At 69.9% G+C, this 55,517-nt stretch carries 53 protein-coding genes and 2 tRNA genes (2 of these 55 cut by a window edge); 33 read left to right on the forward strand and 22 right to left on the reverse strand.

Annotated elements, in window-relative coordinates:
• The 3 genes in view from ACMW4R_RS17685 to ACMW4R_RS17695 are tightly spaced (each overlapping or abutting the next) and all read left to right on the forward strand, a layout consistent with a single transcriptional unit that may run on beyond the window.
• Positions 1–392 carry the 3' end of an ATP-binding cassette domain-containing protein gene (locus ACMW4R_RS17685; RefSeq protein ID WP_418300551.1) on the forward strand. Its footprint begins 640 nt before the window's first position, so only the last 392 of its 1,032 coding nucleotides appear in the window; the start codon falls outside the window, past its left edge; its stop codon occupies positions 390–392.
• Positions 389–1,882 carry a glycoside hydrolase family 32 protein gene (locus tag ACMW4R_RS17690; protein WP_418300552.1) on the forward strand — a complete coding sequence of 498 codons (1,494 nt, stop codon included), beginning with the start codon at positions 389–391 and terminating at the stop codon, positions 1,880–1,882. The genes ACMW4R_RS17685 and ACMW4R_RS17690 overlap by 4 nt, the downstream gene beginning before the upstream one ends.
• Positions 1,879–3,366, forward strand: coding sequence for a glycoside hydrolase family 32 protein (locus ACMW4R_RS17695; RefSeq protein ID WP_418300553.1), 1,488 nt, complete (start codon positions 1,879–1,881; stop codon positions 3,364–3,366). The genes ACMW4R_RS17690 and ACMW4R_RS17695 overlap by 4 nt, the downstream gene beginning before the upstream one ends.
• Before the next feature lie 44 nt (positions 3,367–3,410).
• Here the strand turns inward: ACMW4R_RS17695 and ACMW4R_RS17700 are convergent.
• The 3 genes from ACMW4R_RS17700 to ACMW4R_RS17710 form a co-directional block, all read right to left on the reverse strand.
• Positions 3,411–3,486: transfer RNA gene (locus ACMW4R_RS17700), tRNA-Lys, on the reverse strand.
• 38 nt (positions 3,487–3,524) lie between these two features.
• Positions 3,525–4,529 carry a FecCD family ABC transporter permease gene (locus ACMW4R_RS17705; protein ID WP_418300554.1) on the reverse strand — a complete coding sequence of 335 codons (1,005 nt, stop codon included), beginning with the start codon at positions 4,527–4,529 and terminating at the stop codon, positions 3,525–3,527.
• On the reverse strand, positions 4,526–5,575 hold the full coding sequence (locus ACMW4R_RS17710) for a FecCD family ABC transporter permease (RefSeq protein ID WP_418300555.1): 1,050 nt from the start codon (positions 5,573–5,575) through the stop codon (positions 4,526–4,528). The genes ACMW4R_RS17705 and ACMW4R_RS17710 overlap by 4 nt, the downstream gene beginning before the upstream one ends.
• A 23-nt stretch (positions 5,576–5,598) precedes the next feature.
• Here ACMW4R_RS17710 and ACMW4R_RS17715 point away from each other — a divergent pair, with 23 nt between their 5' ends.
• Positions 5,599–6,651 (forward strand): iron-siderophore ABC transporter substrate-binding protein, encoded by a 1,053-nt coding sequence (locus ACMW4R_RS17715; protein WP_418300556.1) that lies wholly within the window; start codon positions 5,599–5,601, stop codon positions 6,649–6,651.
• An 89-nt stretch (positions 6,652–6,740) separates the two neighbouring features.
• Here ACMW4R_RS17715 and ACMW4R_RS17720 read toward each other — a convergent pair whose 3' ends face one another.
• Entirely contained in the window at positions 6,741–7,412 is a 672-nt protein-coding gene (locus tag ACMW4R_RS17720) for a fasciclin domain-containing protein (RefSeq protein WP_058626116.1), read from the reverse strand.
• Positions 7,413–7,729: 317 nt separating this feature from the next.
• Between ACMW4R_RS17720 and sigK the strand changes: the two genes are divergently transcribed.
• The 4 genes from sigK (at position 7,730) to ACMW4R_RS17740 (ending at position 11,089) form a co-directional block, all read left to right on the forward strand.
• Positions 7,730–8,320 carry an ECF RNA polymerase sigma factor SigK gene (sigK, locus tag ACMW4R_RS17725; protein WP_418300557.1) on the forward strand — a complete coding sequence of 197 codons (591 nt, stop codon included), beginning with the start codon at positions 7,730–7,732 and terminating at the stop codon, positions 8,318–8,320.
• The gene (locus tag ACMW4R_RS17730; protein WP_058626115.1) at positions 8,317–9,114 is read left to right on the forward strand and encodes an anti-sigma factor; all 798 of its coding nucleotides are present in this window, start codon (positions 8,317–8,319) and stop codon (positions 9,112–9,114) included. The genes sigK and ACMW4R_RS17730 overlap by 4 nt, the downstream gene beginning before the upstream one ends.
• Before the next feature lie 98 nt (positions 9,115–9,212).
• On the forward strand, positions 9,213–9,851 hold the full coding sequence (locus ACMW4R_RS17735; protein WP_058626114.1) for a hypothetical protein: 639 nt from the start codon (positions 9,213–9,215) through the stop codon (positions 9,849–9,851).
• 353 nt (positions 9,852–10,204) lie between these two features.
• Positions 10,205–11,089 (forward strand): aminodeoxychorismate lyase, encoded by an 885-nt coding sequence (locus tag ACMW4R_RS17740; protein ID WP_418300558.1) that lies wholly within the window; start codon positions 10,205–10,207, stop codon positions 11,087–11,089.
• Positions 11,090–11,175: 86 nt separating this feature from the next.
• On the opposite strand, the gene pstB is transcribed toward ACMW4R_RS17740, so the two are convergent.
• The 4 genes from pstB to ACMW4R_RS17760 form a co-directional block, all read right to left on the reverse strand.
• Positions 11,176–11,955 (reverse strand): phosphate ABC transporter ATP-binding protein PstB, encoded by a 780-nt coding sequence (gene pstB / locus ACMW4R_RS17745; RefSeq protein WP_058614292.1) that lies wholly within the window; start codon positions 11,953–11,955, stop codon positions 11,176–11,178.
• 20 nt (positions 11,956–11,975) lie between these two features.
• Positions 11,976–13,064 (reverse strand): phosphate ABC transporter permease PstA, encoded by a 1,089-nt coding sequence (gene pstA, locus ACMW4R_RS17750; RefSeq protein WP_058597415.1) that lies wholly within the window; start codon positions 13,062–13,064, stop codon positions 11,976–11,978.
• Complete coding sequence (gene pstC / locus ACMW4R_RS17755) at positions 13,061–14,080, reverse strand: phosphate ABC transporter permease subunit PstC (protein WP_193751253.1); 1,020 nt, start codon at positions 14,078–14,080, stop codon at positions 13,061–13,063. Before pstC ends, pstA begins: the two co-directional genes overlap by 4 nt.
• Positions 14,081–14,238: 158 nt before the next feature.
• Entirely contained in the window at positions 14,239–15,366 is a 1,128-nt protein-coding gene (locus tag ACMW4R_RS17760; RefSeq protein WP_058597416.1) for a phosphate ABC transporter substrate-binding protein PstS, read from the reverse strand.
• A gap of 158 nt (positions 15,367–15,524) precedes the next feature.
• Here ACMW4R_RS17760 and ACMW4R_RS17765 point away from each other — a divergent pair, with 158 nt between their 5' ends.
• Together ACMW4R_RS17765 and ACMW4R_RS17770 are read left to right on the forward strand one after the other, a co-directional pair.
• Positions 15,525–19,463: a Pls/PosA family non-ribosomal peptide synthetase gene (locus ACMW4R_RS17765; RefSeq protein ID WP_418300559.1), complete on the forward strand. Its 3,939-nt coding sequence runs from the start codon at positions 15,525–15,527 to the stop codon at positions 19,461–19,463.
• Positions 19,460–20,758 (forward strand): M1 family metallopeptidase, encoded by a 1,299-nt coding sequence (locus ACMW4R_RS17770; protein ID WP_418300560.1) that lies wholly within the window; start codon positions 19,460–19,462, stop codon positions 20,756–20,758. The genes ACMW4R_RS17765 and ACMW4R_RS17770 overlap by 4 nt, the downstream gene beginning before the upstream one ends.
• Before the next feature lie 126 nt (positions 20,759–20,884).
• Here the strand turns inward: ACMW4R_RS17770 and ACMW4R_RS17775 are convergent, their stop codons facing one another.
• From ACMW4R_RS17775 to ACMW4R_RS17790, 4 genes are all read right to left on the reverse strand, one after another.
• Positions 20,885–21,388 (reverse strand): 4'-phosphopantetheinyl transferase superfamily protein, encoded by a 504-nt coding sequence (locus ACMW4R_RS17775; RefSeq protein WP_058628405.1) that lies wholly within the window; start codon positions 21,386–21,388, stop codon positions 20,885–20,887.
• Positions 21,385–22,323, reverse strand: a complete 939-nt coding sequence (locus tag ACMW4R_RS17780; protein ID WP_058628406.1) for an NUDIX hydrolase — start codon at positions 22,321–22,323, stop codon at positions 21,385–21,387. Before ACMW4R_RS17780 ends, ACMW4R_RS17775 begins: the two co-directional genes overlap by 4 nt.
• Entirely contained in the window at positions 22,320–24,488 is a 2,169-nt protein-coding gene (locus ACMW4R_RS17785) for an RNA degradosome polyphosphate kinase (RefSeq protein WP_418300561.1), read from the reverse strand. Before ACMW4R_RS17785 ends, ACMW4R_RS17780 begins: the two co-directional genes overlap by 4 nt.
• Before the next feature lie 113 nt (positions 24,489–24,601).
• Positions 24,602–25,294, reverse strand: coding sequence for a winged helix-turn-helix transcriptional regulator (locus ACMW4R_RS17790; RefSeq protein ID WP_058597422.1), 693 nt, complete (start codon positions 25,292–25,294; stop codon positions 24,602–24,604).
• A 118-nt stretch (positions 25,295–25,412) separates the two neighbouring features.
• On the opposite strand from ACMW4R_RS17790, the gene ACMW4R_RS17795 reads away from it, so the two are divergent.
• From ACMW4R_RS17795 to ACMW4R_RS17810, 4 genes are all read left to right on the forward strand, one after another.
• Positions 25,413–25,703 carry a hypothetical protein gene (locus ACMW4R_RS17795; protein ID WP_058626108.1) on the forward strand — a complete coding sequence of 97 codons (291 nt, stop codon included), beginning with the start codon at positions 25,413–25,415 and terminating at the stop codon, positions 25,701–25,703.
• Positions 25,704–25,836: 133 nt separating this feature from the next.
• On the forward strand, positions 25,837–26,436 hold the full coding sequence (locus ACMW4R_RS17800) for an FABP family protein (RefSeq protein WP_058597424.1): 600 nt from the start codon (positions 25,837–25,839) through the stop codon (positions 26,434–26,436).
• 2 nt (positions 26,437–26,438) lie between these two features.
• Positions 26,439–27,527: a YgfZ/GcvT domain-containing protein gene (locus ACMW4R_RS17805; RefSeq protein WP_058628407.1), complete on the forward strand. Its 1,089-nt coding sequence runs from the start codon at positions 26,439–26,441 to the stop codon at positions 27,525–27,527.
• Positions 27,524–28,636 carry an FUSC family protein gene (locus ACMW4R_RS17810; protein WP_418300562.1) on the forward strand — a complete coding sequence of 371 codons (1,113 nt, stop codon included), beginning with the start codon at positions 27,524–27,526 and terminating at the stop codon, positions 28,634–28,636. The genes ACMW4R_RS17805 and ACMW4R_RS17810 overlap by 4 nt, the downstream gene beginning before the upstream one ends.
• Before the next feature lie 17 nt (positions 28,637–28,653).
• Here ACMW4R_RS17810 and ACMW4R_RS17815 read toward each other — a convergent pair whose 3' ends face one another.
• Positions 28,654–29,451 (reverse strand): class I SAM-dependent methyltransferase, encoded by a 798-nt coding sequence (locus ACMW4R_RS17815; protein WP_058628408.1) that lies wholly within the window; start codon positions 29,449–29,451, stop codon positions 28,654–28,656.
• Between the two features lie 66 nt (positions 29,452–29,517).
• Between ACMW4R_RS17815 and ACMW4R_RS17820 the strand changes: the two genes are divergently transcribed.
• Positions 29,518–30,264, forward strand: coding sequence for a phosphoglyceromutase (locus ACMW4R_RS17820; protein ID WP_058597427.1), 747 nt, complete (start codon positions 29,518–29,520; stop codon positions 30,262–30,264).
• A 60-nt stretch (positions 30,265–30,324) separates the two neighbouring features.
• Here the strand turns inward: ACMW4R_RS17820 and phoU are convergent, their stop codons facing one another.
• Complete coding sequence (gene phoU, locus ACMW4R_RS17825; RefSeq protein ID WP_058597428.1) at positions 30,325–31,008, reverse strand: phosphate signaling complex protein PhoU; 684 nt, start codon at positions 31,006–31,008, stop codon at positions 30,325–30,327.
• Positions 31,009–31,177: 169 nt separating this feature from the next.
• On the opposite strand from phoU, the gene ACMW4R_RS17830 reads away from it, so the two are divergent.
• Together ACMW4R_RS17830 and ACMW4R_RS17835 are read left to right on the forward strand one after the other, a co-directional pair.
• Complete coding sequence (locus ACMW4R_RS17830) at positions 31,178–32,392, forward strand: sensor histidine kinase (protein ID WP_058597429.1); 1,215 nt, start codon at positions 31,178–31,180, stop codon at positions 32,390–32,392.
• Positions 32,389–33,072: a response regulator transcription factor gene (locus ACMW4R_RS17835; protein WP_058597430.1), complete on the forward strand. Its 684-nt coding sequence runs from the start codon at positions 32,389–32,391 to the stop codon at positions 33,070–33,072. The genes ACMW4R_RS17830 and ACMW4R_RS17835 overlap by 4 nt, the downstream gene beginning before the upstream one ends.
• A gap of 53 nt (positions 33,073–33,125) precedes the next feature.
• Here the strand turns inward: ACMW4R_RS17835 and ACMW4R_RS17840 are convergent, their stop codons facing one another.
• Positions 33,126–33,692 (reverse strand): DNA modification methylase, encoded by a 567-nt coding sequence (locus ACMW4R_RS17840; RefSeq protein ID WP_418300563.1) that lies wholly within the window; start codon positions 33,690–33,692, stop codon positions 33,126–33,128.
• Between the two features lie 203 nt (positions 33,693–33,895).
• Here ACMW4R_RS17840 and ACMW4R_RS17845 point away from each other — a divergent pair, with 203 nt between their 5' ends.
• On the forward strand, positions 33,896–34,378 hold the full coding sequence (locus tag ACMW4R_RS17845; protein ID WP_013585821.1) for a CarD family transcriptional regulator: 483 nt from the start codon (positions 33,896–33,898) through the stop codon (positions 34,376–34,378).
• A gap of 61 nt (positions 34,379–34,439) precedes the next feature.
• Positions 34,440–35,630 (forward strand): 2-C-methyl-D-erythritol 4-phosphate cytidylyltransferase, encoded by a 1,191-nt coding sequence (gene ispD, locus ACMW4R_RS17850; RefSeq protein ID WP_418300564.1) that lies wholly within the window; start codon positions 34,440–34,442, stop codon positions 35,628–35,630.
• Here the strand turns inward: ispD and ACMW4R_RS17855 are convergent.
• The gene (locus ACMW4R_RS17855; protein WP_058597432.1) at positions 35,627–36,088 is read right to left on the reverse strand and encodes a GNAT family N-acetyltransferase; all 462 of its coding nucleotides are present in this window, start codon (positions 36,086–36,088) and stop codon (positions 35,627–35,629) included. The genes ispD and ACMW4R_RS17855 overlap by 4 nt on opposite strands.
• A gap of 9 nt (positions 36,089–36,097) precedes the next feature.
• Positions 36,098–36,919, reverse strand: a complete 822-nt coding sequence (locus ACMW4R_RS17860; protein WP_418300565.1) for an IclR family transcriptional regulator — start codon at positions 36,917–36,919, stop codon at positions 36,098–36,100.
• An 86-nt stretch (positions 36,920–37,005) separates the two neighbouring features.
• Between ACMW4R_RS17860 and ACMW4R_RS17865 the strand changes: the two genes are divergently transcribed.
• From ACMW4R_RS17865 to ACMW4R_RS17900, 8 genes are all read left to right on the forward strand, one after another.
• On the forward strand, positions 37,006–38,559 hold the full coding sequence (locus ACMW4R_RS17865) for a bifunctional 3-(3-hydroxy-phenyl)propionate/3-hydroxycinnamic acid hydroxylase (RefSeq protein ID WP_418300566.1): 1,554 nt from the start codon (positions 37,006–37,008) through the stop codon (positions 38,557–38,559).
• Positions 38,556–39,551, forward strand: a complete 996-nt coding sequence (locus ACMW4R_RS17870) for an amidohydrolase family protein (RefSeq protein WP_418300567.1) — start codon at positions 38,556–38,558, stop codon at positions 39,549–39,551. Before ACMW4R_RS17865 ends, ACMW4R_RS17870 begins: the two co-directional genes overlap by 4 nt.
• Positions 39,552–39,558: 7 nt before the next feature.
• Positions 39,559–40,632, forward strand: a complete 1,074-nt coding sequence (locus tag ACMW4R_RS17875; RefSeq protein WP_418300568.1) for a maleylacetate reductase — start codon at positions 39,559–39,561, stop codon at positions 40,630–40,632.
• Complete coding sequence (locus tag ACMW4R_RS17880; protein WP_418300569.1) at positions 40,629–41,540, forward strand: dioxygenase; 912 nt, start codon at positions 40,629–40,631, stop codon at positions 41,538–41,540. Before ACMW4R_RS17875 ends, ACMW4R_RS17880 begins: the two co-directional genes overlap by 4 nt.
• Before the next feature lie 58 nt (positions 41,541–41,598).
• The gene (locus ACMW4R_RS17885) at positions 41,599–42,903 is read left to right on the forward strand and encodes an MFS transporter (RefSeq protein WP_418300570.1); all 1,305 of its coding nucleotides are present in this window, start codon (positions 41,599–41,601) and stop codon (positions 42,901–42,903) included.
• A 106-nt stretch (positions 42,904–43,009) separates the two neighbouring features.
• Positions 43,010–44,410, forward strand: coding sequence for a cysteine--tRNA ligase (cysS, locus tag ACMW4R_RS17890; protein ID WP_418300571.1), 1,401 nt, complete (start codon positions 43,010–43,012; stop codon positions 44,408–44,410).
• Positions 44,403–45,401, forward strand: a complete 999-nt coding sequence (gene rlmB / locus ACMW4R_RS17895) for a 23S rRNA (guanosine(2251)-2'-O)-methyltransferase RlmB (protein WP_058614805.1) — start codon at positions 44,403–44,405, stop codon at positions 45,399–45,401. The genes cysS and rlmB overlap by 8 nt, the downstream gene beginning before the upstream one ends.
• 22 nt (positions 45,402–45,423) lie before the next feature.
• Positions 45,424–46,065, forward strand: a complete 642-nt coding sequence (locus tag ACMW4R_RS17900) for an NAD(P)-dependent oxidoreductase (protein ID WP_058597441.1) — start codon at positions 45,424–45,426, stop codon at positions 46,063–46,065.
• Positions 46,066–46,146: 81 nt separating this feature from the next.
• On the opposite strand, the gene ACMW4R_RS17905 is transcribed toward ACMW4R_RS17900, so the two are convergent.
• Both ACMW4R_RS17905 and ACMW4R_RS17910 read right to left on the reverse strand, forming a co-directional pair.
• Complete coding sequence (locus tag ACMW4R_RS17905; RefSeq protein ID WP_058597442.1) at positions 46,147–47,469, reverse strand: DUF4032 domain-containing protein; 1,323 nt, start codon at positions 47,467–47,469, stop codon at positions 46,147–46,149.
• A gap of 33 nt (positions 47,470–47,502) precedes the next feature.
• Entirely contained in the window at positions 47,503–48,606 is a 1,104-nt protein-coding gene (locus ACMW4R_RS17910; RefSeq protein WP_058597443.1) for an ABC transporter ATP-binding protein, read from the reverse strand.
• 211 nt (positions 48,607–48,817) lie between these two features.
• Between ACMW4R_RS17910 and ACMW4R_RS17915 the strand changes: the two genes are divergently transcribed.
• The 3 genes from ACMW4R_RS17915 to ACMW4R_RS17925 all read left to right on the forward strand — a co-directional run bounded on the left by ACMW4R_RS17915 (position 48,818) and on the right by ACMW4R_RS17925 (position 50,252).
• Positions 48,818–49,801, forward strand: coding sequence for a DsbA family protein (locus tag ACMW4R_RS17915; RefSeq protein WP_418300572.1), 984 nt, complete (start codon positions 48,818–48,820; stop codon positions 49,799–49,801).
• Between the two features lie 49 nt (positions 49,802–49,850).
• A tRNA-Thr gene (locus ACMW4R_RS17920) sits at positions 49,851–49,926 on the forward strand.
• Between the two features lie 143 nt (positions 49,927–50,069).
• Positions 50,070–50,252, forward strand: coding sequence for a hypothetical protein (locus ACMW4R_RS17925; RefSeq protein ID WP_058597315.1), 183 nt, complete (start codon positions 50,070–50,072; stop codon positions 50,250–50,252).
• 6 nt (positions 50,253–50,258) lie between these two features.
• On the opposite strand, the gene ACMW4R_RS17930 is transcribed toward ACMW4R_RS17925, so the two are convergent.
• Positions 50,259–52,169 (reverse strand): alpha-amylase family protein, encoded by a 1,911-nt coding sequence (locus ACMW4R_RS17930; protein ID WP_418300573.1) that lies wholly within the window; start codon positions 52,167–52,169, stop codon positions 50,259–50,261.
• Between the two features lie 129 nt (positions 52,170–52,298).
• Here ACMW4R_RS17930 and ACMW4R_RS17935 point away from each other — a divergent pair, with 129 nt between their 5' ends.
• From ACMW4R_RS17935 to ACMW4R_RS17945, 3 genes are read left to right on the forward strand one after another with little or no spacing between them, the layout of a single operon-like run.
• On the forward strand, positions 52,299–53,309 hold the full coding sequence (locus ACMW4R_RS17935; protein ID WP_418300574.1) for a hypothetical protein: 1,011 nt from the start codon (positions 52,299–52,301) through the stop codon (positions 53,307–53,309).
• Positions 53,306–53,677 carry a GntR family transcriptional regulator gene (locus ACMW4R_RS17940; RefSeq protein WP_058630293.1) on the forward strand — a complete coding sequence of 124 codons (372 nt, stop codon included), beginning with the start codon at positions 53,306–53,308 and terminating at the stop codon, positions 53,675–53,677. Before ACMW4R_RS17935 ends, ACMW4R_RS17940 begins: the two co-directional genes overlap by 4 nt.
• Before the next feature lie 59 nt (positions 53,678–53,736).
• The gene (locus tag ACMW4R_RS17945) at positions 53,737–54,714 is read left to right on the forward strand and encodes a DMT family transporter (RefSeq protein ID WP_242864366.1); all 978 of its coding nucleotides are present in this window, start codon (positions 53,737–53,739) and stop codon (positions 54,712–54,714) included.
• A 44-nt stretch (positions 54,715–54,758) separates the two neighbouring features.
• Here ACMW4R_RS17945 and ACMW4R_RS17950 read toward each other — a convergent pair whose 3' ends face one another.
• Complete coding sequence (locus ACMW4R_RS17950; RefSeq protein WP_058597329.1) at positions 54,759–55,316, reverse strand: nitroreductase family protein; 558 nt, start codon at positions 55,314–55,316, stop codon at positions 54,759–54,761.
• Between the two features lie 14 nt (positions 55,317–55,330).
• On the reverse strand, positions 55,331–55,517 hold the 3' end of the coding sequence (gene msrB / locus ACMW4R_RS17955; RefSeq protein WP_058597318.1) for a peptide-methionine (R)-S-oxide reductase MsrB. The gene runs 221 nt beyond the window's last position; only the last 187 of its 408 coding nucleotides appear in the window; its start codon lies beyond the right edge, outside the window; its stop codon occupies positions 55,331–55,333.

Below are 55,517 nucleotides of genomic sequence, written 5' to 3' on the forward strand. Positions count from 1 at the left end.
CCCACGACCTCGCGTCGGCGAGGTATCTCGCCGACCGCATCATCGTCATGTTCGCCGGCCAGTTCGTCGAAGGGGGCGAGGCCGCGGCCCTGCTGGCAGAGCCACGGCATCCGTACACCCGTCTACTCATCTCCGCCGTTCCCGACCCGCGTCGACGCGGCGGCTTCGACCCCGTCGAACGTGCGCGGTTGCGTCACGAGGTCGTTCAAGCGACTTCTTGTGCCTTCCACGGCAGGGGAGAGACCGCGTGCTCCGCCGAGACCGCGGTGTTCCATCGCGTGAGCGACGCGCCCGAGCACTGGGTGCGGTGCGGTCTGTACGCGCCGCCCTCGGACGCCCCCGGCACCGCCCTCGAACGACCCGACACGACGCAAGAAAGCCCCGCCGCATGACCATGACCTCTGGCCCCGCCCTCGTCTCCGCCGAACTCCTCGCGCTCGCCGCCGAAGACCCGCACCGCCCGGTGTTCCACTTCACCGCACCGGCGGGGTGGCTCAACGACCCGAATGGCCTCACCCAGCGCGGCGGCGAGTACCACCTCTTCTATCAGTTCAACCCCGATGCTCCCGTGCACCATCGCATCCAGTGGGGCCACGCGGTGAGTACCGATCTCGTCACCTGGCGCGACGTCCCGGTCGCTCTCACTCCGACGGAAGGCCCCGACGTCGACGGCTGCTGGTCGGGCGTGCTGGTGTACGACGGCGACGTGCCGACCATCGTGTACTCGGGCAGACACGGCGACCGCGAGTTGCCGTGCATCGCGACAGGCTCCGACGATCTGCTCGTGTGGACCAAGGATGCCGGGAACCCCGTCATCGCGGCTCCCCCCGAGGGTTTGGAGGTCACCGCCTTCCGGGATCACTCCGTCTGGCGGGAGGGCGACGTCTGGCGCCAGTTGATCGGCTCCGGCATCCGGGGGCAGGGGGGAACGGCGTTCCTGTACGAGTCTCTCGACCTGAGGAGCTGGACGTATCTCGGCCCCCTCCTCGTCGGCGACGGCGCCGGCTCCGATCCGGCCGCACCGGACTGGACCGGCACGATGTGGGAGTGCGTCGACCTGTTCGCCCTCGGCGACGCGGACTCCGCACACCGCGACATCCTGGTCTTCTCCGCCTGGAACGAGGGCATCACCCACCATCCGCTGTACTGGTCCGGTCGGTACGAGGGCGAGCGCTTCACACCGGCGGCGCTGCACCGGCTCGACCTGGGCGGGCGGTACTTCTACGCGCCGCAGTCGTTCCTCGACGAGTCGGGCCGGCGGGTGATGTTCGGCTGGCTGCAGGAGGGGCGATCGGATGCCGCGGCGGTCGCCGCCGGATGGTCGGGGGTGATGTCGCTGCCGCGGCTGGTGACGCCGGCGCCGGACGGATCGCTTCATCAGCGGCCGGCGCCCGAGGTCGATGCTCTGCGCGCGGCGGAGGTCGCCGACCGCGCACTGACCCTCGGGGCAGAAGAGACCGAGGTCGCTCGCGGAGACGAGCTCGACATCGAGGCGCGATTGACCATCCCGGAGGGCGGTGTGTTCGCGATCGTCGTGCGCGCGTCGGACGACGACGCGGAACGCACGGTACTGCGGCTGCGTCGAACGGGCGACCGCGCAGAACTGAGCCTCGATCGTTCTCGATCGAGTCTGAATGGCGACGTCGATGTCACTCCGCGCTCGGGCGAGGTTCCCGTGGATGCCGAGGGTGCCGTGGAGGTCCGTGTGCTCGTCGACCATTCGGCGGTGGAGGTCTTCGCGGGCGGGGTCCCGCTCACGACCCGCGTCTATCCGACGCGTGCGGATGCCCTCGGCATCCGGCTGTCCGGCGAGGGGGTCGCCGTCCACCTCCGTGCGTGGTCGATGCGTTCCGTCGCACGCGGAGCCGAGGGTGCGGAGTGAATCCTGACACGCAACCGCGCCCCGCGACGCGGCGCCCCGCCTTCCATTTCAGTGTTCCCGACAACTGGAAGAACGACCCACAGCGGCCGATCCACCTAGCGGGGGAGTACCTGTACTACTACCTCTACAACGGCGACTACCTCGCCGGTGGTATCGGCACCTCGTGGCGATTGGCCACGACGCGTGACCACGTGGCGTTCGTCGACCGCGGGGTCGCGATTCCGAAGTTCTCGAACGGCAACGGTGACTGCTGGTCGGGCTCGCTGGTCGTCGATACCGGGGGCACGGCCGGATTCGGTGCAGGTGCGATCGTGGCCCTGGTCACCCAGGCCCGGGTGGACGCCGTGCCCGAGGGGCGCCAGGCGCAGTACCTCTGGTATTCCACCGACGGTGGCCGCTCGTTCCGCTCCGGCGGAGACGATCCCGTCCTGGACGTTCCGGGAATCCCGGACTTCCGCGATCCCAAGGTGATCTGGGACGCAGAGCGGGGGCGGTGGTTCCTCGCCCTCGCTGAGGGGGACCGGCTGGGGTTCTACGCCTCGACGGATCTGCGCACGTGGGACCGCGTCGGTGAGTTCGCCCGCAACGACCTGGGACTGCTCGAGTGCCCGGACATCTTCTCGATGACGGCCGACGACGGATCGACGACCTGGGTCCTCGGCGTCAGCGCTAACGCGAAGCACCGGGGTCTGCCCGCCACTTACGCCTACTGGACGGGCACTTTCGACGGTCGTACGTTCGTCCCCGACGCCGAACAGCCGCGCTGGCTCGACTGGGGGTTCGACTTCTACGGTGCCGTGACCTATCCGCACCACGGCACCACGGGAGCGGAAGACCCGGGCCTGCGCCACGTGATCGGGTGGGCCAACTTCTGGGACTACCCGCACAACACCCCGACGATCGATACGGACGGGTACAACGGCGACGACATGATCGTGCGCGATCTGAGACTCGTGCGAGATGAGCGCGGCTACCGGCTGATCTCCGCTCCCACCGCGGCGCTCGCCGACTACGTCACCACCACGCATCTCGTCGGAGACGTCGAGGTGTCCGCGCATGTCGATCTCGATGTCTCCGCCGTGGCCTATGACCTCGAGTGCGATGTGTCGTGGTCGGCATCGACGCAGGACGTCGGTGTGCAGGTCTGCCGCGCGCCGGGAGGAACCCGCTTCGTCGCGGCTGGCCTCGACGTGACCAAGGGGAGCGCGTACCTCGACCGGAGCTTCACCGCAAACCCCAACCGAGGCCGCAGTGAGGCGCCCTTCGACCCCACCGCCGGCTCCGTACGGCTGCGCGTGCTCGTGGACAGGACGAGCGTGGAGGTCTTCGTCGCGGATGGAGAGACCGTACAGTCGCACCGGGTGTTCCCGCTCAGCGGGGACGAGCGGGTACGCCTGTACAGCAGCGGAGGAGCGGCCGTTTTCCGTGACGTCACCGTCCGCGAGCTGGAGGTCGGGCCGCGACGCGACGGGGGTGCGGGCTGAGGAGAGATCGCGATTCCCGAACTTCTCCGTTCAGTTCGGAATCATGGTGGGCCCGGAGGGGCTCGAACCCTCGACCCGCGGATTAAAAGTCCGATGCTCTGCCAACTGAGCTACAGGCCCTCGGTCCCAGCCTAGCGGGCGCGGCGGGGGTGCCGTGCTCACCGCCGGGAGCGGGCGACGATCCAGAACAGGTACGCACCGCCCACCGCCGCGGTCAGCAGACCGACGGGGATCTGCAGGGGAGCGAGCGCGCGCTGGGCGACGACGTCGGCCACGATCAGCACGACGGCCCCCGTGAGGGCGGATCCGACGAGGGGGATGCCGCTCGTCCCCATTGCGCGACGAGCCAGCTGCGGTGCGGCGAGGGCGACGAAGCCGATCGGGCCCGCGACCGCTGTCGCCGTTCCGGTCAGGAGCGCGGCGACCACCACGAGCGCGAGGCGCGCGCGACCGGTGCGGACGCCCAGCGACCGCGCGGTGTCGTCGTCGAGCTCGAGGGCGCGATAGTCGCGACGGAGCGCGACCAGCGCGGCGCTGAGCACGCCCAGTGAGGCGAGGAGCAGCACGACGTCGTTCGCGGAGGTGGCGGCGAGACTTCCGTGGAGCCACTGCGTCGCGTTGCGCGCGACGTCGAGGGGAGCGCGGGTGAGCAGGTAGTCGTTGACGGCGGCCAGGAGGGTCGTCAGGGCGATGCCGGCGAGGATCGTTCGCTCCCGCGAGATCCCGACGCTGCGGGCGATCGCCATGACCACGATGACGGTGAGCAGCCCTCCCGTCCACGCGCCGATCGCCGGGGACGGGGGAGGAGAGATCAGGGTCAGCCCGATGAGCGCCCCGGTCGCCGACCCGGCCGTGAAGCCGACGATGTCGGGACTCGCGATCGGGTTGCGCGCCAGGGTTTGGAACACCGCACCGGCCAGACCCAACGCGGCCCCGATGAGAAGCGCGGCGATGAGGCGTGGCATCCGCATGCCCATGACGACGACAGTGGTTCGTGAATCGGCGTCGCCGGATAGAGCGGATGCCACATCCCCGAGCGATGCGTGGAACGAACCCGTCGTGAGCCCGACGCCGGCCGCGGCCACGGCGACGAGGATCAGGATCGCCGTGACCGCGAGCGTGCGTCGATGTCGTGACAGCCGGGTCCGCGAGGGCGCGCTCATCGGGTTCTCCGCAGGATCAGCCAGAGGAGGAGCGGAGCGCCGAGGAAGGCGGCGACGATACCCGCCTCGACTTCGCCGGGGAGGGCGATGACGCGCCCCACGATGTCGCTCGCGAGCGTCAGTGCGGCACCTGTCACGGCCGCGAGCGGCAGAGAGACGGGGACGGATCCGCCGACGGCTCCGCGGACGGCGTGCGCGACGAGCAGGCCGATGAAGGCGAGCGGCCCCGCCGCCGACGTCGCGGTGGCGCAGAGCACGGTGATCGCCGCGCCCGAGGCGATCGTCACGAGGGCGGGCGAGACCCCGAGGGATCGGGCCAGATCCCGTCCCAGCTGGAGGTGGTCGAGGCCTCGTGCGATGAGGGCGGCGAGCGCCATCCCGACGATGGCGAACGGAAGCAGCTGGGCCGAGACGTCGGCATCCCTCCGTTCGAACGAGCCGACCGCCCAGAATCGGAACGACTCGAACGTGGTGTCGTCGGCGAGGGTGATGATGCCGACGATGGCGCTGAGGCAGGCGCTCAGGGCGACGCCGGCGAGGATCAGACCGACGGTGTCGTTGCGCCGGTCGGGCCGTGCGGCGGCGTTCACGAGCAGGGCGGCTCCGCCCGCCCCGGCGAACGCGAACCAGACATAGCCGCTGGCGGTCCCCACTCCGAAGGCGGCGATCGCGACGACCACGCCGAGCGCGGCACCCGCGTTCACCCCGAGAAGCCCGGGGTCGGCGAGCGGATTCCGGGTGAGCGCCTGCATGAGGACGCCGGCGACACCCAGGCACGCTCCCGCGAGCAGGGCCGTGAGGGTGCGCGGCACACGGAGCTCGTGGACGATGACGCCGACGGTATCCCGGCGTTCCGAGAACAGGGCGGACAGCACGTCCACGGGGGCGAGGGCCCGCGATCCGACGGCGAGGCTCGCGACGACGAGGACCGCAAGAAGAGCGGAGACCGCGACGATCAGCACGATCGCGCGAGAGCGCGCCGAACGACGACGCGAGTCCAGCTGTGCCGCAATCCCCGGTGAGCTGGCAGCGGCCGAATCGAGCACAAAGGTAAGGTTATCCTAACCGTGTGACCCTCTTTCGTTTCTCGTCTCCGCACATCCGTCATCGTCCTCGACGAGCGGTCCTCGCCCTCGGAGCGGCCCTCGCCCTCGTACTCAGCGGCTGCGCCGGGGCCGGCGCACCGTCATCGACGGTCGACGCCGAGGCGGGGGCCACCGGCACCTGGGTGGTCTCGCGCGATCTGGAGCCCGGCATGGGTTCGAGCGAGGCCGACGGCGTCTTCCCGCGCGAGGTGACCCACTTCGGCGGGGTCACTTCGATCACCGCGAAGCCGACGCGCATCGCCGTCGTCTCGACCGGTCAATTGGACGCCCTCTTGGCTCTCGGAACCGTGCCGGTCGCGGCGACGCGCGCCGAGAACAGCGGCCTCGTTCCGCAGTACCTCCAGGACGCCTTCCCCGACGAGGCGGCCCCGCTTGCCGCGATGGCCGACATCGGCAAGCGGACGGAGCCCGACCTCGAGGCCATCGCCCAAGCCGACCCCGACCTGATCCTCATCAACTCCACCCGGGGCACCGAGCTGTACGACGCGCTCTCCGCCATCGCCCCCACCGTGCTCACCAAGGGCAACGGCGTGAACTGGAAGAGCGACTTCCTGCTCATCGCGGACGCCCTCGGTCAAGAGGGGGAGGCGCGCGGCATCCTGGATTCACTGCAGTCGGAGAGTGCGGCATTCGCCGAGACGCACGCGGCGGGGGAGCCGACGGTCTCGTTCCTGCAGTCCACCGGGGACCGCACGCGCATCATGGGAGTGCCCTCGTTCGCCGGGGGAATCGCCGAAGACCTCGGTCTCGGGCGACCGGCCTCTCAGCAGTTCGATGACACGTCGCAGGACATCAGCGCCGAGCAGATCGATCTGGCCGATGCCGACCACGTGTTCTACGCCGGGATCGGCGAGGGGACGGCCTTCATCGAGGATGCGCCGCTGTGGAAGACACTCGGCGCCGTTGCCGACGGCCGTGCCGTCGCGGTCGACTACGACCCCTGGTTCACCAATGCCGGCCCCGTCGCCGCGCGTCTCGTGCAGAACGAGATCGTGCGCGCGGTGGACGGCGACTGACCGGCACGAAAGAGCGAGCGCCGGACCCCCTCGCCTGGGGTCCGGCGCTCGCCGTCAGATCCGATCCGAGGATCGGCCGGGTGCGTGACTTACGCAGCCGGGGGCATCAGCACCGTGTCGATGAGGTACACGGTCGCGTTGGCGGTCTTCACGCCACCGCAGATCACCTTGGCGTCGTTGACCATGAGGTTGTCGCCCGAGCCCGAGACGGTGACGTCCTGTCCCTCGACCGTGGCGTGGGTGCCGTCGATCTCGGACGGGCTGAGCTGACCGGCGACCACGTGGTACGTGAGGATCTTGCTCAGCGTGGCGCTGTCGGTCTTGAGGCCGTCGATGGTCGCGGCGGGGATCTTGGCGAACGCGTCGTCGACCGGAGCGAACACGGTGAATTCGCCGCCGTTGAGCGTGTCGACCAGGTTCACATCGGGGTTCAGCTGGCCGCTGACGGCGGCGGTGAGCGTCTTCAGCAGCGGGTTGTTCGAGGCGGCGGTCGCGACCGGGTCAGCGGCCATGCCTTCGACCGAACCGGCGCCCGAGGGGACGGCGGCGGCGTAGTCGGCGCAACCGGGGCCGACGAGGTCGGACGCAGCGTCCATCGAGCCAGAGGAGGCCGAGGGCGACGCTGCCATCGAGGGGGCGCTGCTGGTCTCTTCGCTCATGGAACCACCCGAGGTGGTGCCACCCGAGCAGGCGGTGAGAGCGAAGGCCGAACCCAGAACGAGGGCGAGACCAGCAACGACAGGCTTCTTGTTGGTGAGCATGACATTCCTCCGAAATCGTTCGGATCGCATTCACGATCCGTCAGGGACACCCCGGTGCGGGTGGTTCGCCGTGGAGCGGCTTACACGGGGTCTTCGGGACCCCAGGGCGATCGGATTGGCGTCGAGGCGGAATTCGTTCTCGAACGAGAGATTCCGAGATGGAAAACCCCAGGTGAGAGGCGAGGAAATATTCTGAGGAATATTTTCTATCAGCTCGGAAGAAGGTCGATCCGCGCGCATAACGGTTCCGTACCCAATGTCTCGACGCGCGGCCACCCGGTCGGGCCGCGCCCTCGGCGTAAGAGAGGATGGATGCCATGGTGATCGACGGCTTCGACCTGCCCGACGAGGGCTCGGATCGCGCCGACCACGTGGGCGATCTCATCCAGCGCGTCGCGACGGGCGACCGGGATGCATTCGCCGAACTGTACGACGCGCTGTCGCCTCGGGCTTTCGGTCTCATCCTCCGGGTGCTCGTCGACCGGGCGCAGAGTGAAGAGGTGCTGCAGGAGGTCTTCCTGGAAGTGTGGCAATCCGCTGCGCGCTTCACTCCGAAGAGAGGGCAGGGAAGATCGTGGGTCCTCACGATCGCACACCGGAGGGCGGTGGACCGCGTGCGGTCCGCGCAGTCCAGTGTCGATCGGGATGTGCGCGCGGGCTTCCGCGATATCGACGTTGCCTATGACAACGTCGCCGAAAAAGTCGAGATGAAGATCGAGGGGAGACGCGTCGTCGATGCACTGGCGGCGCTTCCCGAGGCCCAGAAAGAAGCGCTCACGTTGGCCTACTTCGGTGGATACAGCCAGAGTGAGATCGCTACTCTCGTCGGTGCGCCCCTCGGGACGGTCAAGACGAGAATGCGTGACGGTTTGTCACGCTTGAGGATGGAAATGGGGGTGGACAAGTGAACGAGAGGGAATTCGCCGACCTCGCAGCCGGTCACGCGCTGAATGCGCTATCCGATGCTGACGAACGCGCGTACCAGGAGGCACTTGCGAGCAATCCCCACTGGGAGTCGCACGTCCGCGACGCAGCCGAGGCGATCGCCGCCCTGAGCGCGGTCATCGAGCCCGTCGACCCGCCGCCGTCGGTGCGCGCCTCCCTCATGGCTCGTATCGCCGACGTTCCTCAGCAGGCAGTCGGGCCGGTCACCACCCCCGATGTCGACCGCGACGACGAGGACTACGCGGCGGCAGGTCCCGCGCCGGTCGTTCCGGATGCCACTTCCTCGCGCCCCGCGAGCTGGGGCCGTCGTCGCTGGTTCACGCTCGCGGCATCCATCGTCGCTGTTCTGGTCCTCGGCTTCGGGGCGGCGTCGTTCGGCCAATACCTCACCCGGCCCGCGGCCGTCATCGCCCTGCAGCAGATCGAGAGCGCGCCCGACGCGCAGTCCGCTTCGGTGTCGATGCCGGACGGCGGCTCCGCGACCGCGCACTGGTCTGCCTCGACCGGGCAGAGCGTGCTCGTGACCGACGGCATGCCGGCGCTCAGCGACGACCAGACCTATGAACTGTGGTTCGTGCGGGGCGAGACGCCGATCGCCGCGGGCATCTTCGAGACGGATGCCGAGGGCCGGGCGACAGCGATGCTCGATGGAGAGTTCCACTCGGGCGACGTCATCGCGGTGACGGTCGAACCGGCGGGCGGCTCGCCCGACGGGACGCCGAGCTCCGCACCGGTCGTCGCGGTCGCCACCGCTTGAGGCTGCTCGAGCGAGGTCCCTGAGCCTCGCGACCGAGGTCCCCGAGCTTGTCGAAGGGACCGGACCCCCTTCCCCGGCTGACCGCCTAGCCTGGAACGATGAGCGATTCGCCGCGCGAGTTCCACAAGCCGATCCGACGTCCCGCTGAACTGTTCGACCGTCTCTTCGCCGCCGACGACCCCGCCGAGGTCTCGCGTGTCGCGCACAGCACCGCTCACGCTCTCCTCGCGCGCGTCCGCGCGGATCCGAGCGTCGACATCGTCGAGCGTCTCGTCGCCTTCACCGACGACCACGGCATCGACGACATCGCCGAGCTGTGGTCGCGGTCACCCGCGCGCTCCCTCCCAGGGGCACTGTGGCGCCTCTACCTGCTGCAGCTCATGATCCACGACGATGCGGCGACGGCGGCCCTGCTGTACGAGCGAGGGCGGGTCGAGATGACGACGGTCGACCCCGTCGTGGTCGGCGCCCCTGCGCCCGCCGGTCCCGAGGAGCTCGTGCAGCTGATCGACACGATCCTGAGGGGACTGTTCGAGGGCGATTTCGCCGTGGCGCTGGACCGCGCCGCCGCGTTCTGCCGTGTGCAGGCGTCGGGGTCGACGCATCTCGCCGACGACTACGAGAACACCGAGTCGGAGCGGGCCTCGGCGTTGACGACGCGCGCGCTTCGGCTGTCGACGTACGCCGAGGATCTGTCGGCCGCCGCGGCGCTGTGGCGGCGGGATGCGCTGACCTGAGGGTGCTCCCGGTCCCTTCGACAAGCTCAGGGACCTCGCGGGGCGGGTGCCGTCGCGCGAGCCGTGCCTCGCGCGAGCGGGCGGCGGAGAGCGCGCGGGCGGCGGAGAGCGCGCGGCGGGAACGGTGGCTGAGCCTGTCGAAGCCACCCGCAGGAGAAACCCACCGCGGAGAAGAAAAGTGCCGGACCGCAGAACGCCTCTCGGCGCATGGCCGCTCAAAGCGGCAGAAGATGGAGCCCGGGGTTACTGCGGCCCGGCATGAAAAGTGTAACAAGCGTCAGCGGCGGACATTCCCTCCGGAGGCCCCGTTGACAAGACCCGGGCGTGTCGTGCCCCGAGCGTAGGCTCGCTCCATGGCTTTACGTTTCGCCCTCATGATCGACCCCGTGGCATCCGACGATCGACGCGAGAGCTTCGCCGACGGGTTCACGGTCATCGACCCGCTCGGACCGGCGCTGCCGCTCGGTGAGCTGAGCGCGCAGCGTGGCGACGGTGTCTTCGAGTCGCTCGGTGTGGTCGACGGGCATGCTCAAGAGGTCGGTCCGCACCTGGATCGACTCGCGCATTCCGCGCACCTGCTCGACCTTCCGGCTCCGAACGCGGCTCAGTGGCGGGCGGCGATCGCGCGCGTCGCCGCCGAAGCCGGGCCGGGGGAGCGCGTGATCAAGCTCATCCTCAGCCGGGGCATCGAAGAGGGGTCGTCCCCGACCGCGTGGGTCACCCTCGCGACGGCGCCCGAGAACACGCGCGCCCGCACCGAAGGGGTGCGCGTCGTCACCCTCGATCGCGGGTACCAGCTCGACGTCCCCGGGCGCGCGCCGTGGCTGCTGCTCGGCGCGAAGACCCTCTCTTACGCGGTCAACATGGCCGCGATCCGCGAGGCGAAGCGCCGCGGAGCCGACGACGCGGTGTTCGTCACGACCGACGGATACGTGCTCGAGGCGCCGACGGCATCCGTCATCCTCCGACTCGGAGACAGGTTCGTCACGCCCGAGCCCGCCGCCGGCATCCTGCACGGGACCACTCAGCGAAGCCTGTTCGCCCACCTCGCGCAGCGTGGCTTCTCGACCGTGTACGAGCCGGTGCTCCTGAGCGACCTCAGAACCGCGGATGCCGCGTGGTTGCTGTCGAGCGTCCGTTTGGCCGCGCCGATCTCGGCGGTCGACGGCGTCGAGAAGACCGTCGACCGCGATCTGACCGACGAGCTGAACGCGTACCTGCTCTCGCCCCGCGACTGACTCCCGGAACCGACGGACCAGACACGTCCGCCCCCCCCGGAAACGACGATGGCCCCGCCGAAGCGGGGCCATCGCGCGACGCGGGTTTATCCGAAGCGTCCCGAGACGTAGTCCTCGGTCGCCTGGACGGTCGGGGCGGTGAAGATCGTCGCGGTGTCGTTGTACTCGATGAGCTTGCCGGGCTTGCCGGTGCCGGCGATGTTGAAGAACGCCGTCTTGTCGCTCACGCGCGAGGCCTGCTGCATGTTGTGCGTCACGATCACGATCGTGTACTCGCTCTTCAGCTCGCCGATCAGCTCCTCGATCGCGAAGGTCGAGATGGGGTCGAGGGCCGAGCACGGCTCGTCCATCAGCAGCACGTCGGGCGAGACGGCGATCGCGCGCGCGATGCACAGGCGCTGCTGCTGACCACCCGAGAGGCCGCCGCCCGGCTTGTCGAGGCGGTCCTTGACCTCGTTCCAGAGGTTGGCGCCCTGCAGCGACTTCTCGACGAGGGCGTCGGCGTCGCTCTTCGACATGCGCTTGTCGTTGAGCTTCGCGCCGGCGAGCACGTTCTCGCGGATCGACATGGTGGGGAACGGGTTCGGACGCTGGAAGACCATGCCGACGTGGCGGCGCACCAGCACCGGGTCGACCCCGGGGCCGTACAGGTCGTCGCCGTCGATCAGCACGCGGCCCTTGACGTGTCCGCCGGGGATGACCTCGTGCATGCGGTTCAGCGTGCGCAGGAACGTGGACTTTCCGCAGCCCGAGGGGCCGATGAAGGCGGTGACCGAACGCGGCTCGATGTCGATCGAGACGCCCTCGACCGCGAGGAAGTCGCTGTAGTAGACGTTGAGGTCCTGGACCTCGATGCTCTTGGACATGGGGGTGTGCCTTTCCGCGCTCAGCGGGACTTCGGTGCGAACAGGGCCGCGACGATCCGGGCGATCAGGTTGAAGATGACGACGAGGACGACGAGGAGGAAAGCCGCGCCCCAGGCGTTGGCCTGGGAGGCGTCGATGTCCTGCCCGGGGAAGCTGTACGCGGTGTACGCCATGACCGGCAGGGTCTGCATCGGACCCTCGAAGGGGTTGGAGTTGAAGTTGTCGGTGAAGCTGGCGGCGATGAAGATCGGCGCCGTCTCACCCACGACGCGGGCCACGGCCAGCACGACACCGGTGATGATGCCCGAGGCTGCCGTACGGAGCACGACCTTGATGATCGTCGCCGAGCGCGGCACGCCGAGCGCGAGAGATGCCTCGCGCAGGTCGGCCGGCACCAGGCGCAGCATCTCTTCGGTGGAGCGGATGACGATGGGGATCATCAGCACGCACAGGGCGATGGATGCCGAGAACCCACTGAACGCCTTCGGACCGACGATGAGGCTGAACAGCGAGAACGCGAACAGACCCGCGACGATCGAGGGGATGCCGGTCATCACGTCGACGAGGAACGTGATCGTGCGGCGCAGGGGATTCGTGGGCAGCGCGTACTCGACGAGGTAGACGGCCGCGAGGACGCCGACCGGAACCGAGATGAGCGCGGCGATCCCGGTGATGATCAGTGTGCCGGCGATGGCCTGCCACGCGCCGGCGGTCGCGACGACCGCGAGGGTGTTCGGGTCGAAGGTGGTGCCGCCGACCTGGGTGATGAACTGCAGGTTCACCACGGCGAGTCCCTTGGAGATCACCGTCCACAGGGTCGACACGAGAGGCGCGAGAGCGAGAAGGAACGCGGCGGTGACGAGTCCGCGGACGATGCGGTCGACAGCCTTGCGGCGGTTCTCGACGATCGCGGAGCCGACGCCGATCGCGATCAGGTAGATCACGGCGGTCAGGATCAGCCACACCGCGAGGTTGAAACCGCCGAAGAGGAACTGCACGGCGGCGATCACCACGGCGACCCCGACGAGCAGGGCGGGTTCGATGAACCGCGGAAGCTGCCCGCTGGTCAGGGCCAGGGGAGCCGAAGCCGGGACGGCGGAGGCGGTCACGAGCGCTTTCCTCTCTTGCGGCCCTTCGCGCCCGGTCCCGTCGCCGAGATGATGTAGCGCGCGAGCATGTTCACCGCGAGCGACACCACGAAGAGCATCAGGCCCGTGCCGATGAGCGCGGAGCGCTGCAGGTCGGTCGCGATCGGGAAGTTCAGGGCGATGTTGGCGGCGATGGTCTGGGAGTTGTAACCGTCGGTCAGCAGGAGCACCGAATAGATGAGGCTCGGCGAGATGATCAGGGCGATGGCCATGGTCTCGCCGAGGGCGCGACCGAGACCGAGCAGCGTCGCCGACACCATGCCGCTGCGCGCGTACGGGAAGACCGCCAGGCGGATCATCTCCCAGCGCGTGGCACCGAGGGCGAGAGCGGCTTCCTCGTGCAGGCGCGGGGTCTGCAGGAAGATCTCTCGGGTGATCGAGGTCACGATCGGCAGGATCATCACGGCGAGCACGACGCCACCGGTGAACATCGTGGAGCCGGTGGTCGACACGGGCCCCTGGAAGAGCGGGATCCAGCCGAGGTACTCGTTGAGGAACTGGCTCACGGGCAGAAGGAGCGGGCGCATGACGATGATGCCCCAGAGGCCGAAGACGATCGAGGGCACCGCCGCGAGCAGGTCGACGACGTAGCCGAGCGCGCCGGCCAGTCGACGGGGTGCGTAGTGCGAGATGAACAGCGCGATGCCGATGGCGACGGGGGTTCCGATCACCATCGCGATGAGCGCGGCCCAGATGCTGCCGAAGAGCAGCGGACCGACGTACTCCCAGAAGCTCGACCAGTTGCGGTTCTGATAGCCGGCGAGGTCGCCTTCGCTCCAGTTCGCCGTGATGGCCGGGAGGCCTCGGATGATCAGGAAGATCGCCACGCCGGCGAGGATGACCATGATCGACACAGCCGCCGTGGTCGACAGGCCGAGGAAGACGGTGTCGCCGACGCGACGCTTCCCGACGATGCTGGCTTTCGGGGTGCTCGGTGTCGCGGCGTCGGTCGCGGCGTCACTCACGGTGTCAGTCACGGGGGACCTCATGCTCGGCACGGATCAAGGGGTGCTCCTCGGTCGGGTTCTCTCTGAGGATGTTCGGCTCAGCGGAACGGTCGATGCTGAATCGACCCCTCCGATCAGCCCGGCCCGGTCCGCACGGGAGGTGCGGACCGGGCCGAGTCCGAGAGGTGTTACTTGATGGCCGCGAGCGTCTCCGCAGCAGCCGAGAGGACCGAGTCCGGCAGCGGGGCGGAGCCGGCGTTCTTCGCGGCGACAGCCTGGCCCGTGGTGCTCGTGACGAAGCCGAGGTACGACTTCACCAGCTCGGACTGCTTGGTGTCCTTGAAGGTGGTGCAGGTGACGGCGTACGACACGAGCGGGATCGGGTAGGTCTCGGCGGTCAGCTTCGAGTAGTCGAACTTCTTCGACAGGTCGCCCGGGACGCCGTTGCTGGCGTCGACGGCCGCGGCCTCGAACGTCGCGGTGACGGCCTCGGCGCTGTAGGGGATCGCGGTGCCGTCCTGGATGATCGCGGCTGCGTTCAGGTCGCCGATGGCGGAGTGGTCGGCGTAGCCGATGGTGCCCGAGCCGGCCTTGACCGCCTCGACGACGCCGGAGCCGCCCTTCTGCTTCGACACGTTGCCCTCGATCGGCCAGTCCTTGCCCGCGGGCGAGGTCCAGACCGACGACTGCGTCGCGGCGAGGTAGTTCGTGAAGTTCTGCGTGGTGCCCGAGCCGTCCGAACGCGCGACGGTCGTGATGGGACCGGCGGGGAGCGCCGTGCCGTTGTCCTTGGTGATGGCCGGGTCGGACCAGTCGGTGATCTGCAGCGCGAAGATCTTCGCGACGGTCTCACCCGAGAGCTTGAGGTCGGTCACGCCGGGGACGTTGAAGATGATCGCGACACCGTCGAGGTAGATCGGGATGTTCACGCCACCCTCGGTGCAGAGAGCCTTCGACTGCGCGGTCTGGTCGGCGTTGAGGGGGGCGTCCGAGCCGGCGAAGTCGTACGCGCCGCTCAGGAAGTTGGTGACACCGCCGCCGGAGCCCTGCGACTTGTCGTAGTTGACCGTCACGCCCTTGACCTGCGCGTTGTAGGCGGCGGTCCACGCGGCCTGCGCGTTGGACTGGGCGCTCGAGCCACCCGCGGTGATCGTGCCCGTGAGGTTCGGGTCGAGCGTCGCCGTGACGTCGGACGAGGTCGGCGATGCCGAGGTGCCCGCGGCGTCGCCGGAGCCGGAGGGCGAGGAGCAGCCGGCGAGAGCGAGGGAGGCGACGGCCGCCACGGCGCCCAGCTGAACGAATCGGGAGAGCTTCACTGTGTGAATCCTTCGTATGTCGGGGACACGAACCCGGTGCAGGGTTCTCCCGCACGGTAAACACCGACTCTTACGAGAGTGCGTTGTGCGGGTGAACGGAAGGTGAACCGCTCCCGCCTGACCGGGACGTTTTCTTCGGCGGTATACGCTTCACCCCCGTGACGACCCCCGCCTCCGCCGCCCAGGCGCCGCTCGATCGTGTGAGCGCCGCCCCGCCCGCCCGCACGCTCATCGATCTGCTCGCCGACGTCGCGGCTCGGCATCCGGAGGCCTCGGCGATCGACGACGGCTCGGGCGCCCTCAGCTATCGCGAACTGCTTGCTCGGGTGTGGCGGACAGCGGGTGCCCTTCACGCCGCGGGCGTGCGCCGCGGCGACCGCGTCGGCGTGCGCATGCCGTCGGGGTCCAAAGAGCTGTACGTGTCGATCCTCGCCGTGATGGCCGCCGGAGCGGCTTACGTGCCGGTGGATGCCGACGACCCCGACGAACGCGCTCGGCTGGTGTTCGGCGAGGCGGGTGTGAAGGGCATCATCGCGGGCGACGGAGAGTTCGTCGCCGGCGATGACGATCTCGTACGCCTGTACGAGGGGGACGCTCCGCATCCGAGTACGAACGCCATTCCGGTCGTGGCGCCGCCCACGGTGGACGACGACGCGTGGATCATCTTCACGTCCGGCTCGACCGGCGTGCCCAAGGGTGTCGCCGTGTCGCACCGATCGGCTGCCGCCTTCGTCGAGGCCGAAGCGCGCCTCTTCCTCCAGCAGGAGCCGCTCGGCCCGGGCGACCGCGTGCTCGCGGGGCTCTCGGTCGCCTTCGACGCCTCGTGCGAAGAGATGTGGCTCGCGTGGGGCCATGGAGCCTGTCTCGTCCCCGCCCCGCGCTCGCTCGTGCGCTCGGGCGAGGACCTCGCGCCCTGGCTGCTGCGCCAGGGCATCACCGTGGTCTCGACGGTGCCCACGCTCGCGGCGATGTGGCCGGCCGACTCGATCGAGAACGTACGCCTGCTGATCTTCGGCGGTGAGGCGTGCCCGCCCGAACTGGCGGCACGACTGGTCGCCGAGGGGCGTGAGGTGTGGAACACCTACGGACCCACCGAGGCGACGGTCGTCGCGTGTGCGGCGCCGCTCGACGGCACCCTTCCCGTGCGTATCGGCCTGCCCCTCGACGGCTGGGCGCTGGCGGTCGTGGATGCCGAGGGCCTTCCCGTCGCGGAGGGACAGGTCGGCGAGCTCATCATCGGCGGTGTCGGTCTCGCGCGCTACCTGGACCCGGCGAAGGACACCGAGAAGTACGCCCCCATGCCCACGCTCGGCTGGGAGCGGGCGTACCGTTCGGGCGACCTCGTGCGCTTCGATCCCGAGGGACTCGTCTTCCAGGGCCGCGCCGACGATCAGGTCAAGGTCGGCGGGCGTCGCATCGAGCTCGGCGAGGTCGAGTCGGCACTGCAGGACCTCGCCGGGGTCAGCGCCGCCACTGTCGCGGTGCGGACCACCGAGGCCGGGGTCCCGGTGCTCGTGGGGTATCTGGTGATGGATGCCGGGGTCGACCTCGATCGCGGAGCGGCCCGTGCCGCACTCGCCGAGCGTCTCCCCGCCTCGACGATCCCGCTGCTCGGCGTCGTCGACGAGCTCCCCGTGCGCACCTCGGGGAAAGTCGACCGTGCAGCGCTCCCGTGGCCGTTACCGGGTGTCGATGCGCCCGCCGCCACGGATTTCTCCGCCGACGAAGCTTGGCTCGCCGAGCAGTGGCAAGCTGTCCTCGGCCTTCCCGTGACCGAGCGGAAGGCCGACTTCTTCGACCTGGGCGGGGGATCCCTCGCCGCCGCGCAGCTCGTCTCACGGATCCGTGCGCGCGTGCCCGAGTTCTCGGTGGCCGACATCTACGACGTCCCCCGCCTGGGAGCGATGGCCAAGGCGCTCGGCCCGCAGCTGAGCGACGAGGGTCCGGCCGAGTTCCACCGCGCGGCGCCGACACCCCGGACGACGCAGTGGGCGCAGACCCTCCTCGGCGCACCGCTGTTCATCCTCGCCGGCGTGCGGTGGCTGTTGTACCTGCTGACCGCGTCGGCGATCCTGCACCTCCTGCCGGGTTTCGAGGTGCTCCCGACGGTGCCCTGGCCCGCCCTGCTGATCGGTCTGCTCGTGTTCGCGACGCCGTTCGGGCGCATGGCGATCGCCGTGGCATCCGCTCGTCTCCTGCTCGCGGGAGTGCGTCCGGGCGACTATCCGCGCGGAGGGTGGGTGCACATCCGTCTGTGGCTCGCCGAGCAGATCGCCAACCAGGTGGATGCCGTGGGCCTCGCCGGTGCGCCCTGGGTGTCGTACTACGCCCGGGCGCTGGGTGCGCGCATCGGCCGCAACGTCGACCTGCACGCACTGCCGCCCGTGACCGGGATGCTCGTCGTCGGCGACGGAGCGTCGATCGAGCCCGAGGTCGACCTGACCGGCTATTGGATAGACGGCGACCTCGTCCGCATCGGGGAAGTCCGCATCGGAGCGGATGCCACGGTGGGAGCCCGCTCGACCCTGGCCCCGGGCACGCGGATCGGTCGTCGCGCCGAGATCGCTCCCGGCTCCGCGGTGTTCGGCCGGGTCAAGGCGGATCAGTCCTGGGCCGGCTCGCCCGCCGTCCGCGTCGGCGGAACGGCGAAGGGCTGGCCGGGAGAGCGCCCGCCGGCTCCGACGCGCTGGCTGTGGGCGTACGCCGCGTCGGCCGTGGTTCTCGCGCTGCTCCCGCTCGCGGCGTTCACCGTCGGCGGTCTCGTGATCGCGCAGGGCATCCACGGGGCCGACAGCCTCGGTGAAGCGACCGCGCGGGCCTTCGCCTGGCTCGTGCCGGCGGTCGCGGTCACGGGCGTCGTGTTCGCGGCATCCGTGGTCCTTCTCGTGCGGCTGCTCTCGATCGGTCTCGTCGAGGGGACGTTCCCCGTGCGCAGCCGGGTCGCGTGGCAGGCATGGAGCATCGAGAGACTCCTGGATGCCGCGCGCACGATCCTCTTCCCGCTCTACTCGTCGCTTTTCACCCCCGTGTGGCTGCGCCTGCTCGGCGCGCGCGTCGGGCGCGACGTCGAGGCATCCACGGTCCTTCTCATTCCGTCGATGACCCGTATCGAGGACGGGGCGTTCCTCGCCGACGACACCATGGTCGCGTCCTACGAGTTGCGCGCCGGGTGGCTGCGCCTCGGGCCGGTGCGCATCGGCAAGCGCGCGTTCCTCGGCAACTCGGGAATGGCGGCCCCCGGACACCGCGTGCCTCGAGACGGTCTCGTGGCCGTGCTGTCCGCCGCTCCGCTGAAGGCGAAGCCCGGCTCGTCGTGGCTCGGCTCCCCGGCGGTGCGCCTGCGGCGGCTGTCGGCCGAGGGCGACGAGTCGCGCACGTACCAGCCGACCCCGGGCCTGCGGCTCGCGCGCACGCTGTGGGAGCTGTGCCGCTTCGTGCCGGTGGTCGTCACCTGCGGGATCGGCCTCGGCGTGCTGTTCACCCTCGCCGGCCTGTGGGATGCGGTCGGACCGGTGTGGACGCTCCTGCTCTCGGGTGTTGTCCTGCTGGCGGCGGGCGCGGTCGCGGCGGCCGTGTCGACCGCGGCGAAGTGGGCGATCGTCGGGGTCATCCGGGCAGGAGAGCAGCCCCTGTGGTCGAGTTTCGTCTGGCGGACCGAGGTGTCCGACACCTTCACCGAGATGGTCGCGGCGCCGTGGTTCGCTCGCGCCGCGTCCGGGACGCCGGCCCTCGCGGTGTGGCTGCGCAGCCTCGGCGCGCGGATCGGCACGGGCGTGTGGTGCGAGAGCTACTGGCTGCCCGAGCCCGACCTCGTGACCCTGGGCGACGCATCGACGGTGAACCGCGGGTGCGTCGTGCAGACGCACCTTTTCCATGATCGAATCATGAGTATGGACACCGTCGAGCTGGAACCCGGGGCGACCCTCGGCCCGCACAGCGTGGTGCTGCCGGCATCCACGCTCGGCGCTCACGCCACCGTGGGCCCGGCTTCTCTGGTCATGCGTGGCGAGACCGTCCCGGTCGGCTCGCGCTGGAGCGGAAACCCCATCGGCCCCTGGCGTGCGGTCAAGGTGCGCGCCTACCAGTCGACGTCGTGAGCGGCGGCGACCCCTACGCCCCGCAGAGCGGCGACGCGTCGTACGACGTCGAGGAGTACGACCTCGCCCTCAGCTACCGCGTGCGCACCAATCGCCTCGAGGGGGTGGCCACGATCACCGCCGTCGCCCGGCAGCCGATCGCCTCGTTCGCCCTCGACCTCGTCGGACTCCGCGCCACACGCGTGAAGGTCGACGGAGTGGCAGCGCGTCACACGAGCGGTCCTCGCGCGTTGCGGGTCACCCCGCCGCGCGCTCTCGCCGGCGGTGCGTCGTTCCGCGTCGAGGTGGTCTACGCCGGTTCGCCGGCCCCGCGGCGCTCGCGCTGGGGGACCGTCGGGTGGGAGGAGCTGACCGACGGCGCTCTCGTCGCGGGACAGCCGACGGGTGCACCCACGTGGTTCCCCTGCAACGACCGGCCCGACAACCGCGCGCGCATGCGGCTGGAGGTCACGGTCGACGACGGGTACACGGTCGCGGCCACCGGCGTCGCGGGGGCGACGACACGGCGCGGCGGTCGCACCACGACGACCTTCGCGTCCGGGGTCCCGACCGCGACCTACCTCGCGGCGGTGCACGTCGGGCGCTATCGCACCCAGGTCCTGGTGGGAAGCGGCGTCGACGTGGTCCCCGTCGTCAGCGTGACCGCCCCGCCCGCCCTCACCGCGGCCGCCGACCGGGCCTTCGCCCGCGTCCCCGACATGCTGCGCGTGTTCGACAGGCTGTTCGGTCCATACCCGCAGGAGGCGTGCACGCTCGTCGTCACCGCGGACGAGCTCGAGATCCCTCTCGAAGCGCAGGGGCTGGCGGTGTTCGGCATGAACCACCTCGTCCCGGCGGCGCAGCGTCTCGTCGCCCATGAGCTCGCGCACCAGTGGTTCGGCAACAGCGTCGGCATCGCCCGATGGAGCGACATCTGGCTGAACGAGGGCTTCGCTTGCTACGCGGAGTGGCTGTGGTGGGACGCCTCAGGTGGCCCCTCGATCCGGGCTTCCGTCGCCGAGAATTACACCCGGCTCGCCGCGAAACCGCAGGACCTGCTGCTCGTCGATCCCGGACCCGACGACATGTTCGACGATCGCGTCTACAAGCGCGGCGCTCTCGCGCTGCACGCGGTGCGTCGCGCGCTCGGCGACGACGCCTTCTTCGCGCTGCTGCGCGGCTGGACCGCCGACCACCGCCACGGTCTCGTCACGACCGACGACTTCCGCGCCGCGGTCGAGCGGGCCGGGGGAGCGGATGCCGCTCACCTGCTGTCGCGCTGGATCGACCATCGCGAGCTGCCCGCGCTGCGCTGACGCCGCGCTGATTCGGTGCTGCGGCGGCGCGGAGGCGTGCGCGATGGAGGATCAGGGACGCAGGGAGGATCCGCCGTGGGTTTCGGCCCTCCGCTCGTCCCTGGTCCTCCTCCTGTCACGCGTCGCTCACGGATGACGGGTGAGCACCGCGACGGCGACCACGACCCCCTCGGGCCCCTCGACGTCGTACCCGTCGAACGCCGGGCCGTCGTCGATCGCGCCGCTCCACGTGCCGTCGTCACGCGCGTCGATCCGCACGCGCGCCGGATCGACCTCGAGCCCCCGCCCGTCGGCCTTCACCACCGCCTCGAGCCGCGCCCACGCCCACGCATCCGCGCCCGGCATCACGCGGTCCAGGCCGGACGCGTCGGCGGGCACGGCGTCGAGCCCTACGCGCCCCTCGCCCTCGAGCGTCGCGACCACCGCCCAGCCCCCGGCGTAGGAGACGGATGCCGCTGCCTCCACGCCCGAGACGCGCAGGCGCCCGTGGTCGCCACCGCACCGCGCACAGCGCGACGAGAGCCGCGCTCCGGGCAGGAGTTCGCTCACCAGCGCCCGCGACACCGACCGACGCGCCACCCCGCCGGCGATCTCGCGCCACGCGACGCGGACGCCGTCGGGGAGGCTCACACCGGTGGCTCGTGCGTCTCGATGGCGACGATGCCCGCACCCGGGTGATGGACGGGGATGTGCACCACCGAGAACCCGCCGGTCTCGAGCGCCGACGAACTGCCGAGGTAGGAGCCGCGCATCGTGCCGGTCGCGAGCGCCAGCTCGTGCATGATGGCCGGCAGCACCGGCCCGTGGCTCGAGATCACAACGGGCTTTCGTGCCCGCACCCGTTCGCCGACGACCCTCCGGACGTCGGCGCGACCCTCTTCCCAGGCGTCCTGACTGATGTCGGCCGTCAGCTGGATCTTCAGCGCCAGTGCCTGCGACAGCGGGGTCACGGTGCGCACGCAGCGCTCGGCGGGGCTCGACACGATCCGGCGCACCCCGAACGCGAGCAGGGGGCCGACGATGGCGTTCGCCTGCTTTCGTCCGCGCGGGGCGAGGGGGCGCTCGGCATCCGGGCCGTCCCACTCCTCGCGCGGGCGGGCCTTGCCGTGTCGGAGCGCGATGATCGGGAAGGTCGGCAGGGCCTTCTCATCGACGAGCCGGATGAACTCGTCGAGGATCTCGAGGTCGACCGGGTAGCTCAGGTTCTTCCGGGCCTTCTTGAGGCTCATCCACTCGATGGCGGCGACCTCTTTGTTCGGCACGAAGGTCGACGTGCGTACCGCGGCATCCGACGCCTCGGCGGCCCAGTAGTGCACGATCTTCGTCCGCGAACTCGGCATCCGATACCGAGAGACACCGACGGGCACCCCGAGGGCGACACGGATGCCGGTCTCTTCGCGGATCTCGCGCACGGCGGTCTCGGCGAGCGTTTCGCCGGGGTCGACCTTTCCCTTGGGCAGCGTGACGTCGCGGTACTTCGTACGGTGGATCAGCAGGACCCGCAGCTTGCCCTCGACCTCGCGCCAGACCACGCCTCCAGCCGCGTAGACGGCGGTTTCACTCACCGTGCCGCCCGCGCGCGCCGCTTGCGCTGCACGCGTGCCATCGTGTGCTCCTGCAGATCGATGAGGGGCGCGCCCTCCGCGTCGACGCTGTGCCGGACCCACTCGCCGTCGGCGTTCAGGTGCCACGACATGGTGCCGTCGTCCATCGCGAGGTCGAACAGGGTCGACAGCTCCTGCAGCTGGCTCGGGTCGACGACCCGCACGAGCGCCTCGACACGACGGTCGAGGTTGCGGTGCATCATGTCGGCGCTGCCGATGTAGATCTGCTCGTCGCCGTCGTTCGCGAACGAGAAGATGCGCGAGTGCTCGAGGTAGCGGCCGAGGATCGAGCGCACCGTAATGTTCTCGCTCATCCCCGGAACCCCGGGCTTGATCGAGCAGATGCCGCGCACCCAGACCTCGACGGGAACTCCCGCTTGGCTCGCACGGTAGAGCGCATCGATGATCTCTTCGTCGACCATCGAGTTGACCTTGATCCGCACGCGAGCGGGCTTGCCCTCGAGGGCGTTGCGGCGCTCCTTGTCGATGTGGCGGAGCAGGCCCTTGCGCAGGTGGAGCGGCGCGACGAGGAGGCGCTTGAACTTCTTCTCGATCGCGTACCCGCTCAGCTCGTTGAACAGGCGGGTGAGGTCGCGCCCGACCTGATCGTCGATCGTGAACAGACCGAAGTCCTCGTAGATGCGGCTCGTCTTGGGGTTGTAGTTTCCCGTCCCGACGTGGCTGTAGTGGCGCAGGCGCCCCTCTTCCTCGCGGATCACGAGCGCGAGCTTGCAGTGCGTCTTGAGTCCGACGAGGCCGTAGACGACGTGCACGCCGGCCTTCTCGAGCTTGCGCGCCCAGACGATGTTGTTGGCCTCGTCGAAGCGCGCCTTCACCTCGACGAGGGCGAGCACCTGCTTGCCCGCCTCGGCGGCGTCGATCAGGGCCTGCACGATCGGGCTGTCGCCCGAGGTGCGGTAGAGCGTCTGCTTGATCGCGAGGACGTGCGGGTCGCGCGCCGCCTGCTCGAGGAAGGCCTGCACGCTCGTCGCGAACGACTCGTAGGGGTGGTGCACGAGGACATCCGCCTTGCGGATCGCCCCGAACAGGTCGGCGCGCCCGTTCTGCTCCGGCGGTTGGAACGCCAGTGCGGTCTTGGGAACGTGCGGCGGGTAGTGGAGGTCGGGCCGGTCGATGCGCGAGAGGTCGAACAGCCCGCGCAGGTCGAGCGTGCCGGGGAGGCGGTAGACCTCCTGCTCGGTGATGTCGAGCTCGCTCAGAAGGAGCGAGCGCGTGACGTCGTCCATGTCCTCGGTGATCTCGAGGCGGATGGGCGGGCCGAAGCGACGGCGGAGGAGTTCGGCCTCGAGGGCCTGGATGAGGTTCTCGGTCTCGTCTTCCTCGATCGTCATGTCTTCGTTGCGCGTGAGCCGGAACGCGTGATGATCGAGCACCTCCATGCCCGGGAACAGGTCGCCGAGGTGGTTGGAGATCAGCTCCTCGAGAGGGAGGTACCGCACGCCCGGACCCTCGCCGGGGACCTCGACGAACCGCGGCAGCATCGGTGGCACCTTCAGGCGCGCGAACTCCTGGCGACCGGTCCGCGCGTTGCGGATGCGGATCGCGAGGTTCAGCGACAGTCCCGAGATGTAGGGGAAGGGGTGCGCGGGGTCGACCGCGAGCGGCATGAGGACGGGGAAGACGTTGTGCTGGAAGTACTCCGTCAACCGCTCGGCGGTGGGCGCGTCGAGCGAGTCCCACGTGACGACCTCGATACCCGCCTCGGCGAGGGCGGGCCGGACCTTCTCGGTCCACGCCGCCGCGTGGCGGAGCTGGAGACGGTGCGCTTCGGCCGAGATGTCGGCGAGGACGTCGAGGGGAGCGCGACCGACGTTGGTCGGGACGGCGAGCCCGGTGATGATGCGACGCTTCAGACCGGCGACGCGCACCATGAAGAACTCGTCGAGGTTGCTCGCGAAGATCGCGAGGAAGTTCGCGCGTTCCAGGACGGGGACCGTCGGGTCTTCGGCGAGTTCGAGCACGCGCTGGTTGAAGGCGAGCCAGCTGATCTCACGATCGAGGTACCGGTGGTCGGGCAGCTGGTCGTCCGCGGCCTCGATCGCCTCGTCGAAGTCGTCGTCGTCCGCGTCGCCGAGGCCCGCGTCGAGAGCGTCGTGTTCCATCATCCCCACATCATTGCAGGGGTCGGTGACACGGGAGTGAACACGCGGTACGCGCGCCGCACGCGCGGGTGGTCAGAGGCGGAAACTCAGAAGTGGAAACTCGGGCCGCGGGTGGCTCACGCGGGAGCGGATGCCACGGGCGGCTGGTCGTCTTCGTACACGTTGAAGCGGTAGCCGACGTTGCGCACCGTGCCGATGAGCTGTTCGAGGTCGCCTAGCTTGGCGCGCAGGCGCCGCACGTGGACGTCGACCGTGCGGGTACCGCCGAAGTAGTCGTAGCCCCACACCTCGCTGAGCAGCTGCTCGCGCGTGAAGACGCGCGAGGGATGCGTGGCGAAGAAGTGAAGGAGCTGGAACTCCTTGTAGGTGAGGTCGAGCGGCTTGCCGTGGACCTTGGCCGAGTAGGACGACTCGTCGATCGTGATGCCGGAGGTCTGGATGCGCGTCGACACCTGATCGGCGCTGCGCCGCCCCATGGCCAGGCGGATGCGAGCGTCGATCTCGGCCGGACCCGCGCCCACCAGTACGACGTCGTCGACGCCCCAGTCGGTCGAGACCGCGGTGAGACCGCCCTCGGTGATGACGAGGATCAACGGGGCTTCGATGCCCGTCGTCGTGAGGATCTTGCACAGCGACTTCGCGCCGACGAGGTCGAAACGCGCGTCGACGAAGACGATGTCGGCGCTCGGGGCATTCACCAGCTGAGCCGGCTCGGCGGGGATCTGGCGCACCCGGTGGCTCAGAAGTTCGAGCGCAGGCAGAACGGCACCACCGCCGGGGGCGGAGCTGAGAACGAGAAGTTGAGCCACGCGGTCCTCCCAGTGCGGGCTGCCGCACACCCGCCCATCTTAGGGTGAGGCACGCCACCACGCCGCACGCCGCCGTCCGGGGCGTGCGTCACGCCGCGGTCTGAGCAATGATGGGGGCATGTCGACGCCCGACCTCGTACCGCGCCGCACCTACGGTGGCGTGATCGCCGTGTGGGTCCTGGCCGTCATCGCGGGGGTGGCGATCGGCATCCTGGTGCCGGCTCCGTGGCGGGCGCAGTGGGTCACCGTGGCCCTCGGGGTGTGCGTGGTCGCCGCCTTCGCCATCCAGCTCTGGTACGGCCGGTCGCAGGCGTTCATCCAGCGCATGGCCGCGAGCGTCCTGGGCGCTCTCGTCGTTCTCGGACTCATCACGGCCGGCTTCGGTCTGGCGGCCATCGTTCCCCGCTAGAGTTGAGGCATGAATCTCCTCGCGCTCGAACTGTTCTTCGTGGGACTTCTGGGCCTGGCGTCGCTGGCGATCGCCTTCGTCTCCGGCACGGTCATCTGGAACCTCTTCCGCGGCCAGCGCTGATCGGCATCTCGTGATCGAGATTCCGACGGACCTTCCCGCCGACCTCGTCCCCCTCTCGTGGCTCCTCGGCGTCTGGGAGGGCACCGGGGTCATCGACTACGAGGCGGACGGTCGTTCCTACTCGGGCGAGTTCGCGCACCGCGTGAGCTTCAGCCACGACGGCGGGGACTTCCTGAACTACTCCGCGGACGCGTGGCTCCTCGCCGGGGAGGAGCGGCGCCCCCTCGTCTCCGAGATCGGCTACTGGCGCGTCGCGCGCCCCTCCGGCGGCGCTGACGCCGGTCCGGCGCTGCTCCCGCCGACCGAGTCCGCGGTCGTCCGCACGGCCGACGACGTCGAGAAGCTCCGCAACGACGACGGCGGGTTCGACCTCGAGGTGAGCCTCGTGCATTCGGACGGCGTCCTCGAGCTGTATGTCGGACAGGTCAAGGGCCCGCGCATCGACCTCGCCACCGACGCCGTCGTGCGCACGGCCGGCGCGAAGCCGTACACCGCCGCGACCCGTCTGTACGGGCTCGTCGACAACCACCTGCTCTGGGCGTGGGACATCGCCGCTCTCGGGCGCGAGCTGGGCTCGCACGCCTCGGCGCGTCTCGCGCGGGCGGAGTGACGATGGCGACGCTCGCGGACGTCCCCGGCGCCGTGGTCGACGATCGCGGTCTGCGTCACGTCGGTTCCCCGGTCGCGGAGCAGCGACGCCTGGCATCCGGGTCCGCTCTCGCCCCGCTCGGCGACCGTGGTGTCATCTCGGTCGGTGGTGAGGACCGCCGCAGCTGGCTGGATTCGCTCTCTTCGCAGGCGCTGACGCACCTGGCGCCGGGCGTGTCGACCGAGATGCTCATCCTCGATCCCCAGGGACGCGTCGAGCACGCCGCTTCCGTCGTCGACGACGGAGAGACCTCGTGGCTCATCGTCGACAGGGCCGACGTCGAGGCGCTCGCCGGGTGGCTCACGCGCATGCGGTTCCGCCTGCGGGTCGAGGTGAAGGACCGCTCCGACGACCTGTTCGTCGTAGGCGGTACACGCGACGCGGTCTCGGCGCTGTCGGCGGTCGCGCCGGTGTGGGTCGACCCGTGGCCCGACGTGTCGCCCGGAGGATGGGCGTACGCGCGTGTCGAGCCGCACCCCGGCTCCGAGCGTGACTGGGCGGAAGCGATCCTGGATGCCGCCGAGTTCGACCGCGTGATCGATTCCGCCGTACGCGGAGAGGTCGCGCTCGCAGGCCTCGACGCCGTCGAAGCGCTGCGCGTGGCCGCGTGGCGCCCGCGCGTCGGTGTCGATGCCGACGAGCGCCTGCTGCCGCACGAGATGGACTGGTTGCGCACCGCGGTTCACCTGTCGAAGGGCTGCTACCGCGGTCAGGAGACCGTGGCGAAGGTCCACAACCTCGGTCACCCGCCCCGGCGCGTGGTCGCCCTGCAGCTCGACGGCAGCGACAACGTGCTTCCGCAACGGGGCGACGAGGTCCGCGCGGGTGACGCGGTGATCGGGGCCATCACCTCGGTCGCCGTCCACCACGAAGAGGGACCGATCGCGCTCGCGCTGATCAAGCGCACCGCGCCGGAGGGTGTGCCGCTCGTCGTCGAGACCGCCGACGGTCCGCTCGCGGCCGCGCAGGAGACCGTCGTGCCCGCTGATGCGGGTGCCACGGCCTCGATCCCGCGGCTCCCGCGCCTCGGTCGTCGTCGCGCCGCGGAATGACCGGGGACGACGCGTCGACCACCACCGTCGGGGTGGCGGTCGCGCGGCCCGGATGGCGCACGGCCCTCACGCGCCGGAGTGTCCGGGTGCGCGAGTCGCTTCCGGCGATCGCGCAGATCGTCGTCGCGGCCACGGCCGCCTACTGCTTCGCGCATTTCGTGCTCGGACACTCCGTCCCCCTCCTCGCCGCCACCGTGACGGTGTCGAGCCTGGGGCTCGTGCGCGACGCCCGCCCGTGGCGCGTGGCCGAGACCGTCGCCGGGATGCTCGTCGGCATCCTGATCGCCGAACTCGTGCTCCTGATCGCGGGCGCAGGGTGGTGGCAGATCGCGGTCGCGATGACCGTCACGCTCATCGCCGCGCGCTTCCTCTCCCCGCAACCCGGCTTCGCCCTCGCGGCGGTCGTGCAGTCGCTCATCGCGCTCGTCCTCGTCTCGGGGGTGCCGTTCCTCCGACTCGTCGACGGGGCCGTCGGGGGAGTGGCGGCCCTCATCGTCACGGCCCTCATCCCGCGCACCCTGCGCCGCACCGAGCTGCGTGACGCCGACGAGCTTTTCGACGCGCTCGATGTGGCGATGAACACCATCGTGCGCGCGCTTCGCCGGGGTGACAGAGCCCGTGCCGAACGCGGGCTCGAGCGCGCGCGCTCGCTGCAGACCTATGTCGACGCGTGGAGCGGCTCGCTCGAGTCCGGTCAAGAGGTCGCCCGGATCTCCCCGTTCCTCCGACGGCAGCGCACCGAGCTGCAGCGTCACGCCCGCGTGCGTGAAGCCCTCGACCTCGCGACCCGCAACCTCCGCGTGGTCGCTCGCCGCGCCGCCTACCTGTGCGCCGACGGACAAGCACGTCCGGTTCCCGCCGACCTCCTCGCGGAACTGGCGCGCGGTGCGGCTCTGGTGCGGGACAGCCTCGACGACATCTCGCTCGAGCCGGCTGCCCGATCGGCCGTGGTCGCGGTGATCCGCCGCCTCGATCCGGCGGCGCTGCTCCCCGGTGGCGGGGTCGGCGAGCTCAACCTGGTGGCCGCGATGCGTCCGTTGGCCGTCGATCTCCTGGTCGCGGCGGGGATGCCGTCGGCCGAGGCGCGGGCCCTGCTCCCGCGCATCTGAGAGCGTCGCGGCGCGCGTCAGCGCGGAGCCACCGCGTCCCAGGCCACACCGACTTCGCCGAGCCGCCAGCGCTCGCGGCGCACGAGCGGCCATCCGGCGTCGGCGAGGGCGTGCATCGCCGTCCGCCACCGATGCACCGGCCCGAAGGGCGCGACCGCGGCCGCCCGCGTCCACTCCCGATCGACGGATGCCACGAACTCGTGCACGCGCTCCCCGGGGACGTTGCGGTGGATCAGAGCCTTGGGTAGACGCTCGGCGGCGATCGAGGGCACGTCCAGCCCGGCGAGGCGGAGCGAGATCGTGAGGCTCCGGGGCTCGGCATCCGCCCCGACCTCGATCCACGTCGCGACGCGACCGATCTCGTCGCACGTGCCCTCGACGAGGATGCCGTCGGGCTGGAGTCGCGCGCACATGAGGGCCCACGCATCGGCGACGTCGCCCTCGTCGTACTGCCGCAGCACGTTCATCGCGCGGACGACGGCGGGACGCTCGCCGCGGGGCAGGGGGATCTCGAAGCCGCCGCGCGCGAAGCGCACGCCGTCGATGCCCCGCGCCTCGGCACGGGCGCGTTCCACGCGCTCCGGGTCGATCTCGAGACCGACGACGCGCGCGTCCGGGCGCTCGCGCCGGAGACGCGACAGCATCTCGACGGGCGTGACCGAACTCGCGCCGAACCCCAGATCGACCACGAGCGGATCCTCGGTGCGACGGAGCACGGGATGCCGAGCGATCCACCGATCGATCCGGCGGAGGCGGTTGGTCCCGGTCGTGCCGCGGGTCGGGCGGCCGACGGGGGAGGAAGTCACTCCCGACATGATGCCAGGCTCGGCTCGGGAGCAGGCTCCGCTCGGGAGCAGTCCGCGCGTCGATAGCATGGAGTCATGCCTCACACGCTGATCCTCCTCCGCCACGGGCAGAGCGAGTGGAACAAGACCAACCAGTTCACCGGCTGGGTCGACGTGCGACTCACCGACCAGGGCAAGGCCGAGGCGAAGCGCGGCGGCGAGCTGCTCGCCGAGTCCGGCACCCTGCCCGACGTGCTGCACACCTCGGTGCTCAGCCGCGCGATCCAGACGGCGAACATCGCCCTCGACGCGGCCGATCGCCTGTGGATCCCCGTGAAGCGCTCCTGGCGCCTCAACGAGCGTCACTACGGCGCGCTGCAGGGCAAGGACAAGGCGCAGACTTTGGAGGAGTTCGGCAACGAGCAGTTCATGCTCTGGCGTCGCTCGTTCGACGTTCCGCCGCCGCCCCTGCCCGCCGACGACCAGTACAGCCAGGTCGGCGACCCGCGCTACGCGGGCATCGACGGCGAGGTGCCCGACACCGAGTCGCTGAAGATCGTGATCGACCGCATGCTGCCTTACTGGCACAGCGACATCGTCCCCGACCTGCAGGCAGGCAAGACGGTCCTCGTCACCGCGCACGGCAACTCGCTGCGCGGTCTCGTCAAGCACCTCGAGGGCATCAGCGACGCCGACATCGCCGAGCTCAACATCCCCACCGGCATCCCGCTCGTCTACCAGCTCGACGACGACATGAAGCCGCTCGGCCCGGGCCAGTACCTCGACCCCGAGGCGGCCGCCGCGGGCGCCGCGGCCGTGGCTGCGCAGGGCAACAAGCACTGACACCGCGACGAAGAAGGGGGTGGATGCCGATCGGCATCCACCCCCTTCTCGTTTTGCCGCTCAGATCACGGGGTGAGGCTCGTGCTCGATCTCGTCGTCGGCGCCGGCCCAGTCGCCGGTCGCGAGGTAGACCACCTTCTTGGCGACCGACACCGCGTGGTCGGCGAAGCGCTCGTGGTAACGGCTCGCGAGGGTGGCGTCGACCGTCGCGGTGGCCTCGCCCTTCCACGAGTCGCCCAGGACCTTCTCGAAGACGCTGACGTGCAGCTCGTCGATGTCGTCGTCGGCGTCGCGGATCGCCTCGGCGATGCGCAGGTCCTGAGTACGCAGCAGCTCGGCGAGCTTGCGCGCGACCTCGACGTCGAGTTCACCCATGCGGGTGAACGTCGTCTTGAGGCCCTTCGGGATCGCGCGCTCGGGGAAGCGCGATCGCGCCAGCTGAGCGATGTGCTCGGCCATGTCGCCCATGCGCTCGAGCGAGGCGCTCACCCGGAGCGCCGTGACGACGATCCGCAGGTCGCGCGCGACGGGCTGTTGACGCGCGAGGATCTCGATCGCGAGCTCATCGAGCTCGACGGCCTTCTCGTCGATGATCGCGTCGGCCTCGATGACCTCTTCGGCGAGCGAGACGTCGCTGGTGCCGAACGCGCGTGTGGCGCGGTCGATCGCGACCGTCACCAGGTCGGCGATCTCGACCAGGCGGGCCTGAACGTCCTCGAGGGACTGGTGGAATACTTCGCGCATCGCGGTACCTTCCGTCGGCGGCACGGCACATGTGCGTTCCGCTACCTCCGGGGATTGTTTCCAGCGAAGATGAACGAATGGTGCCGTGACAGTGAATAGTAACGTTCGGCTTCGGCATCCCGTGCCTGAACGGCCGGTGACGCCGTGACCACGCCTTTACGCTGGGGGCATGGAACCACCGCAGCTCTCGCTGCTCGCGCTCCTCGTGGGACTCCTGCTCGGGGGCGGCATCGTCGGCCTCGTGGTCGGAGCCCTGCGAGCACGCGATCGTTCGTTGGCGCAGACCGCCGTCGATCTGCCCGAGGGCGTCGAGGCGATGCTCGGGGCGATGGACGACCCCGCCTTCGTCTGCGACATGTCGTCGACGGTTCTCGCGCTCTCATCGACCGCGGGCGTCTTCGGTCTGGTCGCCGGAGAGGTGATCGCCAGCGACGAACTGCGTCGCGTCGCGCGGGCGGCGCGTGACACGGGAGCGTCGGTCAGCGAGAACCTGCGGTTGCGCCGAGGCGCCGCGCCGGCAGAACCGCGCCTGGTCGCGGTGCGCGCGACTCCCATCTCGCCGCGACTGGTCCTCCTGGTGCTGCGTGACATCACCGAACGCGAGCGCGTCGAAGAGATGCGTCGCGACTTCGTGGCGAACACCAGCCACGAGCTTAAGACTCCCGTGGGGGCGGTGAGCCTGCTGGCCGAGGCGATCGAATCCGCGGCCGAGGATCCGGAACAGGTGCGGTACTTCTCATCGCGGCTGCAGGCGGAGGTGACGCGGTTGGCCGGCCTGGTGAACCGCATCCTGAGCCTGTCTCGTCTGCAGGCATCCGACGAACTGCGCGACGTGCGGGACGTCTCGATCGACGAGGTCGTCACCTCGGCGGTCGAGGCCTACGCGATCGCCGCGGACTCGGCCCAGGTGACGGTCGTGCGCGGGGGGACCAAAGGGCTGTGGGTGCGCGGCGAGCCGCAGATCCTCACCGAGGCGCTGGGCAACCTCGTCGCGAACGCGATCGCGTATTCGCCCGGCGGCTCCAAGGTGGGCGTCGGGGTGAAGCTCGACGGCACGGTCGTCGAGATCGCCGTCACCGACCGCGGGATCGGCATCCCCGAAGCCGATCAGCACCGCGTATTCGAGCGCTTCTACCGGGCCGACCAGGCGCGATCCCGCCGCACAGGTGGAACCGGGCTCGGTCTGTCGATCGTCAAGCACGCCGTCCAGCGCCACGGAGGCGAGGTGCGACTGTGGTCGCGCCCCGACCGCGGCTCGACGTTCACCATCCGACTGCCGATGTCCGAGGCGCCCGACCTCGAGCAACCCCGCCCCAAGTCGGGACGCAAGGGCCGCAAGGCCGCTGCTGCACGTCCCGCCCCCATGAACGGAGACACCGTATGACCCGCGTTCTGATCGTCGAGGACGAGCCGGACCTCGCCGACCCGCTGGCCTATCTGCTGCGGCGGGAGGGGTACGAGGTCGAGATCGCCGAGGACGGCGCTCTCGCCCTGACGGCGTTCCACGACCGCGGTGCCGACATCGTGCTGCTCGACCTGATGCTGCCCGGCATGCCGGGCACCGAGGTCTGCCGACAGATCCGGCTGTCGTCGCACGTGCCGATCATCATGCTGACGGCCAAGGACTCCGAGGTCGATATCGTCGTGGGGCTCGAGCTCGGTGCCGACGACTACGTGACGAAGCCCTACTCGACGCGGGAGTTGCTGGCCCGCATGCGCGCCGTCCTGCGACGTCGGACCCCGGATGACGCCGACCTCGACGACCGGATCCTCAGCGGAGGACGCGTCACCCTGGACATCGATCGACACACCGTGGCGGTGGATGGAGCGGAGATCAACATGCCCCTGAAGGAGTTCGAGCTGCTCGAGGTCCTCATGCGCAACGCCGGCCGCGTGCTGACTCGCGGTCAGCTCATCGACCGGGTCTGGGGCACCGACTACTTCGGCGACACCAAGACGCTCGACGTTCACATCAAGCGCATCCGCTCGCGCATCGAGCAGAGCCCGAGCGAGCCGACGATGCTCGTCACCGTCCGAGGGCTCGGCTACCGATTCGAGGCCTGAGGCGGGAATGACGAAGGCGCCGACGGGAATCCGTCGGCGCCTTCATCATTCCGTCAGGAGGACGGCGTGGGGCTCGGTGTCGCGCTGGGCATCGGCGTCGCGCTGGGCGTCGGGGTCTTCCAGGCGGTGGCCTGCGGGGTGGGCGCGAGAGTGCTCAGGTACTGCAGCGCGCCGTCGAGGACGGGGACCTGCATGAGCGCCCCTTCGCCGTCGCCGGACTGGAAGTAGACCGGGACGGTCGATCCGGGGACGGCCTCGATACCGTCGAGACGGAGCGGCTCCACACCATTCGTGAGGTCGCCCAGGCTGAGGGTGCTGCTGGCGGGGACCTTGACCGAGGCGCGAACGGCCGAGGAGCCCTCGCCGACCTCGAGGCGCAGCGTCTGCGGCTCGGTCGTGGAGTTGACGACGGCGGCGACGAAGTTGCCGACCTCGCCGCTCTCGTCGGCGACGATCAGAGCGTTGCGGACGTCGAGGGGGCCCGAAGCGGCGGGGACGTTGACTCCGTCAGAGGCGGAGTAGTCGATCGTCGTCGCCTGGGGCGCAAGGATGTTGCAACCCGTCGTGCCCAGCACGACGGCGGCACCTACGGCGATGGACGCGATCAGGCGCGATTTCACGGATCCTCCCAGGACGACAGACGGCACACCTTCATCCTACGGGGTCGGCGCACCGCGGTCGGTTCGGGTGCGAACGCGGTACCCCTTCGCGCGTCGCGTCGCACGCGCGAGGGGGCGCGCGGAGCGGAAGCGGGTCAGGAGGGCGGAACCTTAGCGTATGAGTGCCTGTGGTATCCTGGATGTTGCCGAAAGGACATAACTCCATGCTTTTTGAGGTTGGCGAGACCGTCGTTTACCCGCACCATGGCGCGGCCACGATCATCGAGGTCAAAGAACGCGTCATCAAGGGCGAGACGAAGAAGTATCTGAAGCTGAACGTCACGCAAGGCGACCTCGTGATCGAGGTCCCGGCTGACAACGTCGACCTGGTCGGCGTTCGCGACGTCATCGGTAAAGAGGGTCTCGATCGCGTCTTCGACGTGCTGCGCGCACCGTTCACCGAAGAGCCCACCAACTGGTCTCGGCGCTACAAGGCGAACCTCGAGAAGTTGGCCTCGGGCGACGTCATCAAGGTGAGCGAGGTCGTCCGCGACCTGTGGCGCCGCGACCAGGACCGCGGGCTCTCCGCGGGCGAGAAGCGCATGCTGGCGAAGGCTCGTCAGATCCTCGTGTCCGAGCTGGCTCTGGCCGAGAAGACCGACGAAGACCGCGCGAGCGTCGTGCTCGACGAGGTCCTCGCGTCCTGAGACGTTCCATCGCCCGTCGTTCCTTCCGAGCGGCGGGCGATGCCCGCGCTAGCGTAGGGGAGTGATCCCCTCGCCTTCCCCGCGTCTCGCGGTCATCGTCGTCGCCGCCGGCTCCGGCACCCGTCTCCAGGGGGGAGCGCCGAAGGCCTTCGTGCCTCTCGATCGCGACTCGATCCTGCGTCACTCCCTCCGGGGGGTTCTGGCGGCACCGCGTGCTCAGGTCGTGGTCGTCGTGCCCGACGGGTTTCAGGATGCCGCCCGCGCCGACGTGCAGGCCGTGTCCGGCGATCACGGAGACGGTGATGGTGGAGACGCCGTCCGCGTCGTCGTGGGCGGTCGTACCCGGCAGGAATCCGTGGCCGCGGGCCTCTCGGCGCTCGATGCGGACGTGGACCTCGTGCTCGTGCACGACGCCGCGCGCGCGCTGACCCCGGTCTCGGTGTTCGAACGCGTGATCGACGCGCTCGAGGGTGGCGCACCGGCCGTCATCCCGGCCGTCCCCGTCGTCGACACGATCAAGCGCGTCGATGAGAACGGGGTCATTCTCGCCGCGGTGGATCGTTCCGAGCTCGCCGCCGCCCAGACGCCCCAGGGCTTCCGACGCGACGTGCTCGAGGCAGCGGTCGCGTCAGCCGACGCCGACCACACCGACGACGCCGCCCTCGTCGCGGCTGCCGGCCATGACGTCGTGACGGTCGCGGGCCACGCGGACTCCTTCAAGATCACCACCGCCCCCGATCTCGACCGCGCGCGAGCTCTCGTCGCGTCGCGACGCCCGGCCGCGCCGCGCATCGGTATCGGGACCGACGTCCACGGCTTCGGCGGCGAGGGAACGCTCTGGCTTGCTGGTCTCGAGTGGCCCGGCGAGCAGGCGCTGTCCGGGCACTCCGACGGTGACGCCGTCGCTCACGCGATCGTCGACGCTCTGCTGTCGGCCGCGGGCCTCGGCGATATCGGCACCCACTTCGGCACCGATCGGCCCGAGTTCTCGGGTGCGCACGCCGAGGCCTTCCTCTCGCACACGGTGCGGCTGATCGAAGACGCCGGCTGGCGCGTCGGGAATGTCTCCGTCCAGGTGCAGGCCAACCGCCCGCGTTTCGCCGCGCGCCGGGTCGAGGCGGAGGATGTGCTCTCACGCGCTCTCGGCGGGGCGCCGGTCTCGGTCAGCGCCACCACGACCGACGGGCTCGGCTTCACCGGACGCACCGAGGGAGTCGCCGCCTTCGCGACCGCGCTGGTGCTTCCGCTCTAGACCTCGCGCGTCATGAAGGTCGACAGCGGGTCGGGTCGGTAGTCGCCGAAGGGCGGGCACTCGACGAAGCCCTCGCTCGCGTAGAGGCCGCGCGCGGCCGCGAAGTCGTCGCCGCTGCCGGTCTCGAGCCACAGGCTCCGGATGCCACGCGCCCGCGCCTCAGCCACGATGTGGCGCAAGATCGCGCGGCCGATGCCCTTCCCGAGGAACGCGTCGGTCACGCGCATGGACTTCAGTTCTCCCTCCTCGGCGCCGAACGGCGACAGGGCGCCGATGCCGGCGAGTTCTCCGTCGACCCATGCTGACCACAGCAGTGCTTCCTTGCCCATGAGCGCGTCAGCATCCAGGGCGTGGCAGCTCTCAGGCGGAGTGTTCGCGAGCATCCCGGCGACATGTGCCGTCACCAGCTCTCGCGTCGGTGTGCCGGAGAGGTCGTCGAGGCGGATGTCGAGGTCCATGCTGCGAGGTTAGCCGCGGCGTGTGACGGGAATGTGTCCGTCGGTGGTGGCGCCCAGCGCCGCGGTGATCTCCGCCGTGGTGACGTGCAGTTCGCGTTCGATGGCGGCCACCGCTTCGTCGTCGGCCAGGCGCGCCGGCAGAGCGACGGAGACGGCGAGGGGCAGCGACCCTTCGGCGAAGACCGGGGCGGCCACGGCGGCGAGTCCCGCCATGACGCTGCCCGAGGTCACGGACGCGCGTCGCTCACGGACGGTCGCGCGAATGCGCTCGGCGTGTGCCATGGCCGCGACGGCGCTCTCGCCGGCGGAGGCCGCGTCGACGATCGCCGACCGGGTCATGGCCTCGGGGAGGTAGGCGAGGAACACCTGGCCCACCGAGGAGTCCAGGAGCGGCAGCGTCGAGCCGATGCGGATGTTCATGGGCAGCGCGTGTTCGCCGTACTCCCAGTGCACGAGCACCGGCCCATTGTCTCCCCAGACGGCGAGGTTGACCGAGTGCGTGGTGCGGTCGCGGAGGGAGGGGAGGTACTCGGTTGCCAGGGCGACCTCGTCGACGCGGCGCAGGGCTTCGATGCCGACGCGTCGCGCGGCCGGGCCGAAGTCGTACAGGCCGGTGCGTTGGGACTGCGACACGAGCCCCGAGCGGATGAGGCTCACCAGGTACCGGTGCACCTTGCTCGTGCTCATCCCGCATGCCTGCGCCAGTTGCGAGAGAGTGCGGGGGCCGCGACCTTCTTCCAGCGCTCGCACCACCTGCATCGCGAGCTCGACGGACTGGATCCCCTGACGCTGCGGGGCTGCGTCGTCGTCGGCGTCGATCGGGTCGGACATCTTCCGATCGTAGCGGGGGACGTGGTACCGTCAGCTTCACTATGGTGAACGCGTTCACGATAGTGAAACGGTTCGAAGGAGATCCGATGACGATGAACGATGTGGTGATCGTGGGGTGCGGTCCGACGGGCATGACGCTGGCTGCGCTGCTCGGACAGCAGGGCCGGACGGTCACTGTGCTGGAGCGGTACGAGAGCCTCTACAACCTTCCGCGTGCTGCAGCGTTCGACGACGAGACGATGCGGACGTTCCAGAAGCTGGGCGTCGCCGAGAAGATGCTGCCCGGGACGAACGTGCAGTCGGGCTACGTCTGGACCAACGCCGCAGGCGAGGTCCTGCTCGACATCGAGTACGACAACCCGGGTCGCAGCGGCTGGCCTGCGCAATACATGATGTACCAGCCTCACGTGGAGAAGACCCTCGTCGAACTCCTCGCGTCGATGCCGAACGTCGAGATCGTGCGCGGTGCGACCGTCACCGCGATCCGCGACGCCGACGACCACGTCGAGGTCGCGGCGGTCCGCGGCGACGGATCGTCGCTTCAGGTCGCGGGGCGGTTCGTCGTCGGCGCCGACGGCGGCAACGGCTTCGTCCGATCGCACATCGGATCGACCTGGGACGACTACGGGTTCTTCGAGAACTGGCTCGTGTGCGACTTCGCCCTGCACGGGGAGGTGGAGACGCTGCCGACCTTCCGGCAGGTGTGCGACCCCGACGGGCCGATCGCCATCGTCAACATCGGTCCCGGGCACCACCGCTTCTCGTTCCGTCTGGAGCCCGGTCAGACTCGCGAGGAGGTCACCGAACCCGGCTTCGTGTGGGCAAAGGTCGCGGCCTACCTCCAGCCGCACCACGCCGAGCTCATCCGGACCGCGAACTACACGTTCATGTCGCTCATCGCGCACAGCTGGCGCGCGGGCCGCGTGTTCCTGGCCGGCGATGCCGCGCACCAGATGCCCCCGTTCCTCGCGCAGGGCATGGTCTCCGGCATCCGGGACGCTCGAAACCTCGCGTTCAAGCTCGGGATGGTCATCGACGGAGCGCCCGACGAGCTGCTCGACACCTATCAGGCCGAGCGTGAGCCGCACGTGCGTTTCATCACCGAGCGCGCCGTGGAACTCGGACGCGTGCAGACCGAACGTGACCCTCTCCGAGCGGCCGAGCGTGATCGACGGATGCTCGCGGCCCGGCAGGCCAACCAGAAGCCGGACAAGCTGATCTACCCCGCGCTGCGCGGCGGGCTCATCGCGAGCGATGGGAGCCTGTTCCCGCAGGGACTGGTGTCGACGCCGGAGGGGACCGGGCTGTTCGACGACCTCGCCCCCGCCGACTGGCTCATCGTGGTGTCGGAGCCCGCGGCGCTGTCGGCGCTGGACGACGAGGTGCGCGCCGCTTTCGCGGCCGTCGGCGGCGAGGTCGCCGATTTCGCGATCACGTCCATGTTCCAACGTGCGCGGTTCTCCGACACGGGCGGCGTCTACACCCGCTACTTCCGAGGCAGCGGCCTGGTCGCCGCCGTCGTGCGACCCGATCGCTACACCTACGGTGTGGCATCCACCCCTGAGGAACTGCGCTCGCTGCTCGCCACTCTGCTCAGCGCCGTCACCACCACCGAGAAGGAAGCAGTGCTCGCCCGATGAACGGAAAGATCGCTCTCGAGGAGCATTTCGCCATTCCCCAGACCCTGCAGGACTCGGCGGGCTTCGTGCCCGGCGACTACTGGAGGATCCTTCAGGACCGTCTGCTCGACATCCACGGGCAGCGTCTCGACCAGATGGACGCGCACGGCATCGAGACATGCGTGCTCTCCCTCAACGCTCCCGCGATCCAGGCGATCCCGCAGCGCGACCGCGCGGTGGAGTACGCGCGGATCGCCAACGACGTGCTCGCCGAAGAGGTCGCCAAGAGGCCCGATCGTTTCCGCGCGTTCGCGGCACTTCCTCTTCAGGATCCGGATGCCGCGACCGCGGAGCTACGTCGGTGCGTGGAGGAGCTCGGATTCGTCGGAGCCCTCGTGAATGGCTTCTCGCAGGACGAGCAGCACGGAGACGGACACGACCCGCTCTACTACGACCTTCCGCAGTACCGCGCGTTCTGGGCCGAGGTCGAGCGGCTCGACGTGCCGTTCTACCTCCACCCCCGCAATCCGCTCCCTCAGGACGCCCGGATCTACGACGGTCACCCGTGGCTGCTCGGGCCGACGTGGGGCTTCGCGCAGGAGACGGCCGTGCACGCACTCCGCCTCATGGCGAGTGGGCTCTTCGACGAGCACCCCGGCCTGAAGATCGTGATCGGGCACATGGGGGAGGGGATCCCCGCGATGCTCTACCGCATCGACCACCGCAACAAGTGGGTCGAGGCGCCGCACACCTATCCCGCGCAGCGGAAGTTCGTCGACTACTTCTCCGAGAACTTCTGGATCACCACGTCGGGCAACTTCCGCACGCAGAGCCTCATCGGTGCCGTCCTGGAGATCGGTGCCGACCGCATCCTGTTCGCCACGGACTGGCCGTTCGAGAACATCGATCATGCCGCGGAGTGGTTCGACACGGCATCCATCTCCGACGCCGACCGCCGCAAGATCGGCCGCACGAACGCGCTGAGCCTGTTCCGGCTCGGGGCGGGGGAGTGATCTCGAGATGGCGTTGAGTTTCGACCACCGCACTCTCGGGCAGAGGGTGCTGTTCGGCACGGATGCCGCCGCCGACAACGTCGCGACGGCGGTCGGGGATCTCGGTGGGCAGCGTGTGCTGCTGGTCGCCGACGCTGCCGCTCCGGAGGTCGTCGCCCGGATCCTCGAGCGCGTGCCCGTCGCCGCCCGGATCGACGAGGTCGTGCAGCACGTCCCGGTCGAGAACGCCGAGGCCGCCGTCCGGCTCGCGCGCGAGGTCGACGCCGACCTCGTCCTCACCGTCGGCGGCGGGTCGGCGACGGGCCTGGGGAAGGTCGTCGCCCGCGACACCGCGCTGCCGCTGGTGGCCGTCCCGACGACCTTCGCCGGCTCGGAGGCCACTGATGTGTGGGGTCAGACGGAGGACGGCCGCAAGGTCACCGGATCCGACCCTCGTGTGCTCCCGCGCGCGATCGTCTACGACGCGGCGCTGTCGCGTTCATTGCCGGCGGGCCTCGCCACCGCCAGCGGCATGAACGCTCTCGCGCACGCGGTCGACGGTTTCTGGGCTCCCCGGGCAGACCCGATCAACCGCGCACTCGGCACCGAGGGAATCCGTGCGCTCGTCCCCGGACTGCGTCGACTGTCCGCCGATCCCGATGATCTCGGGGCGCGCGAGCAGACTCTCTACGGTGCTTACCTCGCCGCCGTCGCGTTCGCTTCGGCCGGCAGCGGCATCCATCACAAGATCTGCCACACGCTCGGTGGCGCCTACAACCTCTCGCACGCCGAGATGCACGCGATCGTCCTGCCGTACGTCACGGCTTTCGTCGCCCCCGCGGCTCCCGATGCCGCCGGTCGTGTGTCGCAGGCGCTCGGCGGTGTGCCCGCGGGACCGGGGCTCCTGGCACTGCGCGCCGAGCTCGGCATCCCGGCCGGACTGCATGACCTGGGCATGCGCGAGGACGACGTCGCGGAGGCTGCGGAACTCGCGCTGCCGTCGATCCCGCCGAGCACCCCTCGCCCGGTGGGCCTGAATGACCTGACGACCCTCCTGCGCGCGGCGTGGGCGGGCGCACCCCTCGAGGAGGTGACGGCATGACCGTCGAGAGCGATGAGCAGACCGCCCGCGAAGACGCGCTGGTCGAGCGGGTTCGGGCCTCGTTCGCGGGCACCTCCGACGCGCGGCTGAAACTCCTCATGGAAGAGCTGGTCGACACCCTGCACGACTACGTGCGCCGGGTGCGACTCACGGAGCAGGAATGGAACGTCGCGATCGACTTCCTCACGCGTGTCGGCCGCATCACGAGTCCGACGCGACAGGAGTTCGTCCTCCTCTCCGACGTGCTGGGCGTGTCGATGCAGACCGTCACCGTCAACAACGAGGCGGTGGGGGATGCCACCGAAGCGACGGTCTTCGGACCGTTCTTCCTCAACGACTCACCGGAGATCCCGCTCGGGGGCGACCTCTCCGGGGGTGCGCCGGGCGAGCCGGCGTGGGTGGAGGGATCCGTGCGCGACGTCGAGGGAACGCCGATCCCCGGGGCTCGCATCGAAGTGTGGGAAGCGGACGAGGACGGGCTCTACGATGTCCAGCACGAGGAGTTCGAGGTGTACGGCCGTGCGCACCTGTTCAGCGACTCCGAGGGCGGCTATCGCTTCTGGGGTCTCTTCCCCACGCCGTATCCCATCCCCGACGACGGACCTGTGGGGGAGTTGCTGCGAGCGACCGGCCGCAGCCCCTACCGCGCGGCGCACCTGCACTTCCTCGTGACGGCTCCGGGGTACCGGACCCTGGTCACCCACATCTTCGTGCGCGGGGACGAGCTGTTGGACGCGGACTCCGTCTTCGGCGTCCGCGACAGTCTGGTCTACGACTGGTCGCATCACGCCGCCGACGAACCGACCCCCGACGGCCGCGACGTGGGCGGCCGGAACTGGGCCCGAACCCGCTTCGACATCGTGCTCGCCCCCGGTGAGGGGGTCGATCACACCACCCTCATGCGCTGACGACCCCCGCCCGCGCTTTTCGCAGTACCCGATGTTCTCTCAACGACGAGGAGCCACCATGACCACATCCACCGCCCGCGCGGCCGCGACACGAGCGTCGCGACCGCTTCTCAGCAGCGGCCGCGCCCTCGCGATCGCGACGCTGATCTGCACCCTCGAGGGCTTCGACCTCGCCGTCTGGGGTGCCTCCGTCCCACTCATCATGAAAGATCCGGGTTTCGGGCTCACCCTTCCCGCCGCGGGGCTCATCGGCGCGATCATCAGCGTCGGCATGCTCGTCGGAGCCGCCGTCGCGGGTGCGATCGTGCAACGCGTCGGGCAGGTGCGCCTGATCGGCGTGGCTGTCGGCCTGTTCACGGTCGGCATGCTCGTCTGCGCCGTCGCGGGCGAGCCGGTGCTCTTCGGCGTCGGACGCCTGGTCGTCGGCCTCGGCCTCGGTGTCGTCCTGCCGACGGTGAACGCGTACACCGCGGACATCAGCAAGCCGGGGCGCATCGGACGCAACATCGGCCTCACGATGGCCGGCTACGGTGTCGGGGCGCTGTGTGCGCCCCTCCTGGCCGCGCTTCTGCAACAGCAGAGCTACCGCTGGCTGTACCTCATCGGCGTCGTTCCGGCGCTCATCCTCCTGCCACTGCTGCGGCGGCTCCCCGAGAGCCCCGCGTTCCTCTGGCGCACCGGGCGCCGCGATGAGGCGCGGGAGCTGGCGACGGCCTTCGGCCTGCCCGACCCGAGCGCCCAGGTCGAAAGCCACCCGGGACGCTGGCTGGGTCTCGGGGCGCTCTTCGCCCGGGGCGTGGCACCCGCCACCGTGCTGTTCTGGATCGTGTCGTTCTGCGGTCTGCTGCTGGTGTTCGGCATCAGCGCGTGGCTGCCGACCATCCTCCAGGCCGCTGACTACGCCATCGGTAATGCGCTCTACCTCACGGCGGCGATGTGGCTCGGCGTGATCGTCGGTGTGATCGTGGGCGGACGGATCGCCGACATCATCGGGGCCAAGGCGATGGTCGTCATCGCGTTCCTCACCGGCACCCTCGGCCTCGTCCTGATGGCCTTCGCCCCGCCGCTCTGGCTGATGTACGTGCTCATGTTCATCAGCGGGTTCGGTTTCATCGGCTCGCAGATCATGAGCAACGCACTCATGGTCACCCGCTATCCGACGGAGCTGCGCGCCAACGGGATCGCCTGGGCCCTGTCGATCGGGCGCATCGGCGCGATCGTCGGTCCGCCGCTCGGGGCCGCGGTGCTCGCCGCGCAAGTCCCGGTGGAGTGGAACTTCTACGCCTTCGCAATCCCCGCCCTGGTCGGTGCCGTCGCCGCCCTCCTCGTGCCGCGGATCACGGCGAGCCGATCGAGCCGCTGATCGCCCTGGCCGACGCGTGCCGCGGGTGCCCTCCGGGGGCGCCCGCGGCACGCGTCGCGCGTCGGAGACTCGGGTCGCGGAGACAGGCGGCCGGTAGGCTGGGGCGGTGACTGTTCGGCTCTACGACACGAAGGCTCAGGCCCTGCGTGACTTCACGCCTCTCGACCCGTCGAACGTCACCCTCTACGTCTGCGGACCGACCGTTCAATCCGGTCCGCACATCGGGCACGTGCGCGCCGCTCTCGCCTTCGACCTCCTCCGCCGCTGGCTCGCTCACCGCTTCGGCCGGGTGACATTCGTCCGCAACGTCACCGACATCGACGACAAGATGCTCGCGAACGCCACCGACACCGAGCCGTGGTGGGCGCTCGCGTACCGGATGGAACTCGAGTTCTCCCGCGCGTACGCCGCCATCGGCATCCTCCCGCCGACCTACGAGCCGCGCGCGACGGCGTCGGTCACGCAGATGCAGGAACTGATCGCCGAGCTCATCGAGCGCGGTCACGCCTACGCCGCCGAGGGGGATGTCTACTTCGACGTGCGCTCCTGGCCGACCTACGGCGAGCTCACGCGTCAGAGCCTGGATGCCATGGAGCCCGCGTCCGACGCCGACCCCCGGGGAAAGCGCGACCCGCACGACTTCGCCCTGTGGAAGGGCGCGAAGCCGGGTGAGCCCGCGTCGGCGACGTGGGCATCGCCGTGGGGTGCGGGCCGGCCGGGCTGGCACATCGAGTGCTCCGCGATGTCGCGCCGGTACCTCGGCCCCGAGTTCGACATCCACGGCGGCGGACTCGATCTGCGTTTCCCCCATCACGAGAACGAGATCGCCCAGTCGACGGCGGCGGGCGACGCGTTCGCGCGCTACTGGGTGCACAACGGTCTCGTGACCGTCGACGGGCAGAAGATGTCGAAGTCGCTCGGCAACTTCACCCTCGCGTCCGACGTGCTCGACGCGCACGACCCGCTGGTGGTGCGATACGCGCTCGCCGCGGCGCACTACCGCTCCAACCTCGATCTGAGCGACGCATCGTGGGCTGAGGCCGAGGCTGCCCTCGGCCGGATCCGGACGTTCCTCGACCGGGCCCGACGAGTCGTTGAGCCCGGGTGGCCCGAGGGGAAGGAGGGGCTGCCCACCGAGTTCTCCGACGCCATGGACGACGACCTCTCGGTGCCCCGGGCCCTGGCGGCCATCCACTCGAGCATCCGGTCCGGAAATGCGCTGCTCGACGCCGGCAAGTACGATGAGGCGAAGCAGGATGTCATGGACGTCATGCAGATGACGCTCGTCCTGGGGATTAACCCTCACTCTTCTCAGTGGGGTGGCACCGGCGGGGGAGCGGAGACCGCCGCTCTGGACACCCTCGTCCAGACGATGATCACGCAGCGCGCGCAAGCGCGCGCGGACAAGGATTGGGCGGCCGCGGATCGCATCCGTGACGCGATCGCCGCCGCAGGAATCACGCTGGAGGACACTCCAGCCGGAACCCACTGGAGTATCGATGGCTAAGCCAGGACGCCCGGGCGCACGCAACCCCGGCAAGAAGAAGGGCCCCCTGAAGGGCACCGGCGGGCACTCCCGCAAGGCGCTCGAGGGCCGGGGTCCCACCCCCAAGGCCGAAGACCGCGCGTGGCACCCCGCCGGCAAGCGCAAGGCCGCCCAGGAGCGCTACGCCGCCGCCGGCGGCAAGGCCAAGCCCGCCGTCCGCGGCGTCGGCGGTAACGCGAACCGGAAGAGCCCCAAGGCGTCCGACGACACCGAGACCGTCACCGGCCGAAACTCGGTGCTCGAGGCACTGCGCGCCAAGATCCCCGCGACGGCGTTCTACATCGCACAGCGGGTCGAGATGGACGACCGCGTCAAAGAGATGCTGTCGATCGCGACGAACCGCGGTATCCCGGTGCTCGAGGTCACGCGGCCCGAACTCGATCGCATGGCCGGCTTCGACGGCGTCCACCAGGGTGTCGCCCTGAAGGTGCCGCCCTACACGTACGCGCACCCGCAAGACCTGCTCGAAGAGATCATCGATCGCGGCGAGGTCCCGCTGCTCGTCGCCCTCGACGGCGTCACCGACCCGCGCAACCTCGGGGCGATCATCCGCTCGACCGGCGCGTTCGGCGGCCAGGGGCTCATCCTTCCGCAGCGCCGTTCGGCGAGCGTCAACTCCGCGGCGTGGAAGACCAGTGCCGGAGCCGCGGCGCGCATCCCGGTGGCGCTCGCGGCCAACCTCACCGCGACGCTGAAAGAGTTCAAGAAGCAGGGCGTGTTCGTGCTCGGTCTCGCCGGTGACGGCGAGGTCTCGCTGCCCGCGCTCGAGCTCGCGGATCGTCCCGTGGTCATCGTCGTGGGCTCCGAGGGCAAGGGGCTCTCGCGCCTGGTGACCGAGACGTGCGACCAGGTCGTGTCGATCCCGATCTCCGCCGCAACCGAGTCGCTGAACGCCGGTATCGCGGCATCCGTGGCTCTGTACCAGGTGTCGACGCTTCGCGCCGCGCACTGATCCCGTCGAGGAAGGAACGCTCATGACCCGTATCGCCGTCATCGGAGGAACCGGCTACGCTGGTAGCCACATCGTCGCCGAGGCCGCCCGCCGCGGACACACCGCCGTCTCGATCGCCCGGTCGGTCCCGACCGATCGCGTGGAGGGCGTGACCTACCTCGAAGGCACGGTCCTCGACGTTCCCGGCCTGGTCGCCCAGCTCGAGGGCGTCGACGTGGTCGTGTCCGCCGTGGCTCCGCGCGGCGACATGGAGGGCAAGCTCCGCCCCGCCATCGCCCAGCTCGTCGCGGCTCTTCCCGACAATGTCCGGGTGGGTGTCGTCGGCGGCGCCGGTGGCTCGCTCGTCGCCGAGGGCGGCCCGCGCCTGATCGACACCGACGGCTTCGCCGAGGAGTACAAGCCCGAGGCCCGCGAGGCCATCGGCATCCTCGAAGACCTGCAGGCCGACGACACGGGTCGCGACTGGTTCTACATCCACCCCGCGGGCGGCTTCGGCTCGTGGGCTCCGGGCGAGCGGACGGGCGCGTACCGCGACGGCGGCGACGTCCTCGTCGTCGACGGCGACGGCAACTCCTTCATCGGCGGCGCCGACTTCGCGGTCGCGGTCCTCGACGAGATCGAGAACCCGAAGCACACGCGCGAGCGTTTCACCGTCGGTTACTGAAACCCGCTTCTCACACGGAAGGCCGTGGCATCCCGGATCCTCTCCGGATGCCACGGCCTTCCGCGTCGAGGAGCGGCGGCGTCAGACCAGGTCGCGCCAGTCCACGACGTCGGTGTCGGTCGTCGGCACCTCGCCCGTCGCGGGAGCGTCGGCGTCGGACACCGTGGGCAGAGACATCGTGTCGGTCGGCGGGCCCATGACGGTGGCCTCGTCGCGGCGGTGGCGCAGGACGTCGTCGATGTACGACGACACGACCTCGGCGAGCGGCACGGACCGGCCGCGCGCCTGCGACATGTACCAGCGGTGCTCGAGAACCTGGTGGAAGACCTCGGCGGGCTCGAGCTTGGCGCGCAGATCGAAGGGGATCGCCATGACGATCGGCTCGAAGACACGCGTGAGCCACTCGTGGGCGACCATCTCTTCGTCCGACCCCAGTCGTGACACGCGGGCGCGGAACTCGTCGAGGTCGTTGAGCAGGCGCCGGGCCTGGTTCTCTTCGACGTCGAGTCCGGTCAGGCGGAGCAGTCGTCGCTGGTGATGACCGGCGTCGACGACCTTCGGCTGGATGGACACGCGGGTGCCGTCGGGTGTCGTGCTCATCGACATCTCGCCGATGTCGAAGCCGAGGGCGTTCAGACGGTGCACGCGCTCGGTGATGCGCCACGACTCGTCGACGGCGAACGACTCCTTGTCGGTCAGGGCGCCCCACAGCGAGTGGTACGACGAGACGAGACCGTCGGCGATGGCGACGGCATCCAGTCCGCCCTCCAGACGACCGCCCGCTTCGAGATCCATGATCTCGCCGGCGATGTTCGTCCGCGCGATGTCGAGGTCGTGCGCGCGCTGTCCCGGGCTCAAGCGGTTGCCGTGGAGCTCGCCGGTCTCGGCGTCGACGAGGTAGGCGGCGAACTCGCCGGCGTCGCGGCGGAAGAGGGTGTTCGACAGCGACACGTCACCCCAGTAGAACCCGACGTTGTGCAGACGCACCAGGAGGACGGCCAGGGCGTCGACGAGGCGCGTCGCCGTGTGGGGGCGCAGCACCTGCGTGAACAGGGCGCGGTAGGGGAGCGAGAAGCGCAGGTGCGCGGTGACGAGCGCCGCGGGAAGAGGACGACCCGAGGCGTCGGTGCGTCCCGCGATGACCGCGATCCGATCGACGCACGGGGCGTCGAGGCGGTCGAGGTTGCCGAGCATGTCGTACTCGCGGCGCGCCATCTCTTCGGTGGTCTCTTTGATCGCCACCACGCGTCCGGACAGGTTCGCGAAACGCACGAGGTGGCGGGAGATGCCCTTGGGGAGCGCGACGATGTGGTTGCTCGGCCAGTCGGCGAGACCGGTCGACCAGGGGAGCTGCAGGAGTCCCGGGTCGACGGCGCTGGCGGTGATGCGGAGGGATTCGGACACGGTGTCTCCGGGAAAACAGGTGCGGCGCGTCGATCAGGCCGAGGCGATGGCCTTGTCGGTCAGGCGGTCGCCCGAGGTGGCGTCGAACACGTGCACGTGTCCGGGGACCGGAGCCAGGACGACGGTCTCGCCGGCGTTCGGGTGACGGCGGCCGTCGACACGGGCGACCAGGTCGGTGCGCTTGCCGTTGATGTCGGTGTGGCCGTAGAGGTAGCCGTCCGCGCCGAGCTCCTCGACGAGGTCGACGACGACCGACAGGCCGCGGCCGTCGGCCGGAGCGACCTGGATGTCTTCGGGGCGGACACCGATGGTGACCTCCGAGCCGTGCGCCTTGCCGATGACGTCGGCCTCGACGGGGACGACCAGGTCACCGAAGCGGACGCCGCCTTCGGCGAGGTCGACCGAGAACAGGTTCATCGCGGGCGAGCCGATGAAGCCGGCGACGAAGACGTTCTTCGGCTTCTCGTACAGGTCGCGCGGGGTGCCGACCTGCTGGAGCAGGCCGTCCTTGAGCACGGCGATGCGGTCGCCCATGGTGAGCGCCTCGGTCTGGTCGTGCGTGACGTAGACCGTGGTGACGCCGAGGCGGCGCTGCAGCGACGCGATCTGCGTACGCGTCTGGACACGGAGCTTGGCGTCGAGGTTCGACAGCGGCTCGTCCATGAGGAACACCTGGGGCTGACGGACGATCGCGCGGCCCATGGCGACACGCTGACGCTGACCACCCGAGAGGGCCTTCGGCTTGCGGGTCAGGTACTGCTCGAGGTCGAGGAGCTTGGCGGCCTCGAGGACGCGCGCGGCGCGCTCTTCCTTGCCGACGCCCGCGATCTTGAGCGCGAAGCCCATGTTCTCGGCGACCGTCATGTGGGGGTACAGCGCGTAGTTCTGGAAGACCATGGCGATGTCACGGTCCTTCGGGGGGACGTCGGTGACGTCGCGGTCGCCGATGAGGATGCGGCCCGAGTTGACCTCTTCGAGGCCGGCCAGCATGCGGAGCGACGTGGACTTACCGCAACCGGAGGGGCCGACAAGGACGAGGAATTCGCCGTCTCCCACCTCGAGGTTGAGCTTGTCGACGGCGGCACGGGTGCCACCGGGGTACAGACGGGTTGCGTTGTCAAATGTGACGGACGCCATGTTCTCTTCTCCTTCACCGGCAGGTACGTGCCGGACGATCCGTAGTGAATGGAATGAGCGGGGGCGACCCCGCGCGCTCGACGTTGGGCGCAGGGTCAGTATGCCATGCGTCTGGGCTTTTCTCAGCCAGCCTGGCTAGCATCGATGCTCGTTCGCCCCAACCCGAGCGATCCCCAGATTTGTTGCGGCACCGCCGTGCCCGAGAGGTTCCATGTCCAACGACCAGTCGCCGAATGTGCCCGCCGAACGCGATCGCCGTGAGGCGGTGCGTGAGAAGGCGCAGCAGGTCAAGGCGCGCCAGGCTCGCCTGCGCGTCCTTCGCCGCTCGCTGATCGGCGCGGGCGCTGCGGCCGTGGTCGCGGTGGGTGCGGTCGCGGTGACGTACGCGGTGTCGTCGAACGGCTCGCGTCCGCAGGCGCTTCCGGCCGCGGCCACGGACGACGGCTTCCTGGTGTCGAGCGCGACCGGTGTCCCCGACCCGCTCGCGCCCCAGGCGGTCGACGGCGACGCGTCGACGCTCGCCGCGGGAGCGACGCCGTCCGCGACTCCGGAACCCGCGACCACCCCGACGCCGACCCCGACGTCGACGGCCGCTCCGGTCGACATCCGCGTCTACGTCGACTACCTCTCCACCGAAGCCCGCGAGTTCCAGGTGGCCAACGCGGAGCAGCTCTCCAAGTGGGTCGACGAGGATGCCGCGAAGCTGACGTACTACCCGGTCGCGATGCTCACCTCCAAGTCGAACGGCACGAAGTACAGCCTCCGCGCCGCGGGTGCCTCGGCCTGCGTCGCCACGCATGCGTCGGATCGCTTCTTCGCCTTCAACCACGAGCTGCTCACCAACCAGCCCGCCGTCGACTCCGAGGGTTACAGCGACCAGCAGCTCGCCGATATGGCGCAGGGCGCCGGGGTCAGCGACGTCGCGACGGTGCGCTCGTGCATCGAGGACGAGACCTACACCGGCTGGGCGAAGGCCGCGACCGATCGCGCGATCAAGGGCCTGCCCGACACGAAGGGCCTCGCACTCACGACGCTGCCCACCGTGCTCGTCAACGGCACCCCGTACGTGGGTCACATGGACGACCCGAAGGAGTTCGCGCAGTTCGTCCTGACGATCGACAGCAACGCGTACTACTCCACCGCGACGCCGACGCCCACGCCCTCCGCGACCCCGACGGCGACGCCCGCGGGCTGACCCGGCGTGCGCGGGAGCCGCTTCCGCGCATCGCTAGACTGGGACGCCTGCCGGCTTGGCGCAATTGGTAGCGCACCGTACTTGTAATACGGGGGTTGCAGGTTCAAGTCCTGTAGCCGGCACCACGTTCGATTCCCCCCTCGTGTCCAGCCTCGCGAGGGGCCTGGCCCGTTCACGGCCGGCTCTCATCGATTGTTCACACGATCGGAACGCCGTCGATGCCTCGCGGTTCGGCGGCGGTGGGATCCTGCACATGAGGAGGACTCTCATGGCTCGCCCCCGCGTCGTCACCCACGCCTACCGGTACCCCACGGGCTGGCAGGAAGTGAAGCACGAGCGCCTCACGCGAGAGTACGCCCGGGCCCTGAGCGCGGAGGGTTTCACGCTCGTGCGTGCCCGCCGCGGGTTCTTCGACGTACGCGAGGTCTCGCTGAGCTGGTACACCGGCTGAGGCGCCTCAGCGCAGCGCAACCCGCAGCCAGGCGACCCCGTGCGCGGGAAGCGTGCGGCCGGGCCGGAGCGAGACCTTGACCCCCTCGACGAGGTCCACGGCGTCGGGGACCAGTCCAGACAGGGTCAGCGGGGCGATGTGGACGGCGTGATCGCCGACGTTCGCGAGAACGAGAACCGAGCTGCCCGCCGCCCCCGGGCGCAGGAAGCCGACCACCGAATCGTGGTGCGCGTCGAAGGCGATGAGCTCGTTGCCCGCGAACTCGGGCGTCGCCCGCCGCACGTCGATGAGGCGCGTCAGTCGAGCGAAGATCCGACCCGCCGGGGTCCTGGCATCCATTCGGTCGGCGTAGCCCTGCACCGGACGGAAGGGGCGGTGCACCCACCGGCTGTCCCCGGCTTCGTCGGGGCGGTCGCGGTAGCCGTAATCGTTCAGCTGAGCGACCTCGTCGCCGAGGTACAGCAGGGGGATGCCCCCGGTCGACAGCGCGAGGGCGTGCGCGAGGATCACACGGTCTTCGCCGCCCGCGTCGCCCGCTTCGATTCCCGCGAGGGATGCCGTGGTGCCGGTGACGCGGGCGTCGCCGGTGCGCGGGTTCTCCTGGAACGGCACCCCGCGGGCGAAGGTCCCGTCCGCTCGACCGACGTAGAAATCGTTGAGGAAGCGGCGGTGCGGGTAGCCGTCGATGCCGAGCTCGGCGGCATCCTCGTCGGCGAAGGTCCAGCCGATGTCGTCGTGGCTGCGCACGTAGTTGACCCACGCGGTGCCCTCGGGCAGGGCGTGTCGACGCTCGAGCGCCTGCTGCAGCAGGCGGCCGTCCCGGGTGGCCAGGGCCTCCCAGGTGAGGGCCATCTGCAGAGGGTTGTAGGAGATCTGGCACTCGTCGGGCGAGATGTACGAGACGACCTCGTCGGGATGCACGATCGCCTCGGACTTGAACAGCAGACCGGGCGCCGCCATCCGCAGCACGGCGTTGAACGCCTGCAGGAGCAGGTGCGCCTCCGGCAGTGACTCGCACGTCGTTCCGAGTCGCTTCCAGATGAAGGCCACGGCATCCATCCGCAGGATCTCGACGCCCTGGTTCGCGAGGAAGAGCATCTCGCCCGCCATCGCTTCGAAGACGGCGGGGTTGGCGTAGTTCAGGTCCCACTGGAAGTGGTAGAACGTCGCCCAGATCCACCGCCCGTCGTCGAGCTGCACGAACGATCCCGGGTGGTCGTCGGGGAAGATCTCGCGCGTCGTCTGCTCGTAGGCGTCGGGCATCTCGCGGTCGGGGAAGATCAGGTAGAAGTCCTCGTAACCGACCTCGCCGGCGACGGCCTTCTGCGCCCACTCGTGCTCGTTGCTCGTGTGGTTGAAGATGAAGTCGACCACGAGCGAGATGCCCGCGCGGCGGAGATCCGCGGCGAGCGCGGCGAGCTCCTCCATCGTCCCCAGCGCGGGGTTGACCCGTCGGTAGCTCGACACGGCGTAGCCGCCGTCGCTGTTGCCTTCGGGGCTCTCGAACAGCGGCATCAGATGCAGGTAGGTCAGCCCCAGCTCGCGGAAGTACGGGATCTGATCCCGGATGCCACTGAGACCGCCCGCGTACCGGTCGACGTAGCAGACACCGCCGAGCATGCTCTCGCTCTCGAACCAATCGGGCTCGCCGTCTCGCGCGCGGTCGAGAGCGCGGAGGTCCGCGGGACGCTCCGCCCAGGAACGGTGGGCCAGATCGACGAGGGATGCCAAGCGCTCGAGACCGTCGGACCGCTCGCCGTAGAGGCGGACGAAGAGCTCGTGCAGACGGGGGAGGTGCAGTTCGGCGTGAGCGAGGAACTCGCGATCGGTGCCCGACGACGCGGTCAGGTCTCCGAGAATGCGCGATACGTCGTGGGGGCCGGGGCGGAGCTGGGTCACGGGGACAGCCTGACGCATGCGTGCGGGCGACGTCGACATCGACGTGGCTGTCAGCCCGTCTCGGAGGCCTTTCCTGCGCCCGCTCGCAAATTGTGTCGCAATAGTGATACACATTGTGCTAAGAATGTGGCACGAAAGGTGGTTGCCGTGAGCCCCGAGAATGTGTGGAACGTGTGGAACCGGATCCTGCGGGCGTCCCCGTGGGAGATCGTCTGGGGGCTGCTGTCGTCGCCCGTGGTCTGCGCCGCGCTCGGCATCGCGCTCGCTCTCGTCGTGGTGCGGGTGCGGCGCGGGAGCTCGACGGGGCGAAGCGTCCTCCGTGGGGAGCGGGTTGCGGTCGGCGCGATTGCGCTCGTCGTCGGGGTCGTCTGGGTGGTCGACCTCGCGTTGCGCGGCTACGTTCTCGACATGTCGGCCACCGTGTCGTGGTGGCGGTTCGCCGTCGCGCCGATCGCGGCTGCGGCGGGGATGGCGGTCTGGGGTGCACTCTCGCGGACGAAGGCGCCGCGGCGCACCGTCGACGCGACATCGGCGGCCCGGCGCACCTGGACGACGTTCGGCTCCCGCCGCGGCATCCGGATCCTCCTCGCGCTGATGGTCGTCACCTCCTGTCTCGTCGTCGTGTTCGGTCAGATGTCCACTGCTCTCGACCCGGGCGTTGCCGCTCACGTGGCCCTCGACGTGCCCAACGTCGAGGCGCCACCCATCGTGACCGTCTTCCCCGGCTGGGCCTATGGCATCCCGTTGCTCGCGGGAGTGGTCGCGCTCGCCGCCGCCGTCGTGTTCGCCCTGCACCGGAACGCCGTGCGTCCGTTCTCGGACCGTGTCCGGCTCGACCTGGAACGCTCCGGCCGATCCGATGCGGCGCGTGACGTCGTCACGCTCGCTCTCGGTGTGGTGCTCATCGCGCTCGGCGGGCTGCTGCACATGGCGCGTTCGGGTGCGGTCACGACCATGATCGTCATGACGGATTCGGGTGCCGAGGCGCGCCACGACGTCTCGCTCCCGCACGCCGATCTGATCCTCGCCGGAGGGTTCCTGGCACCGTTCCTGCAGATCGCAGGCTGCGTGCTCCTGGCCCTGCTGGTCGTCCACGCCATCGGTCTCGTCCGTGCCCGACCGCGGCGCTCCGCTTCGCCGGTGGAGGTACCGGTATGACGGATGCCGCGCGCACGCGATCCGAGAACATCACCGCTCCCATCGATCTGCACCGCTTCTTCCGCGGTCTGATCCTGTCGGGCCGGCTCGGAGAGGGGGAGAAGCTGCCCACCGTGCGGCAAGCGGCCGCCGATTTCGGAGTCGCGCCGGGCACCGTGCAGAAGGCGTACCGCGCGCTCGAGCACGAGGGTCTCATCGTGAGCCGGGTGGGATCGGGGACGCGCGTCGCGCCGGGCGTCGCTCCGCTGCCGGCCGACTTGGCCCGGCAGCTTCGCACCCTCGTCGACGCGGCCGTCGCCGAGGGGGTCGCGGTCGACACCCTCGCCGACGTGCTCCGGGTGATGTGGAACGACGCGCACACCCGCTGAGCGAGGCGACGAGCACCGTCGGCTCCCGTGGCGGCGCGTGAGGCGTCGTACGATCGACGATGGCCCTCACGGCGAGCGGCCGCGAGGAGAGCACCATGGCGCAGCGCGGGTCGATCGTCGCCGCCGTGGGTGGCGCCGTCGCGGTGGGGGCGATGACCGCGGTGCAGACGCGGGTGAACGGCAGCCTGGGCGCAGCGCTGAACGACGGCGTCCTCGCGGGAGCCGTCTCGTTCGGCTCCGGGCTCGTCGTGGTCCTGGCGATCGCCCTGGTGCTTCCTGCCGGGCGGCGCGGGATCGGTCGTCTGCTCGCGGGGGTGCGAGCGCGATCGATACCGGTGTGGATGCTGCTGGGCGGAGCCGCTGGCGCTTTCACCGTCGCGAGTCAGGGGCTGACCGTCGGGGCGATCGGGGTCGCCCTGTTCACTGTCGGGTTCGTCGCGGGCCAGACCAGCGGGGGACTCGCGCTCGATCGGGCCGGCTACGGTCCGGCCGGTGTGGTGGCGGTCACCCGCCCCCGCCTGATCGGCGCCCTCCTGGCGATCGCGGGGGTCGGAGTCTGTCTCGCGGACGGAGCGGTCGGCAGCGTTCCGCTCTGGATGATCCTCATTCCCGTCGTCGCGGGGGCCGGAGTGTCGTGGCAGCAGGGCACGAACGGGCGGCTGCGGGTGCGCGTCGACAGTCCTCTCACCGCGACCCTCGTGAATTTCCTGGGTGGCACGATCGTGCTGATCGCCGCTGCCGCCATCCACATCGGGTTCGCCGGCCCGCCTCGCGCTCTCCCGACCGATCCGTGGCTGTACCTCGGCGGGACGATCGGCGTCGTCTACATCTTCCTCTCGGCGCAGATCGTGCGACGCACCGGAGTGCTCCTGCTGGGACTCGGCTCGGTGACGGGGCTGCTGAGCACGTCGGTCGTGCTCGACGCGTTCTGGCCGGCGCCCGCGGCCCCCTCGACACCGATCGCCCTCCTCGCCGCGGGAATCGCCCTCCTGGGTGTCGCGGTCGCGGCGGTTCCGTGGCGCCGCCGCACACGCTGACGCCGCCGGCAATCACGTCACCGACGGCGTCACGCGGCAGGATCTCAGAGAGCGGCGGCTTCGCCCTTCGCCTTCTTCCGGGATTTGGTCCCGGGCAGTCGCGAGATGTGCTTCGTGGCATCCACGGTCTTCCGGCGGACCGGACGCGAGCGCTGCGGCTTGCCGCCGACGTAGAGCCACCCCAGCAGGACCTCGCCCTTCTTCAGGCCGTGGGCCTTCGCCAGCGACTTGCTGCGCGTCTTGTCGTCGGTGCGCCAGAACACGCCGAAGCCGGCCTCATCCAGCGCGAGGCTCAGCATGTGGGCGACTCCGGATGCCACGGCCTCCTGCTCCCACGCGGGGATCTTCTTCGACGACACGTCGGCGACCACGGCGAGGATCAGCGGGGCGCGGCGCGGCTTGGAGGAGTGGCCCTTCTTGCCGTCCGCCTTGTTCAACGCGCGGGCGAGGATGTCGCGATCGCTCCCGCGGATCTCGATGATCCGCCACGGGCGCAGGGACTTGTGGTCGGCGACACGACCGGCCGCGGCGACGAAGGCCTCCAGCTCGACGCTCGTCGGGGCGAGATCGGTGACCTTCGACCACGACCGACGGTCGCGCATCGCCTCGAGCGCGCTCACGCCTGCGTTTCCGGGGTGAAGTTGAGCGACAGCGAGTTCATGCAGTAGCGGTCGCCGGTGGGCGTGCCGAAGCCGTCGGGGAAGACGTGGCCCAGGTGCGATCCGCAGTTCGCGCAGCGCACCTCGGTGCGCTGCATGCCGTGGCTGTTGTCCTCGAGGAGCTCGACGGCCTCGGGCCGCACC

Origin of the sequence: Microbacterium sp. S1037 (genome assembly GCF_048381605.1) — a bacterium.
Lineage (GTDB): Bacteria > Actinomycetota > Actinomycetes > Actinomycetales > Microbacteriaceae > Microbacterium > Microbacterium testaceum_B.

What these genes read in the sequence shown, in the direction of transcription:
- ACMW4R_RS17845 (WP_013585821.1), top strand. Translation starts at nt 33,896, where the DNA reads ATGCTTTTTGAGGTTGGCGAGACCGTCGTTTACCCGCACCATGGCGCG.
- ACMW4R_RS17945 (WP_242864366.1), top strand. Translation starts at nt 53,737, where the DNA reads ATGGCCCTCACGGCGAGCGGCCGCGAGGAGAGCACCATGGCGCAGCGC.
- ACMW4R_RS17740 (WP_418300558.1), top strand. Translation starts at nt 10,205, where the DNA reads ATGGCTTTACGTTTCGCCCTCATGATCGACCCCGTGGCATCCGACGAT.
- ACMW4R_RS17910 (WP_058597443.1), bottom strand. Translation starts at nt 48,606, where the DNA reads ATGGCGTCCGTCACATTTGACAACGCAACCCGTCTGTACCCCGGTGGC.
- ACMW4R_RS17930 (WP_418300573.1), bottom strand. Translation starts at nt 52,169, where the DNA reads ATGCGTCAGGCTGTCCCCGTGACCCAGCTCCGCCCCGGCCCCCACGAC.
- ACMW4R_RS17855 (WP_058597432.1), bottom strand. Translation starts at nt 36,088, where the DNA reads ATGGACCTCGACATCCGCCTCGACGACCTCTCCGGCACACCGACGCGA.
- rlmB (WP_058614805.1), top strand. Translation starts at nt 44,403, where the DNA reads ATGGCTAAGCCAGGACGCCCGGGCGCACGCAACCCCGGCAAGAAGAAG.
- ACMW4R_RS17830 (WP_058597429.1), top strand. Translation starts at nt 31,178, where the DNA reads ATGGAACCACCGCAGCTCTCGCTGCTCGCGCTCCTCGTGGGACTCCTG.
- ACMW4R_RS17900 (WP_058597441.1), top strand. Translation starts at nt 45,424, where the DNA reads ATGACCCGTATCGCCGTCATCGGAGGAACCGGCTACGCTGGTAGCCAC.
- ACMW4R_RS17835 (WP_058597430.1), top strand. Translation starts at nt 32,389, where the DNA reads ATGACCCGCGTTCTGATCGTCGAGGACGAGCCGGACCTCGCCGACCCG.
- ACMW4R_RS17870 (WP_418300567.1), top strand. Translation starts at nt 38,556, where the DNA reads ATGAACGGAAAGATCGCTCTCGAGGAGCATTTCGCCATTCCCCAGACC.
- phoU (WP_058597428.1), bottom strand. Translation starts at nt 31,008, where the DNA reads ATGCGCGAAGTATTCCACCAGTCCCTCGAGGACGTTCAGGCCCGCCTG.
- ACMW4R_RS17720 (WP_058626116.1), bottom strand. Translation starts at nt 7,412, where the DNA reads ATGCTCACCAACAAGAAGCCTGTCGTTGCTGGTCTCGCCCTCGTTCTG.
- ACMW4R_RS17735 (WP_058626114.1), top strand. Translation starts at nt 9,213, where the DNA reads ATGAGCGATTCGCCGCGCGAGTTCCACAAGCCGATCCGACGTCCCGCT.
- ACMW4R_RS17805 (WP_058628407.1), top strand. Translation starts at nt 26,439, where the DNA reads ATGGCGACGCTCGCGGACGTCCCCGGCGCCGTGGTCGACGATCGCGGT.
- ACMW4R_RS17820 (WP_058597427.1), top strand. Translation starts at nt 29,518, where the DNA reads ATGCCTCACACGCTGATCCTCCTCCGCCACGGGCAGAGCGAGTGGAAC.
- ACMW4R_RS17885 (WP_418300570.1), top strand. Translation starts at nt 41,599, where the DNA reads ATGACCACATCCACCGCCCGCGCGGCCGCGACACGAGCGTCGCGACCG.
- ACMW4R_RS17810 (WP_418300562.1), top strand. Translation starts at nt 27,524, where the DNA reads ATGACCGGGGACGACGCGTCGACCACCACCGTCGGGGTGGCGGTCGCG.
- ACMW4R_RS17880 (WP_418300569.1), top strand. Translation starts at nt 40,629, where the DNA reads ATGACCGTCGAGAGCGATGAGCAGACCGCCCGCGAAGACGCGCTGGTC.
- ACMW4R_RS17705 (WP_418300554.1), bottom strand. Translation starts at nt 4,529, where the DNA reads ATGAGCGCGCCCTCGCGGACCCGGCTGTCACGACATCGACGCACGCTC.
- ACMW4R_RS17950 (WP_058597329.1), bottom strand. Translation starts at nt 55,316, where the DNA reads ATGCGCGACCGTCGGTCGTGGTCGAAGGTCACCGATCTCGCCCCGACG.
- ACMW4R_RS17860 (WP_418300565.1), bottom strand. Translation starts at nt 36,919, where the DNA reads ATGTCCGACCCGATCGACGCCGACGACGACGCAGCCCCGCAGCGTCAG.
- ACMW4R_RS17940 (WP_058630293.1), top strand. Translation starts at nt 53,306, where the DNA reads ATGACGGATGCCGCGCGCACGCGATCCGAGAACATCACCGCTCCCATC.
- ACMW4R_RS17875 (WP_418300568.1), top strand. Translation starts at nt 39,559, where the DNA reads ATGGCGTTGAGTTTCGACCACCGCACTCTCGGGCAGAGGGTGCTGTTC.
- ACMW4R_RS17915 (WP_418300572.1), top strand. Translation starts at nt 48,818, where the DNA reads ATGTCCAACGACCAGTCGCCGAATGTGCCCGCCGAACGCGATCGCCGT.
- ACMW4R_RS17865 (WP_418300566.1), top strand. Translation starts at nt 37,006, where the DNA reads ATGACGATGAACGATGTGGTGATCGTGGGGTGCGGTCCGACGGGCATG.
- ACMW4R_RS17690 (WP_418300552.1), top strand. Translation starts at nt 389, where the DNA reads ATGACCATGACCTCTGGCCCCGCCCTCGTCTCCGCCGAACTCCTCGCG.
- pstB (WP_058614292.1), bottom strand. Translation starts at nt 11,955, where the DNA reads ATGTCCAAGAGCATCGAGGTCCAGGACCTCAACGTCTACTACAGCGAC.
- ACMW4R_RS17925 (WP_058597315.1), top strand. Translation starts at nt 50,070, where the DNA reads ATGGCTCGCCCCCGCGTCGTCACCCACGCCTACCGGTACCCCACGGGC.
- sigK (WP_418300557.1), top strand. Translation starts at nt 7,730, where the DNA reads ATGGTGATCGACGGCTTCGACCTGCCCGACGAGGGCTCGGATCGCGCC.
- ACMW4R_RS17815 (WP_058628408.1), bottom strand. Translation starts at nt 29,451, where the DNA reads ATGTCGGGAGTGACTTCCTCCCCCGTCGGCCGCCCGACCCGCGGCACG.
- ACMW4R_RS17785 (WP_418300561.1), bottom strand. Translation starts at nt 24,488, where the DNA reads ATGATGGAACACGACGCTCTCGACGCGGGCCTCGGCGACGCGGACGAC.
- ACMW4R_RS17795 (WP_058626108.1), top strand. Translation starts at nt 25,413, where the DNA reads ATGTCGACGCCCGACCTCGTACCGCGCCGCACCTACGGTGGCGTGATC.